Source organism: Rufibacter roseolus (assembly GCF_017916365.1).
In the GTDB taxonomy this organism is placed as follows: domain Bacteria; phylum Bacteroidota; class Bacteroidia; order Cytophagales; family Hymenobacteraceae; genus Nibribacter; species Nibribacter roseolus.
In genome coordinates, this window is sequence record NZ_JAFMSU010000001.1 from 1,641,028 (window position 1) to 1,698,698 (window position 57,671).

Annotated in this window: 37 protein-coding genes (1 of these 37 running past the window's edge); 23 read left to right on the plus strand and 14 right to left on the minus strand. The window is 50.8% G+C overall.

Annotation, left to right across the window (positions count from 1 at the left end; all coding sequences use genetic code 11):
* The 4 genes from J3P35_RS06490 to J3P35_RS06505 all read left to right on the plus strand — a co-directional run.
* Window positions 1-436: T9SS type A sorting domain-containing protein (locus J3P35_RS06490; RefSeq protein WP_210463519.1), on the plus strand; the 436-nt coding region annotated here is incomplete at its 5' end.
* A gap of 608 nt (window positions 437-1,044) precedes the next feature.
* Window positions 1,045-1,623, plus strand: a complete 579-nt coding sequence (locus J3P35_RS06495) for a WcaF family extracellular polysaccharide biosynthesis acetyltransferase (RefSeq protein ID WP_246849998.1) — start codon at window positions 1,045-1,047, stop codon at window positions 1,621-1,623.
* Between the two features lie 47 nt (window positions 1,624-1,670).
* On the plus strand, window positions 1,671-2,582 hold the full coding sequence (locus J3P35_RS06500) for a glycosyltransferase family 2 protein (protein ID WP_210463520.1): 912 nt from the start codon (window positions 1,671-1,673) through the stop codon (window positions 2,580-2,582).
* Between the two features lie 132 nt (window positions 2,583-2,714).
* Window positions 2,715-4,034 carry a WcaI family glycosyltransferase gene (locus J3P35_RS06505; RefSeq protein WP_210463521.1) on the plus strand — a complete coding sequence of 440 codons (1,320 nt, stop codon included), beginning with the start codon at window positions 2,715-2,717 and terminating at the stop codon, window positions 4,032-4,034.
* Between the two features lie 164 nt (window positions 4,035-4,198).
* On the opposite strand, the gene J3P35_RS06510 is transcribed toward J3P35_RS06505, so the two are convergent.
* The 14 genes from J3P35_RS06510 to J3P35_RS06575 all read right to left on the minus strand — a co-directional run bounded on the left by J3P35_RS06510 (window position 4,199) and on the right by J3P35_RS06575 (window position 20,936).
* Window positions 4,199-5,479 (minus strand): glycosyltransferase, encoded by a 1,281-nt coding sequence (locus J3P35_RS06510; RefSeq protein ID WP_210463522.1) that lies wholly within the window; start codon window positions 5,477-5,479, stop codon window positions 4,199-4,201.
* A 25-nt stretch (window positions 5,480-5,504) separates the two neighbouring features.
* On the minus strand, window positions 5,505-6,167 hold the full coding sequence (locus tag J3P35_RS06515; protein WP_210463523.1) for an acyltransferase: 663 nt from the start codon (window positions 6,165-6,167) through the stop codon (window positions 5,505-5,507).
* Window positions 6,158-7,327 (minus strand): glycosyltransferase family 4 protein, encoded by a 1,170-nt coding sequence (locus J3P35_RS06520; protein ID WP_210463524.1) that lies wholly within the window; start codon window positions 7,325-7,327, stop codon window positions 6,158-6,160. The genes J3P35_RS06515 and J3P35_RS06520 overlap by 10 nt, the downstream gene beginning before the upstream one ends.
* 100 nt (window positions 7,328-7,427) lie before the next feature.
* Window positions 7,428-8,801, minus strand: coding sequence for a hypothetical protein (locus tag J3P35_RS06525; protein ID WP_246849999.1), 1,374 nt, complete (start codon window positions 8,799-8,801; stop codon window positions 7,428-7,430).
* A 15-nt stretch (window positions 8,802-8,816) separates the two neighbouring features.
* Window positions 8,817-10,055, minus strand: a complete 1,239-nt coding sequence (locus J3P35_RS06530) for a glycosyltransferase family 4 protein (protein ID WP_210463525.1) — start codon at window positions 10,053-10,055, stop codon at window positions 8,817-8,819.
* A gap of 12 nt (window positions 10,056-10,067) precedes the next feature.
* Window positions 10,068-11,147 carry a glycosyltransferase family 4 protein gene (locus tag J3P35_RS06535; RefSeq protein ID WP_210463526.1) on the minus strand — a complete coding sequence of 360 codons (1,080 nt, stop codon included), beginning with the start codon at window positions 11,145-11,147 and terminating at the stop codon, window positions 10,068-10,070.
* A 32-nt stretch (window positions 11,148-11,179) separates the two neighbouring features.
* Window positions 11,180-12,208, minus strand: a complete 1,029-nt coding sequence (locus J3P35_RS06540) for a polysaccharide pyruvyl transferase family protein (protein WP_210463527.1) — start codon at window positions 12,206-12,208, stop codon at window positions 11,180-11,182.
* 90 nt (window positions 12,209-12,298) lie between these two features.
* Complete coding sequence (locus tag J3P35_RS06545; RefSeq protein WP_210463528.1) at window positions 12,299-13,201, minus strand: glycosyltransferase; 903 nt, start codon at window positions 13,199-13,201, stop codon at window positions 12,299-12,301.
* Window positions 13,202-13,214: 13 nt separating this feature from the next.
* Window positions 13,215-14,345, minus strand: a complete 1,131-nt coding sequence (locus tag J3P35_RS06550; RefSeq protein WP_210463529.1) for a glycosyltransferase family protein — start codon at window positions 14,343-14,345, stop codon at window positions 13,215-13,217.
* A 3-nt stretch (window positions 14,346-14,348) separates the two neighbouring features.
* Complete coding sequence (locus tag J3P35_RS06555) at window positions 14,349-15,113, minus strand: hypothetical protein (protein WP_210463530.1); 765 nt, start codon at window positions 15,111-15,113, stop codon at window positions 14,349-14,351.
* A gap of 92 nt (window positions 15,114-15,205) precedes the next feature.
* Window positions 15,206-16,501, minus strand: a complete 1,296-nt coding sequence (locus J3P35_RS06560; protein WP_210463531.1) for an MATE family efflux transporter — start codon at window positions 16,499-16,501, stop codon at window positions 15,206-15,208.
* 76 nt (window positions 16,502-16,577) lie between these two features.
* Window positions 16,578-17,483 (minus strand): exostosin domain-containing protein, encoded by a 906-nt coding sequence (locus J3P35_RS06565; protein ID WP_210463532.1) that lies wholly within the window; start codon window positions 17,481-17,483, stop codon window positions 16,578-16,580.
* A gap of 259 nt (window positions 17,484-17,742) precedes the next feature.
* A complete protein-coding gene (locus J3P35_RS06570) occupies window positions 17,743-20,115 on the minus strand; it encodes a GumC family protein (protein WP_210463533.1) in 2,373 nt (790 codons plus the stop codon).
* Window positions 20,116-20,126: 11 nt separating this feature from the next.
* Window positions 20,127-20,936 carry a polysaccharide biosynthesis/export family protein gene (locus J3P35_RS06575; RefSeq protein ID WP_210463534.1) on the minus strand — a complete coding sequence of 270 codons (810 nt, stop codon included), beginning with the start codon at window positions 20,934-20,936 and terminating at the stop codon, window positions 20,127-20,129.
* Window positions 20,937-21,980: 1,044 nt separating this feature from the next.
* Between J3P35_RS06575 and J3P35_RS06580 the strand changes: the two genes are divergently transcribed.
* The 19 genes from J3P35_RS06580 to J3P35_RS06670 form a co-directional block, all read left to right on the plus strand.
* The gene (locus J3P35_RS06580) at window positions 21,981-22,916 is read left to right on the plus strand and encodes a glycosyltransferase family 2 protein (protein WP_246850000.1); all 936 of its coding nucleotides are present in this window, start codon (window positions 21,981-21,983) and stop codon (window positions 22,914-22,916) included.
* Between the two features lie 44 nt (window positions 22,917-22,960).
* Entirely contained in the window at window positions 22,961-23,932 is a 972-nt protein-coding gene (locus tag J3P35_RS06585; RefSeq protein WP_210463536.1) for a glycosyltransferase family 2 protein, read from the plus strand.
* A gap of 303 nt (window positions 23,933-24,235) precedes the next feature.
* Window positions 24,236-25,450 (plus strand): DUF4861 domain-containing protein, encoded by a 1,215-nt coding sequence (locus J3P35_RS06590; protein WP_210463537.1) that lies wholly within the window; start codon window positions 24,236-24,238, stop codon window positions 25,448-25,450.
* Between the two features lie 675 nt (window positions 25,451-26,125).
* Window positions 26,126-27,364, plus strand: coding sequence for a DUF2264 domain-containing protein (locus tag J3P35_RS06595; RefSeq protein ID WP_210463538.1), 1,239 nt, complete (start codon window positions 26,126-26,128; stop codon window positions 27,362-27,364).
* Between the two features lie 408 nt (window positions 27,365-27,772).
* Window positions 27,773-31,855, plus strand: a complete 4,083-nt coding sequence (locus J3P35_RS06600) for a hybrid sensor histidine kinase/response regulator transcription factor (RefSeq protein WP_210463539.1) — start codon at window positions 27,773-27,775, stop codon at window positions 31,853-31,855.
* Between the two features lie 206 nt (window positions 31,856-32,061).
* Complete coding sequence (locus tag J3P35_RS06605) at window positions 32,062-35,145, plus strand: SusC/RagA family TonB-linked outer membrane protein (protein ID WP_210463540.1); 3,084 nt, start codon at window positions 32,062-32,064, stop codon at window positions 35,143-35,145.
* Window positions 35,132-36,844 carry a RagB/SusD family nutrient uptake outer membrane protein gene (locus tag J3P35_RS06610; protein ID WP_246850002.1) on the plus strand — a complete coding sequence of 571 codons (1,713 nt, stop codon included), beginning with the start codon at window positions 35,132-35,134 and terminating at the stop codon, window positions 36,842-36,844. The genes J3P35_RS06605 and J3P35_RS06610 overlap by 14 nt, the downstream gene beginning before the upstream one ends.
* 86 nt (window positions 36,845-36,930) lie before the next feature.
* A complete protein-coding gene (locus J3P35_RS06615; protein ID WP_210463541.1) occupies window positions 36,931-38,538 on the plus strand; it encodes a glycoside hydrolase in 1,608 nt (535 codons plus the stop codon).
* A 115-nt stretch (window positions 38,539-38,653) separates the two neighbouring features.
* Complete coding sequence (locus J3P35_RS06620; protein ID WP_210463542.1) at window positions 38,654-41,128, plus strand: sugar-binding domain-containing protein; 2,475 nt, start codon at window positions 38,654-38,656, stop codon at window positions 41,126-41,128.
* A 126-nt stretch (window positions 41,129-41,254) separates the two neighbouring features.
* Window positions 41,255-44,410: a glycoside hydrolase family 2 TIM barrel-domain containing protein gene (locus J3P35_RS06625; RefSeq protein ID WP_210463543.1), complete on the plus strand. Its 3,156-nt coding sequence runs from the start codon at window positions 41,255-41,257 to the stop codon at window positions 44,408-44,410.
* A 142-nt stretch (window positions 44,411-44,552) separates the two neighbouring features.
* Complete coding sequence (locus J3P35_RS06630; protein ID WP_210463544.1) at window positions 44,553-45,914, plus strand: BNR repeat-containing protein; 1,362 nt, start codon at window positions 44,553-44,555, stop codon at window positions 45,912-45,914.
* A gap of 55 nt (window positions 45,915-45,969) precedes the next feature.
* On the plus strand, window positions 45,970-47,118 hold the full coding sequence (locus J3P35_RS06635) for a glycoside hydrolase family 88/105 protein (RefSeq protein ID WP_210463545.1): 1,149 nt from the start codon (window positions 45,970-45,972) through the stop codon (window positions 47,116-47,118).
* Between the two features lie 113 nt (window positions 47,119-47,231).
* Window positions 47,232-49,277, plus strand: coding sequence for a DUF2264 domain-containing protein (locus J3P35_RS06640; RefSeq protein WP_210463546.1), 2,046 nt, complete (start codon window positions 47,232-47,234; stop codon window positions 49,275-49,277).
* Between the two features lie 77 nt (window positions 49,278-49,354).
* Window positions 49,355-50,548 carry a galactokinase gene (locus tag J3P35_RS06645; protein ID WP_210463547.1) on the plus strand — a complete coding sequence of 398 codons (1,194 nt, stop codon included), beginning with the start codon at window positions 49,355-49,357 and terminating at the stop codon, window positions 50,546-50,548.
* Window positions 50,549-50,615: 67 nt separating this feature from the next.
* Entirely contained in the window at window positions 50,616-51,641 is a 1,026-nt protein-coding gene (locus tag J3P35_RS06650; RefSeq protein ID WP_210463548.1) for a UDP-glucose--hexose-1-phosphate uridylyltransferase, read from the plus strand.
* A 37-nt stretch (window positions 51,642-51,678) separates the two neighbouring features.
* Window positions 51,679-52,500 (plus strand): 3-keto-disaccharide hydrolase, encoded by an 822-nt coding sequence (locus J3P35_RS06655; RefSeq protein WP_246850004.1) that lies wholly within the window; start codon window positions 51,679-51,681, stop codon window positions 52,498-52,500.
* 235 nt (window positions 52,501-52,735) lie between these two features.
* Entirely contained in the window at window positions 52,736-55,090 is a 2,355-nt protein-coding gene (locus J3P35_RS06660) for a beta-galactosidase (RefSeq protein ID WP_210463549.1), read from the plus strand.
* A gap of 157 nt (window positions 55,091-55,247) precedes the next feature.
* On the plus strand, window positions 55,248-57,455 hold the full coding sequence (locus J3P35_RS06665) for a family 43 glycosylhydrolase (RefSeq protein ID WP_210463550.1): 2,208 nt from the start codon (window positions 55,248-55,250) through the stop codon (window positions 57,453-57,455).
* Between the two features lie 97 nt (window positions 57,456-57,552).
* Window positions 57,553-57,671: the 5' end (the start) of an alpha-L-arabinofuranosidase C-terminal domain-containing protein gene (locus tag J3P35_RS06670; RefSeq protein WP_210463551.1), read on the plus strand. It continues 2,491 nt past the right edge of the window; the window shows 119 of its 2,610 coding nt (coding positions 1-119); its start codon is at window positions 57,553-57,555; the stop codon falls past the right edge of the window.

Consider the following 57,671-nt stretch of genomic DNA (forward strand, 5'->3'; position numbering starts at 1 on the left):
CACGGTGAACGTCACCGACGGCACGCTCAACATCGCCTTCGCCCGCCTGGTCGACAACGCCCTGGTCTCCGCCATTGAGGTCATTTCCAACTCTGGCGGTGTGGCACCAAGTAGTATTGCTTCTTCCTCCAGCAAAGTAGTACTGGAACCTGCCTCTCATAAGAACCTTGAAGCCAGGGTTCATCCAAATCCATTTGACGAAAACATTTATATACTCCTTAACTCAGAGAAGGAAGATGAAGAGTATGAAGTGAAGGTGTATGATGTTTTAGGGAATACTGCTTATAAAAAGTCTTTCAAACCTAATGCCATTGGAGAAAATGAATTTGAAATCTCTCTGAAAGACTCACAATTAAGCGCTGGTGTTTACTTGCTCTATGTGGTTAGCAAAGACAAAAGTTTCAATAGAATGTTCAAGGTTTTGAAAAAGCCTTAATGAGAAGGTAGGTGTTCTTTTTGCCCAATTAAATTGGAATGAGCTTGCCTTGTTTAGATATAAGCGAATCCTAGAATAGATGAGCTTTCATAATTAAGTTAAATAAATCGATGCAGGAGCTACTTGCATCGATTTTTTTTTTTGTGCCTTTTTTAAAGGTAAAATTTACAATTAAGTTGTAATTGTAAGGTGTTTTAATGCTGAAATTATTATTGGAATAATTTGTCCGTTTTGAATTTTAATAAAATTATAAAGTAGTTATTATTTGTAAACAGGTGTGTATTGTGTTTGAGGTTTATATTTAGTAATATAGTGTAGTGGCTATGGGCTGGTGTTTGGGATTCTTTTGCTGTGGCATTCAGGAATGTAGTTCAAGAGATGGAGGGGGATGGTTTTGGTTATGTTTGTTGAAATATTGTTATGTAGTATTTATGTATATACTCTGATTTTTGTAGCTGTAATATTTAAGTTTTAAGCTTGATATTTTTATTTTATAAATAATTGAATTTGCTTTATTTTAATAGTTATGAGGAGGGTTTGGATAAAAAATTGGCGGTTGGTTTTATCTGGTTTTAGATATATTTTTAAATTTTATGCTTTAAATAAGAATGTACAACAAAGATACAGTTAGTGGCCCCTCTTTTTCTATTTACAACCGGCTATTCAGATTGATCTGGCAAATAGCTGCTTCACTATTTTTTGCTTATACCCCTAAACAACTGCATGGGTGGAGGTCTTTTTTGTTAAGGTTGTTTGGCGCTAAAGTGGGTAGAGGTGTACACGTTTATCCTAAAGTGAAGATTTGGGCGCCTTGGAATCTTCAATTGGAAGATCAATGCGGGATAGCAAACGGAGTTATTCTGTATTCGCAGGGTAAGATCATCATTGGGAGAAGGGCAGTTGTTTCCCAGGGAGCGCATCTCTGTACAGGCACACATGATTATACAGACCCGGGTTTCCCTTTAATCACCAAACCAATAAGGGTAGGTGATTTTGCCTGGGTGGCCGCAGAGGCATTTGTGCATCCTGGGGTTACCATTGGAGAAGGGTGTGTTATTGGGGCAAGGTCGGTTGTGACAAAAGATATGCCACCTTGGATGGTATGCTCAGGTCACCCGTGCAGGCCTATTAAAGGAAGGGTGGAGGAGGAACTGAAGCAAAAGAGGTTCTTAGAACCTGTTTCTTGATAATATGTTGACAACAGTAGCTGTCTTTTTTACATATTCTGATTAAAATGGCACGTAAACTCGATCTTACAATAGCTATCCCAGTAAAAAACGAAGAAAGGAATTTGCCTGATTGCTTAAAGTCTATCGGGCAAAATCTGGCACAGCATGTTGTAATCATTGACTCAGGAAGTACTGACAATACTAAAGAAATTGCAAGGGCCTACGGGGTAGAGGTCATAGATTTTGTTTGGGATGGCAGATACCCTAAAAAGCGTAATTGGTTTCTGAGAAACCATACTCCTAAAACCAAATGGGTGCTTTTTCTAGACGCTGATGAATATCTAACCGATGATTTTAAATCTGAACTCAAGGCTACTCTTCATAACAGTGACAAGGTAGGGTTCTGGCTTAACTATTCGGTCTATTTCTTAGGAAAGCAATTGAAAGGAGGTTATCCTTTGAAAAAGCTGGCCTTGTTCCAGGTAGGTGCTGGGGAATACGAGCAGATAGATGAAGATAAGTGGACCCAGTTAGACATGGAGGTGCATGAGCACCCAATTCTGCAAGGAAAAGTAGGTGTCATCAAAAGTAAAATTGACCACCAAGACTTCAGGGGCATATCGCATTTTGTGGTAAAACACAATGATTATGCAGAGTGGGAAGCTGCCCGGTTTCTGAAAACTTTTACAAATTCTCCTTCGCTACATTCCTGGACCTGGAGGCAGCGTCTAAAGTATCAACTGATGCAAAGTATTTTTATTGGCCCTGTGTTCTTTATGGGAAGTTACATCTTCTTGGGCGGATTTAAAGACGGGGCAAGAGGCTTTGCTTATGCTGTTCTTAAGATGTCTTATTTTATGCAGGTTTATTGTAAAATAAAGGAGAGTAAACGGAGGATACACTTGGTGAAACAAGTCGGGTCTTTGGGAACTGGGGATGTTCTTTCAGATAGGTTAATTACCTGGCGCGAGAATTAAAATCTCTTTTCTGCAACCTGAAACTGCCTCGGTTTATTTAGAAGGATTCAATGCCCTTTCAGGTGGATAGTCACTTTTTTTAAGTGTTATGCATGCGTCTTTAAAGTTGGTTTATTAAATGGAATTTAGGTTATGAAGAAAAGAGTTTTGCTCATAAGTTATAACTTCAAACCAGAACCAACGGGTATTGGAAAGTATTGTGGCGAGCAAATTCAGTGGTTAGCAAATAGGGGATATGATTGTACGGTGGTCACCACCTATCCTTACTACCCTTACTGGAAAGTTCAAGAACCTTACTTTAGTAATAGGTTTCTGTATTCTTCAGAAATCCAGTATTTTGAGTCTGGAGGTAAAATCAAGACTTTGCGTTGTCCTATCTACGTGCCAGCAAAACCATCTGGTGTAAAAAGAATTATCTTAGATTTTACCTTCCTCCTGTCGGCGGGATTGAGGGTGCTGGGTTTGGTTGCCTCTAAAAAGTTTAATGTGGTCATTACCGTGGCTCCTTCTTTTCTGATTGGGTTTCTAGGGGTAATGTACAAGAAGGTAAGAGGAGCAAAACTCATATATCATATCCAAGATTTGCAAATAGAAGCGGCCAGGGATTTGCAAATGATAAAGAACCAAAGAATAGTAGATCTGCTATTCAAATTGGAGAAATTTATCTTCAATAAGAGCGATGTGGTGAGCAGTATCTCAGAGAGTATGGTGGATAGAATCCAAAGCAAAGCAAAGAAGAAAGTATTTCTGCACCCTAACTGGACCGATACTTCTCAATTCTACCCAATCAATGATCAGGGAAGCCTGAAAGAACAGTTCGGGTTCCAGCCTATGGATAAGGTAATTTTGTATTCCGGAGCTATAGGAGAGAAGCAGGGTCTGGAAGCCATCCTCCAAGCCGCACATAGGTTCCGGGACCAGGAACACTGGAAGTTTGTAATCTGTGGGTCTGGGCCTTATAAGGCACGCCTTATGGACTTGGCCCAAAGCCTGAGCCTGCAAAACCTTGTATTCTTGCCCTTACAGCCTTTTGAGAAGTTCAACCAGTTCTTGAATATGGCTGACGTGCATTTAGTTATTCAGAAAAGTATTGCCAGTGATTTGGTTATGCCTTCTAAACTGACCACCATTTTAGCCGTTGGTGGCTTGGCCTTGATCACCGCTAACCCCGGTACCGGCTTGTATACGCTTGTTAATAAGCATAAGATTGGCATTCTTGTGGAAGCTGAAAATCAGGAGGCATTGAATACTGGTATATGGAATGCTTTGGCTCGTGCCACTAATGAAAGTATCAGGTCTGCAGCTTGTGCGTATGCAGAAAAGTATCTCTCAATTGAAAATGTCATGCAATCCTTTGAAGAGCATGTGTTGTCAAATTCCACCGATTTTAGCACAACTACTAACGCAGCTTTGGCACCCAATGGACAGGAGTTGCTTGAGGTGAATGGCTAGATCTGGTGTTGGACTTACGGGAACTACCTGTTTTTGCCCTTATTTTATGAAAAGAGCTCAAAACAGGAATGGTCAGGTAGCAAAATCAGGGTGCAGGAATGGACCTCACAAGCGGGGATGAGGGTGGAATTGAAAGTAGGTTCAGTCTGACTGTTTTCTCCCCACTATGATTGCTTCAGTGCTTGCCACACCCTTAACGCATGTGGCTTGATGGCAAAAAAATCTTCGTAGGCATCTCTGGCGTTGTTTCTCATTTGGCCTCTCTCTTCTTCTGATAAATCAATCCAGGTGCTTAGTAGCTCTTTTGTGCCTTCCTCTGTGTCTTTTGCTACCAAGCCGCCTCCAACCTGGGCAATTTCCCTCCAGATGTTTACCTGATCAGAGATGAGAACGGGTTTGCTGCAAGCCAGCGCTTCCACCACGGCAATGCCAAAATTCTCCTGATGGCTTGGCAGAATAAAAGCCTCACAACCATAAAAAGCCCCCCATTTAGAGTCACCTGTCAGCATGCCAGGAAAGTAGATAGACCTATTGCCCACCCGGGCAGTTTCTTCGGCTTGTTTCTGTAGCATTTTTCCGTAAGGTGTATCCAAGCCTGGTCCGGCGATCACAAGGGCTGGCCATTGCCTGGTAGGTGCGAGTGTGCTGCTAAGAGATACATCATCTGCTTCGGCTAACTCAGGAACGGGCTTAAGGAGGTTGTGGTGAATGGTCAACTCAGAATAAGCTTTAACGAGAAGATCAATGCCTTTTTTTTCGTGTATTCTGCTTAGGAAAAGAAGGTAAGGACGAGTCCGCAATTCAGGGCAAAGCCTGAGGAAAGATTCCTGCATGCTTGCGGTAAGCTCTGGGGGCTCAGGAATACCATACCCTACGTTTACTTCCCTTTTTGGAAAATAAGGCCTAAAAGGTTGGCGTGCCAGGCTAAGCTCTGCTTCACAGGTAAATAGAACCCCTGCTGCTTCATTGATGATACGGCCTTCAATCAGTTTCCAATAAACCCAGTTCCTTAAGGCCTTTAGTTTTCTACCCGCCGCTTTCTGGAAGTAGGGATCCAGCATGCCATGGGGCATGACAAAAAGGTTGGGCAGTTTGTTGCCTCCGGGTTGGGGGGCTGTTTTTCTCAATCTTAACTTATTTAAGGCTTTCCTGACGGCATAGCCATGATGAAGCCAAAGGCCGTGCACAATGACCGCATCAAACCGAGGGAGGTTTTCAAGAAGCCAAGGGGTAAGTTTTGGTGAGTAGTTCCAAGGTCCTTTACCCGGCCCCAAGGCATGGATTGTAAATTCATCTTTTCCCAGAAACGATGCCTCTGGAGCGTCTAAACAAACTACCTCATTGGATACTCCCAACTTTTCAAGCTCAGGAATAGAATTCCGAATACCCTGACAGGGACCGCCGCTTGCCGGATTCATACTACCAATTACCCGTAATATCTTCATCAGAGATCCGCTTTAAGTTTTTCCATCAATGAACAAAGCCCTCTGCTCTGGTAAAATACTTTGCGTGTTGGGGAATTTCACTGATCGCCTTTGCCGGGACCCCGCCGTACAGGGTCCACTCTTCTTGCTGCGGCTTGTTAAGCAATGATTTTGCGCCCAAAACAGAGTAAGAAGGCAAAAAAGCCCCACCCAGTACTACCACATTGGTCCCCACAAAAGTATATTCTCCGATAAAAATGGGTGCGCAGTCTTGCCGATTCTCAAACACGTTGATGGAGTGGGTAAGAAGTTGAGAATTATAACCAGCTATGGTGGAGTACCGCCCAATGGAGATGGTGTCTGTACAGTCAATATGGTGGTTTTTTGTGATGGCCGCACATGCACCTAACCTAAGTTCGGCTTTCCTTCCGGTGTTGTGTTTGAAATGAAGCGAACCACTTTTAGTAGGAAAGCCCGTGATCCAGTTCCCTCTGCCTATTTTTGATTTTTGGCCCATCTCAATCAAATCCAGGTTTATAGCTACGGTTAAATGATCTATTTGGGCACCTGGTGCCATCACAAGCTTCCTGGGGAAGACCCATGCAAAACCAATACGGGCCGAAGGGTGTATTTTGTAGCCAAACCAGGCTTCCAGGGCTTTACGCCTAAGAAACCAGGGAAGAAGAAATGTAATGCACTTCAAGAACATATTAATTGAGCTTCTTTTTGCTTAATGCCATGAAGCTCCAGATAGGAGCCAATAATCTGTTTTCTGGAAAAGCGGCTGCAATTAGCAAGGCCTCTTTCTATCAAATCTGTTTGGATGATGGAATCATTCAGGGAGAGGAGGGCTGCCGCGAATTCTTCTGGTTTATTAGGGTCACAATAGAGGGCGGCACCTCCGCTCACCTCAGGCATGGGAGCTGTATTGCTTGCAATAACAGGGGTGCCGCAAGCCTGCGCTTCAATGACCGGCCAGCCGAACCCTTCAGAATAAGAGGGGAAAATAAAAGCTTGGCAGGTATTGTAAAGCGCCTCTAAGGTGGCATGGTTAGGATTGACAATGGAGAAAACCCTTTTCTCCAAACCAAGTCGTTGCACATGTGCTACCAGAGAAGGATCAAGGGGTTTGCCGGCATAGCAGATGTTACCTTCCCATTTGTCTCCAAGCTTGTCTACCATGTCTAAAAGAAGCTTTCTGTTTTTCCTGGGTAGCGCAGAACCTACATGGAGAATGAAGGGAGCATCAAGGGGAAGGTTTTTATTCTTTAAAGTTTCTATTGCTTTCTTTTCAGGTATAAGTTCAAAGTCAGCATTGAACGCATTGTAGATGACTTTCCAGTCTTTCTGTTCTGGTTTTGCGCCTACGCTGAGGTCCTTTAATTGGCTGAGCGTAAGGTTAGAAACGCATGCCAAAGACACCGCAGAACTTAAATGTTTTAAGATCCAGTTCTGTAAAATCTTCCCAAAACCCGAAGCTGTAACATAGGTGTCTGGGTAGCCCTTTGCAGCTCTTATGGCAATCACATCATGGCAGGTAATACTGGTTTTAGAAGAAGGCAGATATTGCAGGTATGGGGCATTGGAATGATCGCAAATGTGAAACCTGACTTCTTTGTCTTTCGCCATGATCTGAGATACGCGCCACTGCAGCAGAAAACAAAAAAGAATCCATTTGTCCAGGTACCCCATCCATTTTCCTAGACCAGAGGTGGTGCTCTTGAACAATGTCCCAAAAAAGACGACTGGCCGCCAAATTTCAGAGGCATGCCCGGCCTCCTGAAAGCCATGGTGCAGCATCTGGGCAAACCTTTCCATGCTCTCCTGCTTATCACGGGGGTAATTGCCAATAAATATGAACTTAGCCATATTTGCTCGTTAAGGTGCGTGTCGAATTCTTTTCTGGTCAGTTGAAATCAGTCTCTACTCTGGGAAGCCATGTACAAGTATGCTTCATGATATTGGGCTTTTAAGGAAGGAGGGTTTGGCTTTTTGAAGGCCTAAGGGAGGCAATCATCAAACCTCCGATAAGGGTAGAGAAACCGAGCGCGGAAGGTTGGGCCCACTGCCCCTGTGGTACTATCAATAACCCGAAGCTTAGGAGCATCCAAGGGAGTAAGTCTCCTGTTACCAGTTTTTTGTAAGCGGCTACCGAAATTTTAAGACAGAACCCTAACCTGATCAGGATAATAGCCAAGCCAAGGAAAAGCCCTAACTCCCCAATCAATCTTCCCCATTCTCCTTCTGAAATAAGGAAAGCTTTGCCACCTGACAGAAGCATACTACCTACGTTGGTGCCCATTCCAATCCCATAGCCAAAGAAGGGTAGGCCCTCATTGCCTTGGAGGGAGCCAATCAAGCCTCCTAAGTACCGGTCCAGCAAAACGCCTTCCAAGCCGTTTTCATTGGTGGTGGCAAGCTCAAAGCGGGTGGTAAACGCCTCCATGGCTGTTCCAAAGAAGCTGGCTTGGCTTAGTAGTAAGAGGGTAACTGCCATACCAATACCAGCCAGGATAAATTTGCCCGCATATTTTGGTTTGCGCGACACCGCAATGACGGCAAAAATCAGACTTACCCCAATTTGGAAAAACAGGCCTCGGCTAATAGAAAGCGGTATGGCGGCAATCAATGCAGAAGTAGCCCCAATTAAAATAGGTTTACTTATTTTTTCAGTATTGAACCAGAAGTAAATAATAAACGAGGCCGCAAAGCCGTAAAAGAGGGTGAGTCCGTTGGTGAAGGAGAAGGTGCCAGGAGGTCGGAGGTACCCTAATGCTCCGCTAAAGCCCGCACCCGCTACATCTCCTCCCACGCCTCTGTTTACCCAAGCCGTTTGCGGGCTATAAAACTGAAAAGCTATCAAAACTGCCATAGGAATGGCCATCCAGAGGGTAACTTTCCCAATCCTGATCACATCATCCTGGTTGAAGAGCCGCCCTATGGCGAACATCATTGGGAAATGCAGCAGTAAGATACGGGCCCCATACAAGGCAACCATAATATTCCCGTGGCCTAACAACGTGGCGGTGAAAATGCTGACGATGCCAATCAGCACGGGACCCAGTAAATATGGGTGAGAAGGAAACAGGCCTCGGTGCAGGGTCTTTGCCACAATCCAAAGCGCTATAGGGTCCCGGACAATCAATAGGGGAGTTGCCAAACCCGGGAATACCCATTTGCGGATGGCGCCTTCAAAGATGAGTAGTATGAAGTAAAGCCAGATTGCTTTCTTCAGCAGTTGGTCTGATTCTGACAAAGACGGGTTTGCTCTATAGCGGAAGTTCTCGAGCGTTGCTGCCTGAGTATCTAAAATGCCCTGCGGATTTCTGGTATAAGCGCGCATGTTGTTGAAATAAACCTAATTATAATTTAAGACTGCAGTCGCCAATTCTCGGCCGTAAACTTCCCAGGGGCGTTTGCGTGCGGTTTCCATGGCCGCTTTCCCCGCAGATTTGATGGTGTCAGGTTGCCCGATGAGCTTTTCAATAGATGCTCTCAGGGCATCTGCAGACCCTGCCTCCACCAACCAGCCAGAATGATCATGGGTGATAAGGTCAGGGCCAGCCGTTCTTTCGGTGGTGATAACTGGGGTGCCCTGAGACATGGCTTCTGAAATTACCAGACCAAATCCTTCAAAAAGAGAGGGGAAAACAAGTGCGTCCTGGGTGCGCATAAGGGAAAGCACATCTGCATGCGATAAACTGGGAATCCAGCGGTGGTTTGCCAGAGCCGTATCTAATGCAGGGCAGTTTGTGCTGGGTTTTCGCCCCACAATGGTCAGTTCCACATGCTTTCCAAGCGGGGTCACGGCGGCAAACAAATCGGCGATGCCCTTACGCTGGGAAAGCCCTCCTACAAACAGCAGCTTCAACCGTTTGCTTCCAGAGCCCGAGGAATAGTCCCTGCCGTTGATTACTGGAGGAAACCCGTAGGGGATGATTTCTATGGGGGCAAGAGCACCAGGATAGTCTTGTAAAGTTTTGGCGGTAAATTGGCTGGCTACAAAAATCCGGTCGGCTAACCGTAGTTCTTCGTCTTTACGGGCAAGCTTCTCCTCTGAGTCCTGGAGGCCCTTCAAGGTAGAGGCCCATTCAGGTTTCTGGAGCCGCTCGTTTTCCAACAGCCTTCTGGCAGTTCTCCAGTATCCAATAGGCAGATCGTATAGACAGTGAAGGTGTAGGTTCTTGGCCTTTTTAAAAGAGTCTAAAGCCCCGTCTTCAAAGGCATAGACCGCATTGGCTCCCTTTTTCAGGCCCGAGGTTATCTTGGATGCTACATGCCGATCAAATTTGCGGTAAACCGCATCAATGCAGAACAGGCCGGTCTCGTGTTGCGTGAAAGGAGAAAGACCCGCCTTCGTGGCCAGGAGCCGACCTGCTTCCATCCACGGCCAGGTTTTGGTGACTGTTTTCAGGCTGGGGTCAAACCGTCTTCTACGTATTTCCTTTAATGGCCCAATCCCGCCAAAACTATCCAAGGCACTCCCGGGAAAAGAAGCGATAGAGGTTCTGAATTCAGAAAGCATGCCCGCTTCCTGGAAGCCGCGCGCCGCTGCCCGTACATTAGCATTACCTGTTGGATGGGAAAGAATAACCATGGGGCCTGAACGCTAATTAGGTGTTAAATTCAGCTTTAATGCTTCTTTCCATCTCTGCACGACCGCAGGGGCAGAAAACTTCTCAGCATAGAGCCGTTTCTGATTTTCTTTTGAAATCTTGCCTGCTGCAAGGTCAACTGCGAACAGCTCCACTGATTTCTTGATCTGCTCATAATCTGAATTAGCCGGGATCACTCTGGTTGAAACAGGATCACAGGCTATATCAGGAACCCCGCCGCGGTCTGTCGCCAACCAGGGGGTGCCGGCACTCATTACTTCCAAAAGGCTTATGGGCAATCCCTCGGGGTGCACGGAAAGCAGCAAGAATCCATCCAGCAAACCCAAAACCTTTTTAAGCTCTGTTACACCGGAGAAAGGGCCATGGTACCGCACCCTGGGGAAATTTTCAAAGTAGGAGAACGGATAGGCTTCCCCTTTTCCCCATATGTGAAATTCAACGCCCCCCAATGCCGGTTCTTCACTTAGCTTGCACAACAGGTCAATGCCTTTTTCCGGAATCAGGCGGCCGTAATAACCCAGCTTTATCTTCCCGTTTTTGGTAAGAGGAAGCGGTTCCACCTCAATCTCCCGGGAGAGGCAAGGGATAGTATCAATGGTCCGGCTTAAAGCGGCCGACATTTCCAGGGCATTTCTGTGTGAGCAGGCAATAACTGTATCGGCTTTTTTGAGGGTGCCTATATAGTTGCTTCCCCAAGTGGCCTGGTCTTCTTTGTCTCCCGCAGTATGATGGTGGTGAACCCAGGTTCCTTTTATTCTAAGCAGTTTAGGTAAAACACCAATGCTTTCTCCCTGACCGTTGGTGTAGAGGGCATCATACTGGTTAAACTTCAATCTAAAAGCCACGGAAACCAGCCAGATCAGTCTTTCTGCCGAGGATTTGTTCTTGCCCAGAAAAACGTTCCGGCATTTGGCCCGGTACAGTTCCTCTGTGGCCGGAGGTATTCTGGAGTTAAGGACAATCAGGTCAATGATGACAGATTTGTCGCTCATTTTCTGGCAGAACTCAAGAAGATGGCTTTCTATTCCGCCGGTGGGTAAAAGCTGAGTGGAATAAACAACTATCTTTTTCATGGTCTTCCTATTAATGCCCTCTTCTAAAAAGCTTATGAGTTCACTTGCTCAATGGCTCTTTCTCTGAAAACCCTTTTCATCTGCTCGTTCGCTAACCCTGATGTGCATGCTGCCTTAACTCCCATTCTGTAAAGCCTGGCCATTAAAGTAGCCTTTTGCTTTATTTTTTGGAGTGCTGCCGTATCTGGGGTCCGCATTACATTGCCCCCCATGGCCACAGATTTGCTTACAATGGAAGAAAGGAACTCTTTCCTTTTTATCAGGGCAGCCTGGTTGACAACCGGTTTGGAGAAAGCGTTAGCGGCCAGCACCTCTTCATAGGAAATAATGTCCAGGAACTCTGCTACGGTGGCCAACCTGGGGTCTGAGGGGTTAGGATGAATCAGCATCACGTTTGCGCCCATTCCAAGACAAGGTAAGGCGCAATGAATTTTGGTGGTTACCACCAGGGCCGCCCTGCAATATCTTTCAAGAAGCGAATTCATGTGGGGTTCTGATTTCTGCATGAATTCCTGAATGGTTCCGCTTACATCTGGCGGGTCATGTGAAACCCTAACCATGGAAGTCCCCAGCAAACCTTCTAACTTCAGTTTTACCTTTTCAGGGATAGGGTGGTCAATGTTGTCAACGAGTAAAATTTCGCCTTCGCCGGTGGTATTGATGGGGGCTCTTTTTGCGGTGGTGATAGTTAGGCAACTGGAGTAGTAGGCGGGGATACCCCATCCTAAAAACAGTTTCAAGGTTTTTGCATCTCTGCACCCAATAGGTGCATGCTTCTTGAAATGGTCTCTGACTTTTCTGTTTAATAGTAGTTCTGACTGGGCAACGTGAACAGAGACGTAGACGGGTTGTATGTTCTCAGGGGGAGGAAATTTGTCAAAGGAGTGCATGTACCAGCCATTTGCCACGAGTAACCCAGGTTCTGCAGCATCTATCTCTGCCAAGGCTTCCCGGTTTACTACCAGAGCATTTTCTGGTAAGAAATACTTAGCCACCATGCCTTGTAAGACATCTCCAATATTATTCCTGAGGTCTCCCTCAATCTGGTAGTAATATTTCATAATAAGCAACTGATAAAATGGAAGTAATTCAATCTGCGCAAGTACTCGCTTCTTTGGATAGGATAGGTGGAAGGATGTTTTTGACTTGTTTTAAGAATAACTGTTAAATAGCGCTACCAAATCATGCCGGTCTTTGGTCCAGGGGTGGTGTAGGAAATCTGGGCTATCTGGTTTTGCCCCGTTAAAATGGAGAATGTGTACATCTTTTGACGCCTCTATAACTTTTCTCCTAAATCTTATTGGAATTTGGTTATTTTCTATGGCATTAAAAAACCTTGCTTGAAAATTCATTCTAAAATCAAAGGAGATAGGCTTGTTGAATTTCTGCATCCACAGGTAAATGATTTCCTGGTCACCTACGGTGCTGGCCCTAAACTCCTTTAAAATCTTCAGCAACGCCCGGTATTTCTCTGGGGTTCTGTCTTGAGGTCCAATCCTTAAAACGCCTGAGTTCATAGAGGCGAACGGAGGTAAAAAGATGCCCATGGCCAACGCTTTGCAATAGGCATTAGTAAGGCTAAGTGCCTTGCTCAGCAACGGACGGTTGAAGGAGAAGACCGGTAAAATCCTTTCGTTGGCGGCACTTATCCCCAGAAAGGAATCCTCTTCCATAAAGGCGCTTAAATCTTTCAGTACTAACATGTCTGCATCTAATACCAGAATGTTGTTGTATTCTGAGAACAGGTCGCTCCAGAAATTCACGATGAAGAAGCCGGCATCATTAAAAGATTTTGATTCAAACTTCTCATTCTTGTCTATAAGCAGCTCCCGGTATTCAAACGCTTGCGGGTTGAAGCGTTTTGGGGATACTTTAGGGATAAGAGAGAAAGCGTTCTCCAACTCCCTGTCAACATCTGGGGTGAGAAATAAAAGAATAGGAGGGTGATTCACCCAGTTCTTCTTAATGGAGTTGATTAAAGTCTTTGCGTAGCGCGCAAAATCCTGATTCACAACAATGGCAATCGCGTTCTCTTTTAATGGTTGACCAAGCATGGCTTAATGTATTTCAAGAGCTAACCTTGTTGACAAACTCCGCCTTGTTCAAGGATTCAATGAATTTCTGGGCTACTACCTGCAGTCTGGGTTTGGGGGCTTGTTTTGTGAAAACAGCTTCAAAACCCGATTCGCAGAAAAGTAGTTGTTCTGTAAACAAGTCGGTGAAGGCGGGATCCAGAATTTCCAGGGGCATACTGCCTCTAAGTAAAACCGGGAGCCCATGCTCCAGCATGGCCTGGGTTGCCCCGCTTTTACCCCACATGGTAAAGTCAGACCTGGAAATGCCCACGTCAGCTAACTGCAGTTGCAGGGAAATTTCATGGGGCGGTAAACGGCCTAGTTCCCGTACATACTCTTTGCCCAAAACAAGGGTAGCTGCCTTTAAGGCGGCTTCTGCATGAGGACCTCCCTCGCCAAAAGTTACCAATTCAGCCTTCAACCCCTTTAATTGCGCCGCTTTAGACAAAAACGACACCTGAGATCTGAAATCATCCAGCAGGCTGGTGAAACTTCCGAAATGGACTATTCTCAAGCGGTCTTCCTGCTTTCTGGCGTATCCGTCCACAGGAACGATGGGAATATTTCCGAACAGGGGAAGGAGCTTGGTTTCTGGTTGCGGCAGTTGTTTTCTGTAGATGTCAATGGTGGTAGTGATGTGGTCAGGGGCAGCCCTTCTGAGCAGATCCCTGATAATGAGTTTCTGGGCTTGTTTTAGCAAACCCATTTTAAAACCCACCTTACCGTCAACTCCCACCCAAAGCTCATGGAACATGACATGGAGTTTGCTTCCTTTGGTCAGTTCTTTCAAGGATAGATTCAGCAAAAAGGGCAATCCTTTTTCATGAAAAGAAAAGGGAACGTATTGCAAGCTAATCCAGTCAGGCCCAAATTCCTCCAAGTGCGCTCTTGCCATAAAGAACCGGGATTTAGCGGCAACCCCCGTAGGTAGTCGCACAACCTGTATGGAGATATTGCCAACTTCCTGGGTTTCTTTTAGCGGTATAGAGCAATACTTATCGTTTAGGGCAATAATAGATACCTGGTGGGCTTGCCGGATCAATTCTCCGGCAAGTCGCCGGGTGTAATCGCCCACGCCATCGCAGTCAGGTTCAAGGGAGCCGCAAAGGAAAACTACTCTCATCTCTTACAGTACTGGTTCAAGTAGGGTGGCTTCTGTTTTGGCTCGCTCTGTTTCAGGTGCCTTTTTGTTAAAAGTGAAGACAACTGATTGCAGTTGTTCCTGGATGTAATGCAGCAGCGTATTAATTAGAAGGATGATACCGGTTATCTCCAAGGTTTCCTCAATGGTGAATATGACAGAATAGAGGATGCCTTCCCTTCCGTAGTTTTCTACAATCCAGCCTCCCACCATTTCCATGCCCAGGGTGCCTGATATAAAAATGAGACCCGCCAGAAAGAAGTTACGGCTATACTTAGCGGGTAGAGACAGCAGAAACCTGATATAGGCTATGCTGAAAATGACCACGAACAAGCCGGCCCCCAGTACCCAGGAAAACAAGAATATGCCTGTAGGCTTTAAAGTATTAAAAGGAATAGCCAACATTTCATGAAATTGAAAACCTTCGTCACAAGCCAGAAGGCAAAATATTAGGGAGAGCCCGGCCCAATGTTTATAGAAAGGGTCTCCCGTTGATTTCTTCGCTTTGGAGATCAGGAAGAATAAGAAAGCGGAAAAGAATAAGATGGAGGTTGAAAAGAAGGCCGGCACGTTTCCCTCACTGTCCATGTAAAATTTTTGAATGAAGGTGAAAACAGACTCATAGCCCAGCACATTTCTCAGATAGCAGGCTATAAGGTTTAAAGCCACCAAGACCAAAGTAGTTTTTATCAAGAAGGATATTACTTTGGAAGGGATTACAGGCATGATAATCTGGGTATCTTTATGCATGTCAATTTGAATTAAACTTATGAATCAAGCGGGTGATAGATAATCTGCCTTGTATAGGTTTATACAATAGTGGAGAGCTTAAATAAGTTGGGTTAGGTATGTTTAACTTGGGAGATTTTCAAGATGCTGAAAATGGTGTTGATGAGTACCTGTATAAAGGCAATGAAAATGTTGAATAACAAAATGCCCTGCAGGGTAGCCACATCAAAAAGGAAAGCTCCAACTACCAGAGATAGGACATTGAGGGGGATGGAAACAAAGGGATTGATTGCCCAGCCCCTGCTTGTGTATAAACCATACGAGATGGTAGAAATCAAGCCCAGGCAACTACCTGCTATTTGTAAAAAGACTTCATCTTGCAGATTGGTGTAGTTTTTACCTAAAATCCATAACACTTCAGAAGGAAACAGCCACACTATGCTTAGTATCATGGTGCTTAACAGCGTGACCATGAACTGAATCTGGACATAACGGCTGAAAAGTAGTCTGGCATTGTGTTGCAGGCGGGCAAACCGCGGGAAAGTAAGCGTACTGAACAGGACTCTTACTACCACCAACGCCAAAGAGAGCCTGCTCATGGCACCTACTTGGGCTACGGCTTCGGTGGTGCCAAAGCTGGAAATGAGCCACAGCGTTAACTGACCAGATAAGCAGTAATAGATAGATCCAGGAAGGATTCTAGAGACAAAAGTTAAGATCTCTTTCCTTACCGCTGGGTCTGGCTCCTGGTGCAAATCGGCGTAACGGGCAGATAGCCTATGCAGTTTTAAGTTTGCCCAAATTTGGGGTAAACCACCAGCTAGCACTGCTACAAAAGCCCATGGGAAGGCAAACATGGTTAAGCCAATAAGGGTTAGCCTCCCTAAATTCACATGGATGTGGTTTTTCTGAAGGGGCGCAATATCCTGGCGTAGCTTCAGGGCCGTTTCAAGCAGGGTGCCCGACAATGCTGATAAAAAAGCAGGGATCAGACTAGCCGTGATCAACCCCGCCATCAACCAGCTTGCCTGGTGGTGTCTCAGCAGATAGAGCAGGAGGGGAACGGCGATAGCCAAGCTGCCAATGGCAAACTTTTTTCTTAGCTCCAGCCCTGTAGTGATGACAATGCCCAATTGCTGAGGGTTTTGCCACACCTTTCCACCTTGGGCCATCACGCCGGTGGAGATGCCCCCATCTGCTAAAATGGTCATTGTGCCAAGCATGGTGTTTGCCAGTGTATAAAGGGCATACTCATGCGTGGGGAGCAGCCGAATGACCAAAATGCCGCTCAGAAACCCCGTGATTTGTACCAGTAACTGAGCCGACCCCGTAAGGGTAATCAGCTTCCCCCATTCAATAGCCTTAGAATAGTATGACTTCTTGTATTTATGTTCAGCAACTGCTCTCATGACCTAAATAAATGAAAAGCTGATCTTCTGACTTAAATCACTATTATGTTTTTGAGCGACTTTCAGCGATTTCAGCTTAAAACGGCAATGCCATTTTGAATACTTTGTTCACTTTGAGGTGAATTCTTTGGGGGAGAGTCCAGTGATTGGTCCAGTGTACCTGAAAGGAGTTCCATCTCTTGATTTCAAGTTGCCTGGTGGTTGCCGGGGAGGTAGACAAGAGCTTTATGAGGGAGTTAGCCAAATAGCCCGCCACCACCTCCGGGCTGAAATATTCTTTCCAGTACTGGTAAGCGGCCTGGCCTAACCTGCTGTAACTACCTTCTTGCTCTTTCAGAAAAGAATAAAGCTGGTCCGTTTTGTTCTGGGGGTAAAACAACGCAAACTCGTTCCAGTCTGGCCCTGGGGGCGGAACAAACTCATCGGCAATGATCACGGGACATCGGCCAAGGGCCATGCTTTCATAAATCCTGAAGCTAACGGGGGCCCACCCTGCGGGGCAGAGCGAAAACTTGGCGTTCCGGATAAGTTGAATGTATCGTTCCTTTTCTTCTTGCTGGTGGTTTAGCCAGCTGTCAGTAGCCTCTATCTGGAATTCTGGATTTGATTTCAGGCTTTTGATGAGCTCTACTCTTATTTTGTTTGACTTGGTGTTTCCTCTCCAGCTGGCCAGGAAAAAAGGTGGCTCATCAACCAGGCTTTCTGAGAAGATTAGTTTGTTGGGGTACTCCATGTAAGGAACAGAGGCATGGATAGCACCATCAAATCGCGTTTTAGGTAAGCTGGTGTATAGGCCTCTTAAAAGCCCGGTTGCGCAATCATCCCTATTGATAGTGTAGACCTTGGAAGCAAAGTCATTGATTAATGCATCTTTCAGTAAGCTCTTGATATATCTGAAATCTTTGTAAGACTCTTTTTCCTGGATTATGAGGGCATCGGCGGTGTCTGGTGAAAAGACTTCCTCCACAGATCCAGTACTCAAAAGCGCTTCCTTTACATTGGTAAGCATCTTTGAGTCAGGATCAGCTAAAGGTGATAAGTCGCTGGTTATGAAAAATAACTTTAGTCTCATCTATTCCGGATAATTTTTGAATATATGCCATGATATAATCTTGATTGCTTATTTAAAACTCAATGCTTCATTTGAAGTGATAAGCATGGGGTAGTTTCTTGTTTGTACAATGTGATATAAATAAATAGGCTGAAGAATTTAGAATAGAATATAAAAGTCTGCTGGCTGACTAGCTTAGAAGTTCTTTAGAGGGGGTAGGCGATTGATATTTGTTTTCATAGCCGTAGCCATATCCGTATCCGTTGCCGTTTTCTTTTCTGGCATCGTTCAGCACAATCATTGGATGAGGCAGGGTTTTGTTTCTGTAAATCTCATCAATCATTTCAATCTGTTTCCTGAAGGTGTAATTGTACCTCATTAAGTAAATGGTTGAGTCCACCAGGGTGCTTAACACCAAGGCATCTGCTACCTGCCCAATTGGGGAGGTATCAATAATGATATGGTCAAAGCTTTGCTTTACTTCATTTATCAAATGGCCTAGTTTTTTTGATACCATCATTTCTGCAGGATCTGGAGGAATGGGCCCCGCCGAGATAGCATATAGCTCTGGTACCATTTCCGTTAATCTGATCAGATCATGAATCTGAACTTTATCGGATACCAGGTAATTGCTTACCCCAAGTCCTGTTGACAGACCCAGTTCGGCTGAAAGGCGCGGAGATCTTAAGTCAAGGTCAATGACTAGTACTTTTTTTCCGGTTAGCACCAGGCTGGCGGCCAGGTTAATCCCAAAAAAGGTTTTCCCCTCGCCACTCATGCTGGATGTAATAAGCATGACCTTGTTTTCTTTGTCTACTGCGGCAAAGTGAAGTTTTGCCCTTATAAGCCGGAACAACTCTACAATGGGGGCCCGGCTTCCTTTCTTAACAACCACAAAGTCTGGTGAGTCCTTTTGGCATAACTCACCCAAAATTGGGGTGTTAGTGGCGTCTTCAATCTCTTTCTTCGTTTGAATTTTGTTTTTTAAGATGTTTCTCAGATAAATCCCTGCAAATGGAATGAGCAAGCCTAATAAAACTGACATCAGGTAGACAGTAGATTTACTGGGCAATACTGAAAATCCTTCCACAATAGCGGGGTCAATGATGCGGATGTGGGATACCGAGGAAGCCAGTGACAGGGCTGTTTCCTCCCGTTTCTGTAAAAGGTACAGGTAGAGGTTCTGCTTTATACTCTGTTGCCGGTTAATCTCTAATAATTGCCGCTCCATTGAGGGCACTTTCTTAATCTTTGATTTGAATTGGCTTGAGGTTGCCTTTAGTTTATTACTGGTAATGAGCAAGCTTCTTTTAATGTTTCCAAGGTTCTCCAGCAGGTTTACCCTGAGGTTGGCAAGTTGCTCGTTTATGTTTTGGATTAAGGGACTATTGGGGTTGGTTGTCCGGAGCATGCGCTCCCGTTCTAATTGCAATTCATTGAATTTGGCAATGAGGCTCATTAGGGTTTGGTCCTGAATGCCTAATGAACTTGGTACCATCCGGTATTCCCCTTTAGCCTGGCTGAGGTATTTCTCTATGGATCTGAGGATATCTATTTGGATAGCCCATTCAGAAAGCTGTTTATTATAATCGCTTGCCTGCGCCAAATAGTCACTTGCCTGGGTATTGACATCGGTGACTTCATTCTGGCTTTTATATTGTTCTACATTCTTCTCAACACCAGAGAGCTCGGTAGTTAAGTATTTAAGCCTGTCGTCTATGAAAGCGAGGGTATTGGTAGCCAGAACGTTTTTGTCTTCAATAGATTCTTTGTTGTAGAGTTCAACCAGCTTATTAAGAATATCTTTGGCTCTTTCTGGCTTGGAGTCTGTGAGTTCTAAACTGATTACGTTTGTCCAGGTCTTGCCTGCCTGCATTACCTTAATGGAGTTATGATAGCGGCTGGCAACATCTTGAATGTTCTTGAACTGAACCTTGACCTGGTTTAGGTTAGAGGAAGGGGTGGGGTTCAGCTTATAAGTGGCCAGCACGGTAAAAGTGGCATAGGGCTTTTGAATTCTCTTGCCAAAACTATGGATGCTTCTTTTGCCATCCTGTTCTTCAAGTACAAAACTATTGTTATCCTTGGTATAGATGGTGAGTTCTTTATTGTAACCTGAGCTATTCAGGCTCTCCACAATAAGTTTTATAGGCAACTCCTTTCCATAGATTTCTATATCTTGGAATTGACCCTCAATGTAATAGTTGGTGAATAGCTCCAGGTCTTTGACCACCCTTTCCATCAAGGTTTTAGAGTCTAGAATCAAGATTTCATTGTCAACTACCTTCGTAGAGTTAAACATATCCAAGTCACTGAAAGCCCCTGCCCCAGAAATACCCTGCCCTCTTTGGTAGTCTTTTATAAGCAACTTGCTGACCACTTTGTACTGAACACTGGTGTGGTAGCGTAAGTACATAAAAGCAGCTCCCACACTCAAGAGGACGCCAATTAAGAATAAATACCAGTACCTGGAGTACTGGATGAAGGTGTTTCTAATATCATTGGTCTCCTTTTTCTCCGCTTTCAACGGAAACAACTCCTCTGTTCCTGCCAACCTTTGCATATCCTTTAACTTTAAATGAGTCTGGTAATAATGATGCTTATAAGCGAGATAATGGAAAGCCCAATAGAGATATTGCTTCTGGTATTACTCAATTGAGCATCACGGGCTTTGCTTGGTTCTACATAAACAATGTCATTTTGCTGTAGGTAATAATAAGGTGAATTCAATGCCTCTTTTTTGGTTAAATCTAACCGTGCGGTGCTGCGTACCCCATCTCTTTCTCTTATAATTAATACGTTTTCTCTCTTGCCATAAATGGTCATATCACCGGCCTGGCCCAATGCCTCTATTATGTTTACTTTTTGAGTGGGGGCTATATACGTAGAGGGTTTATTTACTTCACCCAGTACCGTGTATTTGAAGTTTATAAAACGGATATTAACAATTGGGTTTTTGACATGTTTTTTGATTTCATCGGTCATTCTTAGGGTGGCTTCAGCTTTCGTTAGGCCTGCCAACCTTACCTTGCCCAACACCGGGAAATTGATCTCCCCATTTTCCTCCACCAGGTACCCCTCCGTTGATACAGTTGTCCTGACTCCATCGCTTGTCATGCCCGGAGTCACCAAACTGCCCCCGTTGAACAATATGTTAGATTCTGGATTCAAACTGCTCACTGTTATGCCCAGAATATCACCTGATTGGATTTTGGGTTCATTTGCGTTAGAAATGTCTGTATTAGTTTCGGTGGAAGATATGTTTTTTAAATCTTCAAAATAGACCAGGTTTTTAGAGGGGCTGCATGAAGTAATTAAGAGTAGTAATATGGTATAAATGAATAGGTATTTTTTGATTTTACGTAATCTAATGTTGACCTCCATGCTATTTTATTGATTAATGTTGTGGTTCCTGTTTTGTGTTTGAAATTATGAATTGACCTTCTTTTAATCACAGGCCCAATTCATAACCATAGGTAGTTTGGTTGTGTTTTAGGGTGAGTATTGTAGTATATAAGTTTTAACTTTTTAAATGGTGATTTTTATTTGGGCATATAATGCATGCTTGTCAAGACTTTATATTATTTCTTATCTAAATAGAAGATGCTTTGTTTTATTTAATCTAACTGACCTTGAGCTAAAGTAGATCTGCAGTTACTTTAGATAGGTAGTTATTCTCACTTTCTTAAAACGTGAAAGTGAAGAGGAGTAAAACGCGGTTTCTTTGGGTCTCTTTATCTGTACTCAGCTTAAATTCTATTAGGTATTACAACTGGGGGTTTCAGCAGATCTTGAGTATATCGCAGAGCAACAATCCATATAAAGGTCCACGCATTACAATTTTTTTGGTGTTTTAAACAGATTATACCCTATCAGACTAAATGTTGTACAAATTACTGTCAGTAGACTTTCCTGAGCTGACCAAGGGAGAGCAAGTAGAGGTTGTAGGTTTAAATTATGCAATTGTAACTTAATATAAAAATATTTTTCAAAATGATAAAAATAAATTATTGAGTTAGTTATAAATATTATAAAAATGTTTATCTTGACGGATGTTTAATGAGCTTTTTGTAGTAATTCTTAAAATTCAGGCGATTTATACCTATAGAGTAGTAAAAACCGAATAGAATAGCTAGTGATCTGGAGTGCCTTTTGTAGCCTATGTGTTGTACTAGGTGGCAAAAGGTTAATAGATTACCCTATGGGTAAATTGTAGTTTCGTTTGGCTTTGCTTCTATAATAGTACGCAATACCTTGCATCTTTCTTATGGCAGGATGTAGTGTGTTGTTGCTCAAAATAGGTTTTGGTTGTTGTTTACCGGATTGCATCTTTCTTCCCCCATTCGCACCGCCATGGCCCGCATCCCGTCCACGCCCCCGCCGGTCCCGCCCGTTCCCCCGGGGGAGCACAGGCCCCTGTGGTCGGTGATGATCCCGGCCTACAACTGCGCCGGGTTCCTGGCCGAGGCCCTCAGGGGCGTGCTGGCCCAGGACCCGGGCCCGGCGCTGATGCAGATCGAGGTGGTGGACGACGCGAGCACCGACGCGGACCTGGGGGCGCTGGTGCGGGAGCTGGGCCGGGGCCGGGTGGGCTACCACCGCCAGCCCCGCAACGTGGGCAGCCTGCGCAACTTCGAGACCTGCCTCACCCGGGCCCGGGGCCGGCTGGTGCACCTGCTGCACGGCGACGACCGCGTCCGGCCCGGCTTCTACGCCAAAATGGAGGGCCTCTTCCAGCGCTTCCCCCAGGCCGGCGCCGCATTCTGCAGAAACAGCTTTATAAATAATAAAGGAGTTTGGTCACATAATACCCCGCTTGAAGCCAATGATGACCTTGTCTTAGATAATTGGCTTCTTCGTATTGCGGAGAGGCAGCGTATCCAGTATGTATCTATTGTGGTGCGGCGGGAGGTGTATGAAACGTTAGGTGGGTTCTACGGGATGCCCTATGGTGAGGACTGGGAGATGTGGGTACGCATTGCCAGATTTTACCCGGTGGTCTACTCACCCGAAGTCCTTGCCGAATGCCGGATGCATGCTAGTTCCATCTCCAGCCGGTTGGGTACTTCTGGCCAAAGCCTTCCTTATCTGATCAAATGCCACACCCTGATTCAAGAGCATATCAGGCAGGCAGATCTACCAGAGAGCTTAAAGGTCAAAGCTATTGCCAAGGGCAAGCTGCATTGTGCCTTATATTGCCTTTCGTTAGCAAAAGGAATTTACAAGAGAACCCAGGATAGCAGATTGGCTATGGGATATATTAAATCGGCTTTACGGTTAAGTAATCACCCCCTGGTCTATGTCAGGGTTCTGAAGCTTTGTGTCAAACTTGCCCTTCTGAAACATCAACTTTACTTCCTGTAGCAGAATCATATTAGTTCAGGGGTTACACTGTCTATCGCACCGCTATGGCCCGCATCCCGTCCACGCCCCCGCCGGTCCCGCCCGTTCCCCCGGGGGAGCACAGGCCCCTGTGGTCGGTGATGATCCCGGCCTACAACTGCGCCGGGTTCCTGGCCGAGGCCCTCAGGGGCGTGCTGGCCCAGGACCCGGGCCCGGCGCTGATGCAGATCGAGGTGGTGGACGACGCGAGCACCGACGCGGACCTGGGGGCGCTGGTGCGGGAGCTGGGCCGGGGCCGGGTGGGCTACCACCGCCAGCCCCGCAACGTGGGCAGCCTGCGCAACTTCGAGACCTGCCTCACCCGGGCCCGGGGCCGGCTGGTGCACCTGCTGCACGGCGACGACCGGGTCCGGCCCGGCTTCTACGCCAAAATGGAGGGCCTCCTCCAGCGCTTCCCCCAGGCCGGCGCCGCATTCTGCAATTATGATGATATAAATGAGTCTGGTGCATATCTCAGAAGCTATGTGCCTGTACTGGAACAGGCCGGAATCCTGAAAAACGGCCTTTTAACTGTAGCGGGACAGCAGCGCATTCAGTACGTTTCTATGGTAGTGCGGCGAGAGGTGTATGAAACATTAGGAAGCTTCTATGGCGTAACCTATGGCGAGGATTGGATCATGTGGGCCCAAATTGCAAAGAAATACCAGATAGCGTACTCACCTGAACCTCTTGCCGAGTATCGTAAACACAAAGGTTCTATCTCCTGGCCTAAAGCAGAAAATGGGCAAACTACCAAAGACTTGGCTTATGTCATCAGGCATATAGAAGAGATGTTACCCCTTGAGGGGAAGTACGTCATGGCAAATGCAAAAAAAGGCTGCGCGCTTTACTGCATGGCCAAGGCTAACGTTATTTGGAAGCAATCCAAGAATCTAACGGCTGCCCGTGATCAGGTAAAATTGGCTTTGAGTCTGGACAGATCTGCCAAACTTTACTACCACATTTCTAAGTTTTACCTGAAGGTAGCGCTAGGGTAAGGTGCTTACCTGGCAGGTTTATAGTGGCATTGGTGTCATTATCCTTTTTGGGTTCAGCCATATAGAAAATGAACCCTACTTTTGTGAACGTCCTTCTCTTCTGCCTTGAATTATTTTAGATTGGTTTTTTAGAACGCCTTAATAAAATTGAGGTTATTGCATCCTTCAAAACTAAAATCTATTGCTTCCTTCCAGCGGAAATCAGTAGGCCTGAAGCTCAACTGTTCCAGGAGAAGTTCTCAGGGGAAAGGCCTGCCAAAACCTTTCCCTTGATACAATGCATCAACTCGTCACAGAAGTACCATGGTCATATCATTACAAGTAAAGAGAGCCACCTGGGCCGGTCTGCTCCTGGCAACGGGGTTGTTGGCTTCCTGCCAGAAATTACCAGGAGCGAATACCATCACCGTGCAGAATCGCCTGGACCTGGACCGGTCCTCAGAGACCATCTCAGTTCCTGTTTCCAAAGTGAAAGCCCTTGTGGCGCAATTTGGGGCGGAGAACCTTCTGGTCAGGGATGCCGAGACCCAGCAGATCCTGGTAAGCCAGCCACTTGACAAAGACCTGGACGGCACCGTAGATGAAATCCTGTTCCAGACCGACATCAAAGCCCGGGCCATCAAAAAGTTTTATGTGCAGGGTGCCACGAACGGAGCTGCTTCCCAGCCCAAGACTGAAATCAGAACCTACTCCCGGTTTGTGCCGGAACGCACTGATGACTACACCTGGGAGAATGACCGGGTGGCTTTCCGGACCTACGGTCCCGTGGCGCAACAGATGGTGGAGCGGGGAGTCCCCGGCGGAACCCTCACCAGCGGAATGGATGCTTGGCTGAAGCGGGTGAGCTATTCAGTCATTGATGCCTGGTACAAAGGATACCTGAGCAACCCCAACTTTTACCACACTGACCGGGGCGAGGGGTATGACCCTTACCATGTTGGTCCCAGCAGAGGCATCGGCGGCATTGGTGTCTGGGAAAACGACTCTTTATATGTCTCCAGAAATTTCACCAGCTACCGGAAAATAGCGGACGGACCTATCCGGACTATATTTGAGTTGACCTATGCGCCCTGGCAAGCCAACGGGAAAACCGTAACCGAGAAGAAAATCATCAGCCTGGAGCTGGGCAGTAACTTGTCCCGGTTTGAGGTATCTGTTAAAAGCGATAAACCACTGCCCAACGTAACCGCCGGAATCACCCTGCATGACAAAAAAGGCGAAGCAAAGGGAGACCAACAAGCCGGTTGGTTCCGCTACTGGGAACCAATGGACGGTTCTTACCTGGGCACGGGGATTGTCATGGCGCCTGCGGCGGTAAAGGCCTTCAAAGACCATCGGGTGGAGACCAAAGACATGAGTCACCTGTACGTGATGGCAACGCCCAAAGAAGATAAAGTGATTTACTACGCCGGATTTGGCTGGGTGAAAAGTGGGCAGTTCAAAACCGTGCAGGAGTGGGATGCCTACCTATCCGACTTCGCCAAAGGGGTGGCCTCACCGCTAGTAGTGACTTTCTAAGACCAATTGAATCCGCGGCTGCTTACAGGAAAAACCTGAGGGCACGCCAGCGTAACCGCCTCCGGTTTCAGGGCCTTTTTTTATGAAAAGGCCCTGAAACCGGAGGCGGTTTTTTTAATCTGTAAATCTCTCTTTATTCTTCGGAAAGAAGGTTCTTAGGCCTTTTGCAGGTGCCTTGGTGTTGATCAAAGGGGATCTCGAAAGGGTAGTTATGTAGATTTTAAATCCCAGTAATGATAATTGTTTTTAAGACACCTATTGCATAAATGCTAAAAGAAAGGCAGTTTTACGTCAATTCATCAAAGACAAGGAGAAATTCAATAGCTGTATTAGCTTTTAGTAATTTTTTGAGTCTTAATGAAAGCGATTCTAGAACCCTGGATTTTAGAACTACTGTCTTTCCGGGTTGGCGCAGTCTCCACTTTCCAGATTTCCTGTAAAGGGTTGTGCTGCTGCTTGTAACCATCATCTGGAGATGACCTTCGTTCCTTTTTGATATGATTTCTGTACTGAAGGGCCTCCCTGGATGGGGCCTTGGTTAGATAAAATAATACACGCCGTCCTTCATGCGTGAATACTGAGGCGGGTGCCTGGCCTGAAAGCAAAGTTGGGCACCCGCTACTTTTATATTAACAGCAACCCAAAAATGTCGCCTACCCCCAAGGTTCTCTGTTCATGAAACTCAAACTACTGGTTCTTGCCTGCCTTTTTCTGTCTTTTCTGGCAATATCAGCGGAGGCGCAACAAAAGAAAGCCGCAAAGACCAATGATAGAGTGGTTTGGCTCCGGCACCTGGACAAAATCGTTCGGCCGGTGCTGTCCAATCTGGCAGAGGACAAGTTGAAGGAGAAAATGCCGGTGGCGCTGTCCAATAAGATCGATTATAAAAGCTCCCGCGAGAAGGTGTCTTACCTGGAGGCGTTTGGAAGGGTCATGAGCGGCATAGGACCCTGGCTGAACACCGAGGGCGGCTCGAAAGAAGAGGTGACGCTACGGAACCATTACCGGCAGTGGGCTTTAAAATCGGTGGCCAATGCCGTGAACCCAGCCGCAAAGGACTATATGCAGTGGAACGGCGGACAGCCTTTGGTAGACGCCTCTTTTCTGGCTTTGGGATTGGTGCGCTGCCCCTGGCTTTGGGAAAATCTGGATGCGGGGGTGAAAGAGCAAGTTATCACAGCCTTTAAAACCACTCGGGAGACCGTGCCGGTGTTTTCCAACTGGGTGCTGTTCACCGGCATGATAGAGACTTTCTTCTGCCAGTACGGTCTGGAGTATGACCCGGTGCGCATTGAATACGGTGTGCGGGAGTTTGCCAACCATTGGTACGTGGGCGATGGCATGTACTCAGACGGAATGAATTTTGCCCAGGACTACTACAACAGCTACGTCATTCAGCCTTACCTGGCCACCATTGTGCGGGTAGCCCACGAAAAGAAGAAAAACTACACCTGGTACGTACCTAACCTGCTCAAGATAAACCAACGCTACGCCGAACTCCAGGAACGCATGATCCATACCGATGGTAGTTTTCCGGTCATCGGAAGGTCCATCACTTATAGGGGCGGAGCCTTCCATCACCTCGCAGATATGGCCCTCCGGAAGCAATTACCAGAGTCATTGAGCCCCGCGCAGGTAAGGAGTGCCCTCACGGCGGTGCTGAATAAGACCATGGAAGCGCCTTCCACTTTCACTAAGGACGGTTGGCTGAACATCGGTCTGTACGGGCACCAGCCAGATGTGGCAGATTTCTACATCACCACCGGGAGCCTGTACCTGTGCGCCACCATCTTTTTGCCCCTGGGTTTACCCGAATCTGATAAATTCTGGTCTTCTCCAGCCGAGCCCTGGACGGCGGTGAAAGCCTGGAGTGGGCAACCGGTGCCGGCAGACCATGCCCTGGAATTGAAATAGCGTTTCTGAAAATAGAAGCCCCGCCTTTATGATGCGCCAACTGAAACCCTTGAAAACTTTACCGCCGGTACAAAAGGTATTGTCATGGCTTAGTGCGAGGTTAAAGCGGTGGACTGCTGTTTGGGGGCTGTTTTCAGGAAAACGAGTCCTAAATGGTGGGGATGATTATGCGCTGCATTCAGCGTATGCCTTGCGGGGCACATTTATTTTGGCAAACTTCCATGTACAAAGAAGCATGTACAAAGAAGAAGGAAGCTATTACTTAGGAAGGGGCAAGGTTGAAGGTGATTGGAGTAGGTGTAGTTTTGTAAGGCGGGAATTGAAGAATTGAAAACCAGCATTAAGCATATCATAAAGGGGCACAAGGTACGGCTGTCTCTGTATTTGAAAGTAATCCAACTCTGCATTATGCTAGGGGTTGCTGTTCCTTTGGCCTCCTTTTTGCCAAATCAGCCCCGAAACATCATCCGGCAGTATGGGGTGGAGGAAGGACTGTCCCTGGGAATCGTCACCAGCATCAGCCAGGACCAGAGGGGCCTCATGTGGTTTGCCACCGAAGACGGCCTCAACCGCTTTGACGGCTATTCCTTCAAAGTCTTTAAATATGATCCAGCCCGGGAGAACAGCCTCACCGGAAACTTCATCCGCAAAGTCTTCACCGATTCCAAGGGAATGGTCTGGGTCTCCTCCCGCCACGGCTTGAACCGCTTCAACGCCAAAGGAGAGGCCTTCGTGCATTACAGTTACCGGGCCGGGGTTGCAGGCTCGCTCGCGGGCGATGACATCAGTGACATAGCAGAGTCTAAGTCAGGCAATTTGTGGGTGGCTTCCTACAGAGCCGGGGTGTCTTTCTACCATCGGGGGAAGAACCAGTTTAGGGCTTACCGGAAAAAGAACTTGCCAGGCCTTCCCAGCGATAAAATCATCAGCCTTTATGAAGACAGCAAAGGGTGGCTGTGGGTGGGCACCCAGGATGCCGGCGTGCACGTGTACCAGGTGAAAGAGGGAGCTGTGCTGGGCAAAGTTCCGCTTCCTGCCGCAGAAAGTTTAGCCGGAGCCAGCGTGTCCTGCATCTATGAAGACCGCTCGGGGCATGTTTGGCTGGGTGCCTCCACGGGCCTGTACCTCTATGCCGGAGACAACAGAAGTTTTACCGCCTTCCCGGGCGCAAAATACTTCCGGAATAGCAACATCGTCCTATCAGTTTTAGAGGACAGCAAGGGCATGTTGTGGGTGGGCCTGCAAGACGGTGGGGTGTACCAACTGGATTTGCGCCATTTAAGGAAAAACGGACCGGAAAAAGCCATCTTCACCGAGGCGCAGGGCAAAGACGGGCGTCCGCTCACCCAACGGTCGGTGCAGGCCCTTTTTGAAGACAAAGACCAGAACCTGTGGGTAGGCACCTACGGTGACGGTATTAAGATGGTAGCCCGGGAAAATGAGAAGTTCATCAAGTTCCGCCTTTCCCAGGACGTTTCTGGAAAATCGGCCCCAAACGAGATCCGCTATTACGGCATCTGTACCGATGCAGAGGGCAATCTATGGCTGGGCACCGATGGCAACGGCATCTACAAATGCGATAAAACCGGTAGGATACTCAGCCATTATGCCAGCTCCCAGCCTGGAAAAGGCTTAACTGACAATGCCATCCTCAGTGCATTAAAAGACTCCAGGCAGAACCTGTGGTTCGGGTCTTATTCCAAAGGCCTGTTCCTGTATAAGAAAGAGACCGATTCTTTCCAGAACTTCCAGCATGACCCGGCCAACGCCAGCACCTTAAGCGGGAATGATGTGCGCGCGCTGTTCGAGGATTCAAAGAAGAATCTATGGGTGGGCACCAATGGCGGTGGTCTGAGCCTGCTGCAACCCGCAGGGCAGGGTTTCAAGAACTTCAATACGGCCAACAGCGGCATTACCTCCAATGACGTGCGGGCCCTCGCCGAGGACAAGGCAGGTCGCCTGTGGATTGGTACCTACGGCGGAGGCTTAAGCTGTTACTCGCCCGGCACCCGGACCTTCAAAAAGTATGCTTACGTTGAAGCGAATGGCCGAAACCCCTCCAGTGAGGTGGTGTTGGCGCTATTCGTGGATCAGAAGCAAAACCTCTGGATCGGGACGGAAGAAGATGGCCTGTTCAGGTACAACCTGGCTACGAACAAGATACAGCAGTACAGAGAAAAAGACGGCCTGGGCAACAACACCGTTTACGCCATTCAGGCAGACGTCATCGGGAATATCTGGGTGAGCACGAACCGCGGGTTGACCAAAATAGACGCCCAGACTGGGAAACTGTATAACTATGGGCTTTCTGATGGTTTGCAGAGTGGGAAATTCAACCCGGGCTCGGTACTGGTAAATAGGGAAGAAGGGCTCCTGGGGTTTGGCGGTACCAAAGGCCTGAATCTTTTTTACCCCGGCCAGATCAAGGAGACCGTTTCTGCTCCCCGGGTACTCATCACCGGGCTGCAGCTTTTCAACAAACCAGGCAGCCAGCAGCAGGAACAGCTCATTGAGGAAAACCAAACCCTTACCTTAAGGCCAGACCAGTCGGTTTTCATGATTGAGTTTGGGGCCTTGGACTACGCGCACCCGGCCAAAAACAACTATGCCTACCGGCTGGAAGGCTTTGACAAGGACTGGAACTATGTGGGGCAGCAGCGCTCGGCCACGTACCGGTACCTGAGCCCCGGCACCTACACGTTTCAGGTGAAAGCCTCTAACCAGGAGAACGCCTGGGACCAGGAGTATACGTCTTTGAAAATAGTGGTGTCGCCTCCTTTCTGGCGGACATACTGGGCGTATTGCCTGTATCTGATTGTGGTCATCGCCACTGCGTTTGGGGTGTACACCTTCCTGGCCCGGCAAAAGAAGCTTCGGCGGAAGCTGATGCTGGCCAAGGCCCAGAGCCGTAAAGAGCGCCGCATAGCCCGGGAAAGGCTGAGTTTCTTCACCGAAGTATCGCATGAGTTCCGGACCCCGCTCACCCTGATGCTGGGCCCACTGGAGGATCTGGTCAACAAGGAAACCACCTCTGAAGCAGGGAAGAAACTGCAGATGGTGTACCGGAATGCCCACAAACTCCTGACCTTGATCAATAAATTGCTGGATTACCGCAAAGCCGAAGCGGGTAGCCTGGTTTTGAAAGTGCAGGAAGAAGACATAGTGAGCTTTGTGAAAGAGATCTACATTTCTTTCCAGGAACTGGCCGGCAAAAAGCAAATCCACTACGAGCTGGAGGTGCCAAACGCCCCGGTGTTGGTGTGGTTTGACCGCGAGAAGCTGGAGATGGTCTTGAGTAACCTGCTTTCCAATGCTTTCAAATATTTAGGCGAGGGGAACCGCATCACGGTGGCGCTCACCGTAGACAACGCCTCCGCCACCGTAGAGGTGAAGGACAACGGCCGGGGGGTGCCGGTGAGCCAGCAGAAACACATCTTTGACTGGTTTTTCCAGGGAGATCCTGTCACGCCTATGAGTTCGGGGCTGGGGTTGGCGCTGGCCAAAAGGCTGGTGCTGCTGCACAAAGGCGATATCTATGTACAGAGCGAGGAGGGAACCGGCGCCACCTTCGGGTTCAAAATTCCTTTGGGCGTGGAGCACCTGGATGCAGCCTCCATGGTGAGCCCCGAGGAGACACCTCTGTTACCGGAAACCAAGGCAGAAGGGATTCCTGTCTTGCCCGACGTTTTAAGCCTAGATTCTGGAAATCACCCCAAAAAGGGCCAGCGGAAGATCCTGATTGTGGAAGACGAGGAAGACATCAGAAAGCTTCTGAAATACTACCTAAGCGAGCAGTTCCACATCCTGGAAGCGTCTAACGGCAAAGAAGGGCTGGAACTGGCTTTGGCCCACCATCCAAACATCATCATCAGTGACGTGAAGATGCCCGTGATGGATGGGATACAGCTTTGCCGCGAACTGAAGACCAATATCAGAACCAGCCATATTCCCGTGGTGCTGCTCACGGCCCGAACCGCTTTTGCTCACCACAAAGAGGGCCTGGATACCGGCGCCGATGCCTACCTGACCAAGCCTTTCAGTCCGGAGCTGCTGCAGATCAAGATCAAGAACCTGCTGGAGTCTCAGGAGAAACTGAAGAAGTTTTACCTCAACCTGTTCAACATCAACAGCCCGCAGCCAGAAAAAGAAACCAACTCCGTAGATGAGCAATTCCTGAAACGCATCTATGAGGTCCTGAAAGAAAACCTGGACAACTCTGAATTCAACGTCAATGACCTGGCTGCGGCCCTGAACATGAGCCGGTCTCTGGCTTACAAGAAAATCAAACTTCTGACCGGGGCCTCACCCGTGGAGTACCTCCGCACCCTCAGGCTGCAGGAGTCGGCCAAGCTCCTGAAGACCGGCAAGTACAAGGTGTTTGAGGTGGCCTGCCAGGTGGGCTTCAATGACGATAAGTATTTCAGGCAGTGCTTCATCAAGGAGTTTGGGTGCACCCCCTCAGAATTTGTTAAAACAGCAGATATATGCTGACACACAGGGGTGTTTTTGATAAAAATACACATATGCCCCCGTTTAAATAATAGTTTGTCACCTCTCTGATGAGGAAGGATGATGTTCCTTTGACATAGAAAAGCAAGCGAAAAGGTGCGCTGCCTGGCAGTTCAGAAAGTGCCGCCGCCTAAGCCTGCAATTCAAGAATCCGCTTAAGGAATTGTCAAACTAACCCATTCTTCCAAATGCTACAAACATTACTCAAAACAAAGAGGTACCTCCTGGTACTACCTCTTCTGCTCTTTCAGATGGGGGTGGCCCTGGCACAAGGCCATACCGTGAAAGGCAAAGTAACCGATGAGACCGGTACAGGCATGCCGGGGGTGACTGTATTGCTGAAGGGAACTTCCACTGCCGCCCCCACCAGTGCAGACGGAACGTACACCATCCAGACCCCGTCCGGCGAGGGAACGCTCGTGTTCTCCTTTATCAGCTACCAGACCCAAGAGGTAGCCATTAACAACCGGACTACCATTGATGTTACCATGAACACCGATGCCAAGGCTTTGGACGAGGTAGTGGTAGTGGGCTACGGTACCCAAAAGAAAGCCACCGTTACCGGATCTATCTCTGAGGTAGGCGGGGCAGCCATCAACAAAAGCCCTCAGCCTAACGTGTCTAACGCCCTAGCAGGCCGGGTCTCTGGGGTGGTGATCAACAACCGCGGCGGTGAGCCCGGTTACGATGGTGCCGAAGTAAGGGTAAGGGGCCTGGCCACTACCGGTAACAACGATGTACTGATCGTGGTAGACGGCGTTCCTGGCCAGATTGGCGGCCTAGACAGACTAGACCCCAATGACATTGAAAGCATCACCGTGCTGAAAGACGCTTCGGCGGCAGTTTACGGAAACCGGGCTGCAAACGGCGTTATCCTGGTGACCACCAAAAGAGGAACCACTGGCAAACCCACCGTTTCCTATAGCTACAACCAAGGATTCTCTTCCCCAACCCGCTTGCCTAAGTTCGCCGATGCCGCTACTTATGCCTCTATCCTCAACGAGATTGACTACTACAACAACACCGCCGGTGGGTTGAACCAACGCTACACGCCTGAGGAAATCGAGCTTTTCCGGAACGGTTCAGATCCTTTGAACTACCCTAACACTAATTGGCTGGATGAGGTACTAGATCCTTATGCCCTGCAAAACAGACAGAGTCTTTCTGTAAACGGGGGAACGGAGAACGTGAAGTACTTTGCTTCTTTGGGTACCCTTTCCCAGGACGCTCTTTACAAAGACGGCGCTACCAAGTACAACCAGTACAACTTCAGAACCAACCTGGACGCCAACATCACTGACCGGTTCAGTGTGGGGTTGTCTTTGTCAGGCCGTCAGGAAGACAGACAATTTCCTCAGTTTGGCGCCGGCGGAATCTTCTGGCAAACGTACCGCGCCTATCCGTTCATCCCGGCCCGCTACCCTAACGGTCTGCCCTCGCAAGGGGTAGAAGGGGGGATCAACCCGGTGATGATTGTCACCGATGCCGCTGGCCTGAACAAAAACCAACGCCTTATCTTCAACGGAATCCTGAGAGGCCGCTATGACTTCGGCTTCCTGGAAGGACTATCGGTAGACGGTTTCTACTCTGCAGACAGAGGCCAGAGTTTTACCAAATCCTTCGTGAAGCCTTACCTGGTGTATTCTTATGAAGGCAATGACACCTACAAGCCTATCACCGTGGGTGAGCCGAAAGCTTCTTTGTCACAGATCCAGGAGAATACCAACCTGCTTACGGCCAACATCAAATTGAATTTTGAGCGCCACTTCGGCGACCACGGCATCAACGCCTTCGTGGGTTATGAGCAAAGCAAGAACAGTCTGGAGCATTTAGAGGCTGGCCGTAGAAACTTCCCTACCATCCTTACCCCTGAATTGTCACAGGGCGGAACCGGACCTAATGACAGAAGCAACGGTGGCTGGAGCTGGGTATTTACCAGAAGAAGTTACCTTGGTAGAATTGCCTATAACTACAAAGAGAAGTACCTGGCAGAATTGCAGATGCGCGCCGATGGCTCCGCTAACTTCCCTAAAAACAGCCGTTGGGGTTATTTCCCGGGTGTTTCCCTGGGCTGGAGAATCTCTGAGGAGGGATGGTTCAAAAACAGCCTGCCTTTCATGAACGAGCTGAAGCTTAGAGCTTCTTATGGTGAGCTGGGGAACGATAACGTAGGCTCCAACCAGTTCATGAACAACTACTCCTTTGACAACCGCTACGTGATTGGCGGTGAGGTGTACCCTGGTCTGAACCTGGTGAAACTGGCTAACCCTAACATCACCTGGGAGGTAGCCCAGAAAACAGATGTAGCCGTAAGCGGTATCTTCCTGAACAACTTCAACTTTGAGTTCATCTATTTCCAGCAGAAACGGAAAGATATCCTGGCCAACAGAAACGCATCTGTACCATTTGTAACTGGTATCGTGAACCCTTGGGGCTCAGATGCGCTGGTGCCTTCAGAGAACATAGGTCAGGTAAACAACAATGGTATAGAGGCCACCTTAGGGTTTGACAAAAGTGCCGGTGACTTCAGATACAACATCTCCGGTAACATCACTTATGCCAAGAATGAGATCGTATTCATAGATGAGGCGCCAAGTATCCTTGATTACCAGAGACAAACCGGTGGTCCGTTGAATACCTCCTTACTGTACCGTTCTATCGGCATCTTCCGGTCTCAGGAAGACTTAGACAAATATCCGCATCCATCCGGAGCCAAACTGGGTGACTTGATCTATGAAGATTACAACAAGGATGGTAAGATCACGGCAGATGACATGGTAAGGACTGATCTGGGCAATATTCCACAGATCACCTACGGTCTGAACCTGGGCGCAGAGTACAAAGCCTTTGACTTCTCGGTTCTCTTCCAGGGCCAGGCCAAGGTGAGACAGTACGTGTTGCCAGATGTAGGACTCAGCGGAAACTTCTTCAGCACCTGGGCAGATAACAGATGGAGCCCAACCAACCCTAACGGTTCTTATCCAAGGGTAGATACCCGTACCGGTTCTGCGGTGAGCGGCGGGCTTTTCCCAAGTGACTTCTGGTTGTACAACACCGCTTTCTTAAGGGTGAAGAACGTGGAGTTAGGCTATACCCTGCCTTCTACTTTACTGTCTAAAATCAAGATTGAGAATGTGCGGGTGTATGCCAACGCTTTCAACCTGGCCACTTTCACCAAGGTGAAGGATTTTGACCCGGAGACCAGCTCAGGGAACGCACAATTCTACCCGCAGCAAAGAATCATCAACCTGGGGGTAAATGTCAAATTCTAATTCCAAGCACATCATGAAACTGAAAATATTTTCTGCCTTTGCCTTAGGATTGGCAATGTGCATGACCTCTTGTAAAGAAGATTTCCTGGAAGTAACGCCGACCGACAGGGTATCTGACGAAGCCATCGTGGGAGATTCTGTGCTCTTCGAGTCCTTCGTGATCAACCGCTACCTGGGCGCCCGCTTACAGGACAAAGAAGCAGACGGAGCGCCTCCGGGCTTTGGCAGAGGCTGGGAATACGCCTTGTGGTCTTCTCTGACTGATGAATCTATCTATAGAAGCGATGACAACACCTGGTTAGTGCAGCGCGGGCAGCTGGCCCCTGAGAATACCGGTATCACAGGTACTTTGTGGGGAAGAAGCTACCGCAGCATAAGAGAGGTGAATTACGCCCTGGCCAACGTGGACAAGGTGCCCATGAGCCAGTCGCACAAGAACCTGCTGGTGGCGGAGCTGAAGTTCATCAGAGCGTTCCGTTACCATGACCTGATCCGTAACTACGGCAAGGTAGTACTGGTGGGAGATAAGGTTTCTCAATTGGGCGAGGATTTCACTGATCCGGCCCTGTTTCAGCGGGCTCCGCTACAGGAGAGTATCGCTTATGCCACGGCGCAGTTAGACCAGGCTGCCGCCGCCTTACCGGCAGAAAACAGCAACAGCTGGCAGAAAGGAAGAGCCACCAAAGGTGCCGCTTTAGCCCTTAAATCCCGTTTGATGCTTTATGCCGCCAGCCCACTGTATACCCAGAACGGAAGCACGGTAACCTGGCCGCAGGCTGCCCAAGCGGCAAAAGACGTGATGGATTTGAATCTGTACACCTTGGATCCGCAGTACGCCAATATGTTCATCAACGAGGCCGGTAGCAGCAAGGAAATCATCTTCGCCCGCTACTATAACCTCAATTCTCGCCATACGGCCCTGGAGATTGCCAACGGACCCAATGGGTATGATGGCTGGGGTGGAAACGCGCCTCTGCAGAACCTGGTGGATGCGTATGAGATGTCCAACGGAAAGATGATCTCAGACCCAACCTCAGGGTATAATCCTCAGAATCCGTATGCAGACAGGGACCCTCGTTTCTATGCCACCATTCTGTACAATGGGGCGCAATACAGAGGACGGGCCGTGGAGACCTTCACCCCAGGCGGAAAAGACAGCAAGGATGGTCCTTCTAACTGGAATACTTCCCAGACCGGCTATTACCTGCGCAAGTTCATGGATGATACCAACCCTATCCAGAACCCCTGGAATGTGGCCGGAAGACAGCCCTGGATTTATTTCCGCTTTGCTGAGGTCCTGCTGAACTACGCCGAGGCCCAGAACGAAGCCGTTGGTCCGGATGCCACAGTTTATTCCGCCATCAACATGATTCGTCAGCGCCAGGCAGTGAACATGCCACCACTTCCCGCGGGACTTTCCCAGGCCGAAATGCGCCAACGCATCCGCAATGAGCGTCAGGTGGAATTAGCGTTTGAGGAGCATCGGTTCTATGATGTGCGCCGCTGGATGATCGCCGAACAAACGGAAAACACCCCCGCCTACGGCATGGAGATCACCAGGCAGGGTACCAACTTCGTGTTCAACCGCAAGGTAGCCTTGGAAGGCCGTAGTTTCCAGAACAAGCATTACTGGCTGCCCATTCCAAGAGCAGAGATCCAGGCCTCCGGAAATAAATTAGAACAGAACCCGGGCTACTAAGCCTTCAGTAACAGATCTCCCATGGTGCACTTGCGTGGCGCCATGGGAGTCTTTACGCTCATGGTGCAAACCAAAAGGAATTTACTATGCTTACAGCTATACCCCGGGTCTTAAAAGAATCTACTTTGGTTAAATCTCTCTTCCTCTCCACTCTTTTCGCATTCCTGGGCTGCACCGACGATGGTTCCACCGGGGCAGGAGATGATCCTTCCACCAACGCCTCGGTGAAAGTGACGGCCACCATAGACGTGACCAAGCGGTTCCAGAAGATAGACAACTTTGCCGCCTCAGACGCCTGGTCTTGCCAGTTTGTGGGAAATTGGCCCGAAAACAAGAAGAACGCCATCGCGGACTTGCTCTTCAGTACCGCCTCTGATGCCAACGGACAGCCCAAGGGAATAGGTTTGTCTTTGTGGCGGTTTAACATGGGCGCCGGCAGTACCCAGCAGGGTGAGGGGAGCGGGATCAGAGATGAGTGGCGCCGCGCCGAGTCTTTCCTGGACAGTGACGGAAGCTATAACTGGCAGCGCCAGGCCGGGCAGGTTTGGTTTCTGAAAGCCGCCCAGGCCCGCGGCGTAAGTAAGTTCCTGGCTTTCCCCAACAGCCCTACCGTGAACCTTACCCGCAACGGGAAAGCGTATGCCTCCAACGGCAATCCCAACCTTGACCCTGCCAAGTATGAGGCTTTCTCTGATTACCTCGCCGATGTGATCCAGGGCGTGCAACGGGTGCATGGCATCACCATGGACTACATCAGCCCGGTGAACGAGCCGCAGTGGGACTGGAGCGATGGCGGACAGGAGGGCACTCCCTTCATGAATGAGGATGTGGCCGGCATTGTCCGGGCGCTGAACACCTCTTTGGCCAGAAGAAACCTACCCACCAAAATAGACATCGCGGAAGCCGGCAAAATAGACTACCTCTACCAGCAAGCTGATAAACCCAATAGAGGAAACCAGATTGATGCCTTCTTCTCCAAAAGCTCCCCGCATTACGTGGCAGACTTACCCCATGTAAGCAAGGTGATCTCCGGGCACAGCTATTTTACCACCTCCCCCCATGACCAGGCCGTAGCCAGCCGGAAACAATTGGCCAGCAAAGTGGCTGAAGTGCCCGGTCTGGAGTTCTGGCAGTCTGAGTACTGCATCCTGGGCGACAATGCCGGTGAGATAGACGGTAACAAACGCGCCTTGGGCATTGATCCGGCAATTTACCTGGCCCGCGTCATCCATAATGATCTTGTGGTAGCCAATGCCACAGCCTGGCAATGGTGGCTGGCCATCTCGCCCTACAACTACAAAGACGGCCTCATTTACATTGACCAGAACAAAACCGACGGCAATTACTATGACAGCAAGATGCTGTGGGCCCTGGGCAATTACAGCCGCTTCATCCGGCCCGGAGCTGAGCGCGTGGATCTGCAGGTCGCGGGAAATGACAAAGGAAACGATGCCTTGCTGGCCTCAGCCTACCTGGACACCGAACAGAAGAAGCTTGTGTTGGTGGCCATCAACTCCAGCATTTCTCCCGCGCAGCTGAACATACAACTGAAAGGTGCCACCCTCCGCAACATCAAGCCCTACGTCACTTCTGACAAGGAGAGCCTGAAGCCAGGTGCCACTTTAGAAAAACAGGAAGACATCATTTTGGCGCCCCGCTCCATCGTCACCTTCGTGGCCGATGTGCAGCTTTGATAAAGGCAGGGTTTTACGCCTGTTTTCAGGAAAACAGCCTCAAAATGGCTCCAGAGGAAAACATCAAAACAAAAGAGACAACTTAAAAGCATAGCATCATTTAATTCCCCTATAAATGAGAAATAGAATTTTACTCGTCTTCTTCATCGCGCTGTTGATGTATACCTCGCAGGTATTCGCGCAGCAGCCGCGCACCAAGGCGCTTTTCAACGATAACTGGAAGTTCCACAAAGGCGACGTCGCCAAAGCAGAGGCGGTTGGTTTCGCTGATGCGCAATGGCGCAGCCTGGATTTGCCGCATGACTGGAGCATTGAAGGGCCTTTCAGCCAGGAATGGGCCAGCGCCACCGGCTATTTACCCGGCGGGATAGGCTGGTACCGGAAGACCTTCAAAGTGCCCGCCGCGCAACAGAACAAACAACTCTTCCTCTACTTTGACGGGGTTTACAAGAACAGCGAAGTTTGGATCAACGGACATGCCCTGGGTAAAAGACCCAACGGCTTCACGCCCTTCCAGTACGAGATCACCAAGTACCTGAACAAGACCGGAGACAACGTGGTGGCGGTAAAAGTGGACCACACCCAGTTCGCCGATTCCCGGTGGTATACCGGCTCGGGCATCAACCGGAATGTCTACCTGGTGGCAGTAGAGCCTTTGCACATCAGCCTGTGGGGAGTGGCCTTCACCACTCCGGAGGTATCGGCGGCCAAGGCGTTGTCCAACGTGAAAGTATCGGTGACGAATGCTTCCCAGAAAGCAGCTGATATCCAAGTGAAAGCCGAGTTGCTGGACAAGGGAGGCAAACTTGTGAACCAGGCCCAGAAGCAGGTAAGCGTCACCAGTGGGAAAGAAGCTGAGGCGGCCTTGTCCTTCCAGGTGAACAATCCCAAGCTGTGGTCGGTGGAGCAGCCTACTCTGTATCAGTTGCGGGTGTCTTTGTTCGTGAACGGCAAAAAGACTGATGAAACAGTGGAGCAGGTGGGCTTCAGAAGCATCGCCTTTGATGCTAACAAAGGCTTTTTTCTGAACGGGAAAAACATGAAGCTGAAAGGCGTCTGCATCCATGATGATGCTGGTGCTCTGGGAACCGCCGTGCCGGAAGAAGTATGGGAAAGAAGGCTCATCACCCTGAAAGAAGGTGGCGTGAATTCCCTCCGCATGAGCCACAACCCGCACGCCGATTACCTCTATGATCTGTGCGACAAATTGGGCTTTCTGGTTCAGGACGAGGCCTTTGACGAATGGGAGACCGGGAAAAACAAATGGATTGCTGGTTGGAACGTGGGCACCCCCGGCAAAGACGGTTACCACGAACACTTCAAAGAATGGGCCGATAGAGACCTGGCGGATATGATCCTGCGCAACCGCAACCGGCCTTCCATCATCATGTGGAGCATCGGGAACGAGATTGATTACCCCAATGACCCTTACTCCCACGAGGTGCTCAACACGGGCAACAACCCGCAGATCTACGGCAAAGGCTACCAGCCCAACAACCCACCCGCCAGCCGTTTGAGTGAGCTGTCCAGGCATCTGGTGGAGGTGGCGAAAAAGCACGATACTTCCCGGCCTATCACAGCAGCTTTGGCCGGGGTGGTGATGTCCAACTTCACTGATTACCCCAAAGTACTGGATATCGTGGGCTACAATTATCAGGAGCACCGCTACCCTGAGGACCACGCCAAATACCCCGACAGAGTCATCTACGGCAGCGAGAACGGCATGCGCCTGAACGCCTGGGCCGCCGTGGACACGAATGACTATATTTCGGCGCAGTACCTCTGGACCGGCATTGACTACATGGGTGAGGCCGGCAGATGGCCCAGCCGCAGCAACGGTGCTGGCTTAATGGATCTGGCCGGCTTCAAGAAGCCCGAGTATTTCTTCCGGCAAAGCCTGTGGTCAGACAAACCCATGGTGTACATCGGGGCTTCTCCTGTACCCAAGAACCAAGACAATGGTATCTGGAGCCATAGAAGGGCAGACCCCACCTGGAACTGGAAAGCCAACGATAGCGTGCGGGTAAGCTGCTTCACCAATGCCGATGAAGCAGAACTCTTCCTGAACGGCAAATCGCTGGGCAGAAAGTCTCTGGCCCAGAGCCCTCAACGCGCGCTCTACTGGGACATGGTCTATGCGCCCGGCGAGCTGATGGCCAAAGCCTATAAAAACGGAAAAGAGGTAAGCCGTGACGTGTTGGTTACCGCCGCTGCGCCCGCCGCCATCCAGGCCAAAGCCGACAAGAAAACCCTGGCTGGCAAAGGAGTGGCGCATATAGAGATCAACGTGGTAGACAGCAAGGGCAACCTGGTGTACGGCGCTGACAATGAGATGACCTTCACGGTAGAAGGGCCCGCCAAGATCCTGGGTCTGGAAAACGGCAGCCATTCGGGGGTTGAGAACTACCAGTCTGAGAAACGGAAGGTGCTGCGCGGAAAACTGCTGGCCTACGTGCAGGCAGGCCAGAAACCCGGCAAAGTCAAGGTCACCATCCAGTCGCCCCGCCTGACGCCTCAAACGGTGGAGTTTACGGTAAAACAGGCCCAAAACGGGATGGTAGGAGGAGCCAGTTCAGCATCGGTGAAATAAACCCCAGAATGATTGCGAAATTAAGGCCAGGGATTCTGTCCATTTAACAGCGCGGGAGGCTCTATACAAAAGAGATTCCCCAACCATAGAAGTACCTATTTACAACTCATTTTTACAAAATTGCCCATGATACGCACGCGAAAGTTACTCGCTCTTTGTCTCCTCTTCCTGTCGCAGTTTGCGGTAGCACGGCAAGGGGTCAACGAATGGGAAAACCCCAAGGTGTACGAGCGGAACAAAGAGAAACCCCACGTGGATTTCATGCTTTACGCCAACGCCGCCGACGCCCGTAAAAACGATTACAGTACCTCTCCCTACCATCAGTCCCTCAACGGAACCTGGAAATTCTCCGTCGTGAAATCGGTGGCCGAGCGGCCCCAGGATTTCTACAAGCCGGGGTTCGATGACAGCAAGTGGGCCAACATCCAGGTGCCGTCTAACTGGGAGCTGCAGGGATTTGATATTCCCATTTATACCAACCTGAAATATCCTTTCCCGCCTAAACCGCCATACATCGACCAAACCTATAATCCGGTAGGAACCTACCGCCGCAATTTCACCCTGCCCGCCGCCTGGAACGGGCAGGAAGTGATGCTGAACTTCGGGTCCATCTCGGGGTACGCGCGGGTGTTTGTGAACGGCCAGGAAGTGGGCATGACCAAAGCCGCCAAATCGCCAGCGGAGTTCAACGTGACCCGGTTCCTGAAACCCGGCGAAAACCAACTGGCGGTGCAGGTGTTCCGCTGGCACGACGGCAGCTACCTGGAAGACCAGGATTTCTGGCGCCTGAGCGGCCTGGAGCGGAACGTGTACCTGCAGGCCCTACCCAAACTCACCGTCTGGGATTTCTTCCTGAAGCCCGATCTGGATAACACCTACAAAAACGGGTTGTTCAGCGCTGAGGTAGACCTGCGCAAATTCGCCGGCAAAACTGCGGACAAAGCCACCGTGCTTTTGGAGCTGTTTGACAAAAACAACGCAAAAACGTTCTCTCAGGAAAAAAGCATCAGCACGAAGGGAAGTGGAAAGTTGCAGCTCAAATTCAACGGCACCGTGAACAACGTGCTCACCTGGAACGCTGAGCAGCCCAACCTCTATGATGCCGTGATCACCCTCAAAGACGCCAACGGCAAGACCATCGGCGTGACCGGCAGCAAAGTAGGTTTCCGCAAGGTGGAGCTGAAAAACGCCCAGATGCTGGTGAACGGCGTGCCCGTGCTGTTCAAGGGCGTGAACCGCCACGAGCATGACGAGGTGAACGGCCGCACTCTAAGCCGGGAGTCCATGGTGAAAGACATCGAGCTGATGAAGCTCTACAACATCAACGCCGTGCGTACGAGCCATTATCCCAATGATCCACTGTGGTACAAACTCTGCGATGAGTACGGCCTGTACCTGGTAGACGAAGCCAACATTGAAAGCCACGGCATGGGCGCCGAGTGGCAAGGCAAATTCGATAAAAGCAAACACCCTGCTTACCTGCCGGAGTGGGCGCCCGCGCACATTGACCGAATTGAGCGCCTGCTGGAGCGGGATAAAAACCACGCCTCGGTGGTCATCTGGAGCATGGGCAACGAGTGCGGCAACGGACCGGTTTTCCATGACGCCTACAAGTGGATCAAGACCCGCGACAACTCCCGCCTGATCATGTTTGAACAGGCCGGCGAAGACTGGAACACCGACATCGTGGGGCCTATGTACCCCAACATCAAGGACATGAAAGCCTACGCCGCCGCTAAAAAGGAGCGTCCTTACATCATGTGCGAGTACTCGCATGCCATGGGTAACAGCAACGGAAACTTCCAGGAGTATTGGGACATCATCAACGGCAGCAAGCACATGCAGGGCGGCTTCATCTGGGACTGGGTAGACCAGGGCATCAAAACCAAGAACGACAAAGGCGAAACCTTCTGGGCCTACGGCGGAGACCTGGGCAGCGACCACCTGTACAACGACGAGAACTTCTGTGCCAACGGGGTGGTATCTGCCAACCGTACGCCTAAGCCCGGCCTGAACGAGGTGAAGAAAGTGTACTCCGGCGTTCAGTTCAACGTCAAAGACGCCCGCAAAGGCGTGATCACCGTGACCAACCAGTACGGCTTCACCGACCTTAACCAGATCGCCTTCAGGTACCAACTGATCAAAAACGGCGTGGTGCAGAAGGAAGGCGATTTCGCGGTAACGGCGGCTCCGCTGCAAACCAAGGAGGTGACCTTGCCTTTGCCGGCTTTCAATCCGCAGCCAGGCGAGGAGTATTTCGTGAATGTGTTCGCCTACACCAAAAACGCCAGTGCGTTTGTGCCGGTCGGGCATGAGGTAACCCGCGACCAGTTTGCCATCAATGAGAAAGCCTATTTCACCAAGGCCACGGCCGAGGGGAAACTGAAAACCAAAACCAAAGGCGACAAGCTCACCTTCACCTCAGGCAACGTTTCCGGGGAGTTTGACCTGAAGACCGGGAAAATGGCCTCTTTTCAGGAAAACGGCCTCAAAACGATAGAGCAGTTCCCGGAGCCTTACTTTTGGCGCGCCGCCACCGATAATGACTTCGGGAACAACATGCCGGAGAAACTGGCTACCTGGCGCAACGCGCACCAGAACATGAAAGTGGTCAGCGTGGAAGTTGGCAAACGCCTAACCCAGGGTCAGCCCCTCAAAGTGGTGTACGCGCTTACCGACAAGCAGATTCCTTACACCGTGGACTACCTCATCCAGAACGACGGCTCGGTGCAGGTGACCGCCTCCATTGATATGACCGGAATTGAAATGCCTGAGTTACCCCGCTTCGGGATGCGCCTGCAACTGGATGACAAATACGAGAACCTGCAGTACTACGGCCGCGGCCCCTGGGAAAACTACAGTGATCGTAAGTTTTCCTCCCTGGTGGGCCTGTACAAAGACAAGGTAGAAAACCAGTACTACCAATTCTACATCAGGCCGCAGGAAAGCGGGAACAAAACCGATGTGCGCTGGGTGGAACTCACCAACAACGCCGGCAACGGCATTGTGGTGGAAGGACTGCAGCCCATCAACTTCACCGCCCTGAACTACCTGGCCGAGGACATTGACGAAGGTCCCAAAAAGATCAACCGCCACCCGGTAGACCTGAAGAAGCAGGACTTTGTGAGCCTGCACATTGACCTGGCGCAAAGAGGCCTGGGTGGAGATGACAGCTGGGGACGTCTGCCGCATGACCCTTACCGGTTAACGGAGAAGAAATACACCTACAGCTACGTCATCCGGCCTATCACCAAAGAAACATCTAAACTGACCATCAAATGAGAAGGTTGAAAGGGTGCCTTTTCCTTTTACTGTGGCTGGCGGGGAGTACCTCCCTGCCAGCGCAGAAGAAGGAGCATTCATCGGGAAAAACACAGCGGCTTGAGTTAGCCCAAGGGTAGGTTCATCCGCTCAGCAGTGATTCATGGTTGGTCATTTACATACATTCATAAAAGCTTTTTCCCATTTCCTCGCCGTGGCGTTGGTGCTGGGTGCCTTTTCCTGCCGATTTTCCAAAAACGCCGCTGAAACGAAAGGCAGTGATGTGAAGATTACCCACGTGTCTGACGGTTGGGCGAATAACTCCGTGAACGTGGTGGCCTTCCGGAAAAACTCGCTGGTGACCTTTAAAGATACGCAGTACACCGCCTGGTATGCCGCCGACCGCTCGGTAATGCTGGCCAAACGCAAAAGCGGGGCCGCTGCCTGGAAAATCCAGAAAACCAGCTTCAAAGGCAACACCGCCGATGCGCACAACACCATCAGCGTGATGGTAGACGGCCAGGGTTTCCTGCACCTTTCCTGGGACCACCACAACAACCCGCTCAATTACGCCCGCAGCGTGCGCCCCGGCGCCCTGCAGATGACCGAGAAAATGCCCATGACGGGCCAGCGGGAAAAAGTGGTTTCTTACCCCGAGTTCTACCGCCTGCCCAACGGCAACCTCCTGTTCTTCTACCGCGACGGCGGCTCGGGCCAGGGTAACCTGGTCATCAACAGTTATGACACCAACACGCAGGTATGGACGCAACTGCACAGCAACCTCATCAACGGCCAGGGGAAGCGCAACGCCTACTGGCAAGCCTACCTGGACAAGAAAGGCACCCTCCACGTGTCCTGGGTGTGGCGCGAGAGCCCCGATGTAGCCAGTAACCATGACCTGGCCTACGCGAGGTCTCTGGACGGCGGCCAGACCTGGGAGAAATCCACCGGCGAAAAGTACACTCTGCCCATTACTGAAGCCACCGCAGAAAAAGCCCTGGTGATTCCGCAGAACAGCGAGCTCATCAACCAGACCTCCATGGCCGCCGATGAGCAGGGGAACCCTTTCATTGCCACGTACTGGCGCGCGACGGGGTCTACCATTCCGCAGTACCACTTGGTGTACCATACCGGCAAGACCTGGCAAAAGGTGGCGCTGGATTTCCGGAAAACGCCTTTCAGTCTGAGCGGGGTAGGCACCAAACGCATTCCCATCGCGCGGCCACAGATCATGGTGAAAAACGCTGGCGAGAAAGCATCGGTGCTTCTGATTTTCCGGGACGAGGAGCGGGGCAGCAAGGCCTCGGCGCTGGTCATCAAGAAACTATCAGACCCTAGATGGACAATCTTTGACCTGACGCCGGAATCACTGGGTTCCTGGGAGCCCACCTATGACACCGAACTCTGGAAAGAAAAGCAAATCCTGAACCTGTTCGTGCAGAAAGTGGACCAGGTAGATGGGGAAGGTCAGGCTGAAATCGCGCCGCAACCCATCCGGGTGGTGGAGTGGAAACCGAAGTTTTAAGCCTGTTTTCCGAAAAGCATAGATAAACCGGGGCTCTTCCCCGCATGAAATAAGCATGATTCAAAAGAAAGCATTTTTTACGCTGTTGTTGCTCTTGGGCGTTTGGACTGCATTTGTAGGGGCTAAACCCAAGCATCCTTTGCTGCCGGCCTCCAAAAAAGAAGTAGCCGATCAACTGCACAAGGCCAACGCCTACTGGCAAAGCACCAACCCTACTCCCGGTTGGGCTTTCTGGGATGTGGCCGCCTACCACACCGGCAACATGGAAGCCTACAAAATCACCAAAAACGAAGCTTACCGCCAGTATTCAGAGGCCTGGGCCGAGCAGAACCAGTGGATGGGCGCCAAGTCAACCAGCAAAGCCGATTGGAAATACTCCTATGGCGAGAAGGACGACTACGTGCTCTTCGGGGACTGGCAGATCTGCTTCCAAACCTACATCGATCTCTACTGCCTGGACGGCGCCAAGGATGACCGCAAAATCGCCCGGGCCCGCGAGGTCATGGAATACCAGATGGGCACGCCCAAAAACGATTACTGGTGGTGGGCCGATGGCCTCTACATGGTGATGCCCGTCATGACCAAACTGTACCGGGTCACCGGAAACAAACAATATCTGGAGAAGCTGCACGAGTACCTGAGCTATGCCAACTCCATCATGTATGACGCAGATGAAAAACTCTACTACCGCGACGCCAAGTACGTCTACCCCAAACACAAAAGCGCCCACGGCCAAAAGGATTTCTGGGCCCGCGGCGACGGTTGGGTGTTTGCCGGGTTCGCCAAAGTTTTGCAGGATCTGCCCAAAAAAGACCCGTACCGCAAAGAGTACGAGCAGCGCTTCAAAGACATGGCCAGCGCCATCGCCCGCTCGCAGAGACCCGAGGGCTACTGGACCAGAAGCATCCTGGACCCGGCCCACGCACCCGGGCCTGAGACCAGCGGCACCGCCTTCTTCACCTACGGCTTCCTGTGGGGTATCAACAACGGCCTGCTGGACAAAAAAGAATACCTGCCCGTGGCGGCCAAAGGCTACCAATACCTGACCAACACCGCCCTGCAGCCCAACGGCAAACTTGGCTACGTGCAGCCCATCGGGGAGAGGGCCATTCCCGGGCAGGTGGTAGACGTGAACTCCACCACCGGTTTCGGGGTAGGGGCCTTCCTGCTGGCTGCCTCGGAGATGTACCGGCTGCTGGATTAGGTAAATCCCAGGTAGCGTGTTTTAACCCCGATTTCCTGAAAACAGCTCTAAAACGGCTTTGCTGGAAATACCTGATGAACCAAGTTTATCAAAGAATCAAACAATTTAACCCCATGCGGTATCCTGCCAGTGTTCTTCTGCTGATTGTCTCGTTGTTTTGCGCTTCCAATTCATGGGCGCAAACGGGGACGGTTGCTGGCAAGGCGGGAGCGGGCCGGAAGACCTTCCAGATCATTAACCCTGACTTCAAAACCAGTCCGCATACAGGCATGACCCGCAAGCATTGGAAAGACGCGGCGCAGTACCTGCTGGAGGGGGCCGTCCAATACGTGAAGACCGTGGAGGACCCCATGGTGTTTCCCAAGCAGCCCGGCAAAAGCTATCCGCGCGATGGGGTGCACACGCCCACCGAAATGCTGGAAGGCCTCTGCCGTACCTTGTTTGTGGCGGTGCCCCTGTTAAAGGAAAACCCCAACCTGCAAATCAACGGCATAAAAGTAGCCGACTATTACCGGCGCCAACTGGTGAAACTGACTGAGCCCACCAGTCCTACCTATGTGAAACCACGGGCAGCTGATGGCGGACCGAGCCAGATTCTGGTGGAGTTCGGCGGATTGGCAGTGTCATTGTTCTATGCTCCGGAAGTTCTCTGGAAGCCGTTGACCGCTCCCCAGAAAGAGGCTTTGGCTAAGACCATGCTCAGCTACGGCGATGGTCCTACCGTGGGTTCCAACTGGCGGTTCTTCAACATCTTCGTGCTGAGTTTCTTCAAGGAGCAGGGCTACGGGGTAAACGAGAAGCTGATGCTCGAATACCTGGATCAATCGCTGGAGCAGTACCGCGGCCAGGGCTGGTACCATGACAGCCCTGCCTACGACTACTACAGCATGTGGGCCTTCCAGATGTATGGACCGCTTTGGTCAGAGTTCTTCGGGAAGAAGCACTACCCGGAATACGCCGCCCGTTTCGTGGCCAATTTCAAGGAACTGGATGAAAACTACCCCTACCTGTTCAGCCGCGACGGCAAGATGATCATGTGGGGCCGCAGCATCGCCTACCGCTTTGCCGCCGTGGTGCCATTCCCGCTCATGGGCTTGGTGCAGGAACCCGGCGCCAACTACGGCTGGATGCGCCGGATCGCCTCGGGCACCCTACTCCAGTTCCTGCAGAACCCCGATTTCATGGCCGCCGACCACATTCCCACCTTAGGTTTCTACGGGGCTTATGAACCGGCCGTGCAGATCTACAGCGCCCGCGCCAGTGCCTTCTGGATGGGCAAAGCGTTTTTGGGTCTGCTCGTGCCGGAGGGCAATCCGTTCTGGACCGCCGTGGAAAACGAGGGTGCTTGGGACAAAGACCTGAGCAAAGGAAAGGTCTACAACAAATTTCAGGAGGGCTCCAAAATCCTCATCACCGATTACCCCAACCTCGGGGCTTCTGAGGTGCGGGCCTGGTGCCATGAGACGGTCGCCAAGGACTGGCAATTGTTCCGGTCCACCGAGAACTACAACCGCCTTTCCTACCACAGCGCTTTTCCCTGGCAAGCCGATGGCCCCAACGGCGAGGTAGCCATGAACTACGTGGTCAAAAACAAGAAGAACCAGTGGGAGGCTTTCCGGCTCTACACCTTCAAAAAGTTTGAGAAGGGCATCTATTACCGCGATGTGGTGCTGGAGACCGACGAGAATGTCCGCTTCAGCTTAGCAGATATTCCCTTGCCCAACGGCATCCTGCGGGTAGACAGAAACTTGGGCAAAGAAGCCGTGCAGGTGCGGCTGGGCCACTACACTCTGCCCCAGAAAAACGGACCCATCAAAAAAGAAACCCGCCAGGTGAAAGGCCATCAGGTGCAGATCATTGACAACGGCGAGTACCAACTGGCCATGGTCTCGCTCAAAGGTTGGGACGGTCTGGAAATCCTGAACACCACCGGTCTGCACCCCGAAAGCCAGGAAAGCACCCTCCTCATCGCCAGGGATAGCTTCCAGCCCGGGCAAAAGGAAGATCTATATGTGATCCTCATGCTCTGGAAGAAGTCCGGGGAGAAATGGACCGAGGACGAGCTGATGCCCGTGCAGAAAATTGAGCAATCTTCAAAAAACCAGAGTATCACGGTCTCCTTCAGGAAAGGCGAGAAGAAAACTGTGCGATTCAATTAGATCATCACAGAACAAGATAACAAAAGCTTCCAACCCTCGGGCGAAGCACCTCATCATAAGTTTACAGAAGTACAACCATGGTTCAAGACATCATCACCACCTTTCAGAAACTCTACAACCAGGAGCCGATCGTGATCCGCTCGGCGGGCCGGGTGAACCTCATCGGCGAGCACACCGACTACAACGAGGGCTTCGTGCTGCCCGCCGCCATCGACAAGGAGCTCTACTTCGCCATCGCCCCGAACGGGACCACCTCTATGCGGGCCTACTCTTTTGACCTGCACGAGAAGAGTACCTTCAACCTGGAGCAGGTAGCACCTACCCAGACCGCCTGGGCCAATTACCTCTTGGGCGTGGTGGCGCAGCTCCAGAAAGCGGGGCACACGGTGCCGGGCTTTGACCTGGTGTTCGGGGGCAACATCCCCATGGGCGCGGGGCTTTCCTCCTCGGCGGCGGTGGAGTGCGGGCTGGCCTACGCGCTGAACCACCTCTTCGGATTCGGGTTGGGGAAGATGGACCTGGTGAAGATGGCGCAGAAGGCCGAGCACGAGTACGCCGGGGTGATGTGCGGCATCATGGACCAGTTCGCTAGCATGTTCGGGAAGCGCAACCACGTCATCCGGCTGGACTGCCGCTCCCTGGAGTACGAGTATTTCCCTTTCGACATGCGGGACTACCGCCTCGTGCTCTGCGACACCCAGGTGAAGCACTCTTTAGCGTCTTCTGAGTACAACACCCGCCGCCAGGAGTGTGAGGCCGGCGTGACGATCCTTCAGAAACACTACCCGCAGGTGAACAGCCTCCGTGATGTGACCTTGGAAATGCTGGAAAGCCAGAAAGACGAGTTCGATGCGGTGGTGTACCGCCGCTGCACTTACGTGGTGCAGGAGAACCTGCGGGTGGAGCAGGCCTGCCTTGACCTGGAGCGCGGAGACCTGGAGGCCTTCGGGCAGAAAATGTTCGCTTCGCACCAGGGCCTGCAGCACGACTACGAGGTTAGTTGCCCCGAGCTGGACTTCCTTGCTCAGGTGGCGCGAGGGTGCGAAGGCGTGTTGGGTGCCCGCATGATGGGCGGCGGTTTCGGGGGCTGCACAATCAACCTGGTGCGGCTGTCCGGGCTGGAGAAGTTCACCGAGACCGTGGAGAAAGCCTACCTGCAGCAATTCAACCGTTCGCTGCCCATTTATATCGCTCGCATCGTGGACGGCACCGGGTTAGTGCAGACCGCCAAACCCGAGGCCACCGGCAGAGAGGCCGAGTGGACCCGCTAGTTTCAGGCCCACTTTTAGAAAAACAGGCTTGAAACCTAGCATCACATCAATCACCCAAACAGAACCTATGAATTCATTCGATATCACCGAGCACTCGCACCGCCGCTTCAACCCGCTTTTGGGGGAGTGGGTGCTGGTCTCGCCGCACCGCTCCAAGCGCCCCTGGCAGGGCCAGCAGGAGTCTACCGAAAAGGACACCCGCCCGGAGTATGACCCCACCTGCTACCTGTGCCCGGGCAACGTGCGCGCCAACGGCGAGGCCAACCCCCAGTACCCCTCCACCTTCGTCTTCACCAACGACTTCGCCGCCCTGCAGTCCGACAGCCCCTCCGGTTCCTTTACCAAAGGAGGCCTGCTGCAGGCGGAGAGCGAGCGCGGCATCTGCAAGGTCATCTGCTTCTCGCCCCGCCACGACCTGACCCTCTCGGACATGGAGACCACCGAGATCAAAAAAGTCGTGGACCTGTGGCAGGCGCAGTACCTGGAGCTGGGCGCCATGCCCGAGATCTCCTACGTGCAGATCTTCGAGAACAAGGGCTCGGTGATGGGCAGCAGCAACCCCCACCCGCACGGGCAGATCTGGGCGCAGAGCTCGATGCCCGGCGACCCGGCCAGGGAAACCGTGCAGCAGGAGAACTACTTCCAAGAGAACGGCCGTAGCCTCCTCTCTGATTACCTGGCCCTGGAGCTGGAGGAGAACACCCGCATCGTGGCGGAGAATGAGTTCTTCGTGGCGCTGGTGCCCTTCTGGGCGGTGTGGCCCTTCGAGACCATCGTCATCCCCCGCCGCCACTTTGCGCACTTAGGCGAGATCAATGAAGACGAAAAGCTTGCTTACGCCGATATCATGAAGCGCCTCTCCAGCGTATACGACCGGCTGTTCCAGACCTCCTTCCCATACTCGGCCGGCCTCCACCAGGCGCCCACCGACGGCAGGGACTACCCCGGCTGGCACCTGCACATGCACTTCTACCCGCCGCTGCTCAGATCGGCCTCCGTGAAAAAGTTCATGGTGGGCTACGAGCTCATGGCCGAGCCCCAGCGCGACATTACCCCCGAGAGCGCCGCCGAAAGACTCAGGGCCCTGCTGTAGGCTGTCGTCGGGATTAGATAAAAATAAAAAGACCAGGATGATGCACAGCAAGAAGTTACAAGTGAAGGGCAAGTCTATTTTAATGGCAGTCGTGTGGCTGGCCGTAGTGGCCTGTTCACCCGCTTCCCTGCAGAGAACAGGGATGCAGGGAGGCAGCTGGCAAACGCTCTTCAACGGCAAGGACCTGAAAGACTGGATCGTGAAGATTCACCACCATGAAGTGGGAGACAATTACGCCCAGACTTTCCGGGTGAAGGACGGTGTGTTGCAGGTGAACTATGATGATTACGGAACCTTTAATGAACGTTATGGGCACCTGTTTTACAAAACCCCGTTCTCTTCTTTTCACTTGAAATGGGAGTACCGTTTCACCGACCAGTGGTTGAAGGATGCCCCTTCCTACACCTATCGGAATAGCGGTATCATGTTCCATTCCCAGAGCCCAGAATCCATCTTAAAGGAGCAGGATTGGCCTATCTCAGTGGAGTTCCAGCTGCTGGCGGACGCGGGAGACGGCAAACCCCGCCCCACCGGAAACATGTGCTCCCCGGGTACTGATGTGGTGTACGAAGGCAAAATTGATGATCGGCACTGCATCAACTCTTCCTCGGCTACCTATGCGTGGGATAAGTGGGTGAAAGCCGAACTGATTGTACTGGGAGATTCCCTGGTGACGCACCTCATCAACGGTGACACGGTACTGCAGTATTCCCGTCCGCAGATCGGGGGAGGGGTGGCCAACAACTATGACCCCAAAGTAAAGCAGAATGGCAAGCCTTTAACACAAGGCTACATAGGCCTCCAGAGCGAAGGCCAGGGAATTGAATTCAAGGAAATCAAGATCAGGCGATTAGACTAGGAAAGAACGCTGCAGGATGGGAGGTTCATGCCTTTTTTAGGGGTGTTTTTCCAAAAGATACTTAAACCTGAATAGCAGATTATTTTATGCGCCATAAAGATTGAACCGATGTAACAGCCACCAATAAGTATCCCCCAGAAATAACCAGATACGGCAGGTACTTTTCCCTCGGGTAAAAGAGAAGGAAGATGCCGGCATCAAAAGCTTACCCTTTACCATTAACTTACCAGTAATAATGAATCAAACCAGGTCCAAACTTTACTTTCTGCTTCTCTTGCTTCTGCTCAGCCTCACCGGACAGGCCCAGCAGCTGAGCGGGAAGCCAGGCACCTTCACCGTCGGGAACAAGGAGTTCCTGCTCAACGGCAAGCCCTTCGTGATCAGGGCGGCCGAGCTGCACTACCCCCGCATTCCGCGCGAGTACTGGGAGCACCGCATCCAACTCAGCAAGGCCATGGGCATGAACACCATCTGTATCTACCTGTTCTGGAACCTGCACGAGCAGCAGCCGGGCCAGTACGATTTCAAAGGCCAGAACGATGTGGCCGAGTTCGTGAAGCTGGCTCAGAAAAACGGCATGTACTGCATCGTGCGGCCTGGCCCGTACGTGTGCGCCGAGTGGGACATGGGCGGCCTGCCCTGGTGGCTCTTGAAGAAACAGGACGCGCAGGTGCGCACCCTGCAAGACCCGTACTTCATGGACCATACCAAGCGGTTCCTGAAGGAGGCCGCCAAGCAATTGGCCCCGCTCCAGATCCAGAACGGCGGCAACATCCTGATGGTGCAGGTGGAGAACGAGTACGCCACCTTCGGGGAGGAGCAGGCCTATATGGAGGCTACCCGCGATGCGGTGCGCGAGGCCGGATTTGACAAGGTGCAGCTTTTCCGCTGCGACTGGCCCTCCAACTTCAACAAATACAAACTGGACGGCGTGGCCACCACCCTCAACTTCGGGGCGGGCACCAACGTGGAAGAGGCCTTCAAGAACTTCAAGGAACTGAACCCCACCGCACCCCTGATGTGCAGCGAGTACTGGTCCGGTTGGTTTGACCACTGGGGCCGTCCGCACGAGACCCGTTCGGTGAGCAGCTTCATCGGCAGCCTCAAGGACATGATGGACCGCCGGATTTCCTTCAGCCTCTACATGGCCCACGGCGGAACCACCTTCGGGCAGTGGGGCGGGGCCAATGCGCCACCCTACTCGGCCATGGCCACTTCCTATGACTACAACGCACCGGTAGGCGAGCAGGGCAACACCACCGAGAAGTTCTTCGCGGTGCGCGACCTGCTCAAGAACTACCTGCAGGAGGGCGAGACCCTGGGCGAGATCCCGGCCGCCAAATCAATCATCGAGATCCCCGCTTTCAACCTGACCAAGAGCGCAGCCCTGTTCGCCAACCTGCCGGCTGCCAAGAAGACCGAGAAGATCCAGCCCATGGAGAACTTTGGCCAAGGCTGGGGACGCATCCTGTACCGCACCACCTTGCCTGCCTCGGCCTCGGGGCAGAAACTGGTGATCACCGAGGTGCATGACTGGGCCAACGTGTTCGTGAACGGCAAGTCCGTGGGCAAGCTGGACCGACGCCGGGGTGAGAACACGGTGACGCTGCCCGCCTTCCAGGGAGACGCGCAACTGGACATCCTGATAGAGGCCACTGGGCGGGTGAACTACGGGAAAGCTATCATCGACCGCAAGGGCATCACCGAGAAAGTGGAGCTGAACGACGGCCGGAAGAACACCGAGCTCAAAAACTGGCTTGTCTACAACTTCCCCGTGGATTATAAATTTCAGAAGAAAGCGAAGTTCAGGAAGGGCACCGCAGAGGGTCCGGCCTGGTACCGGGGCACGTTTGAGCTGAATGAGACCGGCGACTCGTTCCTGGACGTGAGCAAATGGGGCAAAGGCATGGTTTGGGTGAACGGGCAGAATCTGGGCCGTTTCTGGAAAATCGGGCCGCAACAGACGCTGTTTGTACCGGGCGTATGGCTGAAGAAAGGCCGCAACGAGGTGGTGGTGCTGGACGTGGACCAACCCGAGGCGACCACCATCGCGGGCTTGAAAGAACCTATCCTGGACCAACTTCGGGCCGAGGAGTCTTTAACGCACCGCGCCAAAGGCCAGACGCTGAACCTGGAAGGGGAGAAGGCAGTGGCCACGGGCTCGTTCCCGTCCGGCAGCGCCTGGCAGCAGGTGACCTTCGACAAGACCGTGCAGGGGCGTTACCTCTGCTTCGAGGCCCTGAGCTCGCAGAAACCGGATGATCCCTATTCCTCCATCGCGGAGCTGGAGTTGGTGGACGAGAAAGGGAACCCTATCTCCCGCCTGAAATGGAAAGCTGTCTACGCCGACAGCGAAGAGGTAACCGGTGCCAACAACGCCGCCGACAAGGTCTATGACCAGCAGGAATCCACCTTCTGGCACACCCAGTACTCCGGCGACAAACCCAAGCACCCGCACCACCTGGTGATTGACCTGGGCGAGAACGTGACCGTGAAAGGCCTGCGCTACCTGCCCCGCTCAGACAAGAACACAGGTGGTATGGTGAAAGACTATCGCATTTACCTCAAGAACAGCCCATTTAAAATGTAAGACACAAAGGAAGATGCCCCGAAGAGAAGGCCCGCTGGCTTTCACTTCGGGCCTTCCTGTTTTAGAGAAGTTTCTTTAAAAATAAGGCATAAACCGCTTTGTCAGGGCTAGATGTCTCTTTCCCGGATAAAGCATTACTAAAGATTTCCACCACCACATGAACAAACAACTTTCCAGAAACCTGGCGAAAAACTGCGCGGCCTTTTGCCTGGCCATCGGTGTATTGGGCTCAGCCTGCTCTCCGCAGGTGGCAAAAAATTCCGGGTCTGGCCAAACGGGGGCAGAACAGAGTGCCCCGCAGGAGAAGTACAGCGGGTATCTCTTCACGTACTTCACCGGCAATGACAAAAGCGAAGAGGCCATCAGGTTTGCGGTCAGTCCAGACGGCTATCATTACCGGGCGCTCAACGGCAATAAACCCATCATCTCTTCTGCCCAGATCAGCTCTACCGGCGGCGTGCGCGATCCGCATATCCTACGCGGCGCCGACGGCAAAACCTTTTACATGGTGGTGACTGATATGGTGTCGGCGAACGGCTGGAGCTCTAATCGGGCCATGGTGTTGCTCAAATCCACGGACCTCATTAACTGGACTTCCAGCGTGGTGAACATCCAGAAAAGATTCGCCGGGAACGATAAGCTGTTGCGCGTTTGGGCCCCGCAGACCATCTATGACCCCGAGGCCAAAAAGTACATGGTCTACTTCTCTATGAAGCATGGCGACGACCCCGATAAGATCTACTACGCCTACGCCAATCAGGATTTTACCGATCTGGAGAGTGAGCCCAAGCAACTGTTTTTCAGCCCCACCAACGGCGCGGCCATTGACGGCGACATCGTGCTGAAAGACGGCAAATACCACCTATTCTTCAAAACAGAAGGCGAGGGCTCGGGCATTAAGATCGCGGTGTCTGATAAACTGACCGGCGGTTACGTCTTGCAGGATAAGTATGTACAGCAGACCAAAGACCCCGTGGAAGGCGCGGGAGTGTTCAAACTCATCAATGAACCCGGCTACATCCTGATGTACGATGTGTACACCAAAGGCCGCTACCAGTTCACCAAAACCACCGATCTGCAGAACTTCACCGTAGTGGACACTGAGGTGTCTATGAACTTCCATCCGCGCCACGGCACCGTCATTCCCATCACCTCCAGAGAATACGAGGCGTTGGTTTCTAAATGGATGACGGCAGAAGAAGTGCTGCTTACTGCCAAGGCACCCGAACTGAAGCGGTTCAACGTGGCTCTGGATTCCGCCAAAAGAACCCTGCACCTGCCGGTAAAACCCGGAACGGACCTGGCTTCCTTCAAGCCGCAGTTCGACTCTTTTCCGGGCGTGACCATTTCCCCTTCTGCAGCCGATTTTTCAAAAGGGGCGGTAAACTACACGGTGGAGATCAATGGGCAACAACCCCAGACTTTTGCCGCCACTGCCCGCGAAGACCATAACCCGGTGCTGGATGGTTACTTCGCCGATCCAGACATCATTTACGCGGAGAAGACCGGCAAATACTACATCTATCCTACCAGCGATGGGTTCAACGGCTGGTCAGGGACCTACTTCAAGACCTTTTCTTCCCCGGACCTGGTGAATTGGAAAGACGAAGGCGTGATCCTGGATTTGCCCATAGACGTGAGCTGGGGAAAAAGAAACGCCTGGGCTCCGGCCATCATCGAGAAGAAAGTAAATGGCCAGTATAAGTACTTCTATTATTTCACGGCGGCCCAGAAGGTAGGCGTAGCCGTATCGGATAGCCCCACCGGCCCCTTCGTAGATTCCGGGAAACCGCTGGTAGACCAGTTGCCACCAGGCGTGAAAGGCGGCCAGCAGATTGACCCCGATGTGTTCACCGACCCGAAGACTGGCAAGAGCTACCTGTACTGGGGGAACGGCTACATGGCCGGCGCCGAGCTGAACGCCGATATGGTGTCTATCAAACCTGAGACTATCAAAGTCCTTACCCCGGATAACACCTTTAGGGAGGGAACCCACGTGCTCTTCCGCAAAGGCACTTACTACTTCCTGTGGTCTGAGGATGACACCCGCAGCGAGAACTACCGGGTACGCTATGGCACCTCCACCTCCCCGCTGGGCAAGATCAAGGTTCCGGCAAACAACCTGGTCATCGCCAAAGACCCGGCCTCCGGGATTTACGGTACCGGGCATAATTCCGTAATTCAGGTGCCCGGCAAAGACGAGTGGTACATTGTCTACCATCGGTTCAACTACCCCAAGGGCATCACCATGGGCGATGCCGCCGGCTTCAACCGCGAGGTGGCCATTGACAAGATGGAGTTCAACGCAGACGGGACCATCAAGCCGGTGAAGCCTACCCACGGAGGAGTCAAACCCCTGCGGTAACCTTAAGCCTGATGCCGGAGGAATCTTGCCTAATTAGCAGTATCTTTTTGACTTGTAGATTCCTCTGGTTTTCCTCAATCATTACCTGTTGATTTATATGAAGAAATTTTTAGCGCTGTCGGGGCTTTACGTGGGAGCGGTTATATTTCAGACCGCCCTGGCCGGCCCCGGGAAAACGGTGAACGAACCAGACTCGGTGTACCTTTTCTCTTACGG

Excerpts from the sequence above, each read along its gene's own strand:
- J3P35_RS06495 (WP_246849998.1), top strand. The coding sequence starts at position 1,045 with ATGTACAACAAAGATACAGTTAGTGGCCCCTCTTTTTCTATTTACAAC.
- J3P35_RS06500 (WP_210463520.1), top strand. The coding sequence starts at position 1,671 with ATGGCACGTAAACTCGATCTTACAATAGCTATCCCAGTAAAAAACGAA.
- J3P35_RS06505 (WP_210463521.1), top strand. The coding sequence starts at position 2,715 with ATGAAGAAAAGAGTTTTGCTCATAAGTTATAACTTCAAACCAGAACCA.
- J3P35_RS06510 (WP_210463522.1), bottom strand. The coding sequence starts at position 5,479 with ATGAAGATATTACGGGTAATTGGTAGTATGAATCCGGCAAGCGGCGGT.
- J3P35_RS06515 (WP_210463523.1), bottom strand. The coding sequence starts at position 6,167 with ATGTTCTTGAAGTGCATTACATTTCTTCTTCCCTGGTTTCTTAGGCGT.
- J3P35_RS06520 (WP_210463524.1), bottom strand. The coding sequence starts at position 7,327 with ATGGCTAAGTTCATATTTATTGGCAATTACCCCCGTGATAAGCAGGAG.
- J3P35_RS06525 (WP_246849999.1), bottom strand. The coding sequence starts at position 8,801 with ATGCGCGCTTATACCAGAAATCCGCAGGGCATTTTAGATACTCAGGCA.
- J3P35_RS06530 (WP_210463525.1), bottom strand. The coding sequence starts at position 10,055 with ATGGTTATTCTTTCCCATCCAACAGGTAATGCTAATGTACGGGCAGCG.
- J3P35_RS06535 (WP_210463526.1), bottom strand. The coding sequence starts at position 11,147 with ATGAAAAAGATAGTTGTTTATTCCACTCAGCTTTTACCCACCGGCGGA.
- J3P35_RS06540 (WP_210463527.1), bottom strand. The coding sequence starts at position 12,208 with ATGAAATATTACTACCAGATTGAGGGAGACCTCAGGAATAATATTGGA.
- J3P35_RS06545 (WP_210463528.1), bottom strand. The coding sequence starts at position 13,201 with ATGCTTGGTCAACCATTAAAAGAGAACGCGATTGCCATTGTTGTGAAT.
- J3P35_RS06550 (WP_210463529.1), bottom strand. The coding sequence starts at position 14,345 with ATGAGAGTAGTTTTCCTTTGCGGCTCCCTTGAACCTGACTGCGATGGC.
- J3P35_RS06555 (WP_210463530.1), bottom strand. The coding sequence starts at position 15,113 with ATGCATAAAGATACCCAGATTATCATGCCTGTAATCCCTTCCAAAGTA.
- J3P35_RS06560 (WP_210463531.1), bottom strand. The coding sequence starts at position 16,501 with ATGAGAGCAGTTGCTGAACATAAATACAAGAAGTCATACTATTCTAAG.
- J3P35_RS06570 (WP_210463533.1), bottom strand. The coding sequence starts at position 20,115 with ATGCAAAGGTTGGCAGGAACAGAGGAGTTGTTTCCGTTGAAAGCGGAG.
- J3P35_RS06575 (WP_210463534.1), bottom strand. The coding sequence starts at position 20,936 with ATGGAGGTCAACATTAGATTACGTAAAATCAAAAAATACCTATTCATT.
- J3P35_RS06580 (WP_246850000.1), top strand. The coding sequence starts at position 21,981 with ATGATCCCGGCCTACAACTGCGCCGGGTTCCTGGCCGAGGCCCTCAGG.
- J3P35_RS06585 (WP_210463536.1), top strand. The coding sequence starts at position 22,961 with ATGGCCCGCATCCCGTCCACGCCCCCGCCGGTCCCGCCCGTTCCCCCG.
- J3P35_RS06590 (WP_210463537.1), top strand. The coding sequence starts at position 24,236 with ATGGTCATATCATTACAAGTAAAGAGAGCCACCTGGGCCGGTCTGCTC.
- J3P35_RS06595 (WP_210463538.1), top strand. The coding sequence starts at position 26,126 with ATGAAACTCAAACTACTGGTTCTTGCCTGCCTTTTTCTGTCTTTTCTG.
- J3P35_RS06600 (WP_210463539.1), top strand. The coding sequence starts at position 27,773 with ATGCTAGGGGTTGCTGTTCCTTTGGCCTCCTTTTTGCCAAATCAGCCC.
- J3P35_RS06605 (WP_210463540.1), top strand. The coding sequence starts at position 32,062 with ATGCTACAAACATTACTCAAAACAAAGAGGTACCTCCTGGTACTACCT.
- J3P35_RS06610 (WP_246850002.1), top strand. The coding sequence starts at position 35,132 with ATGTCAAATTCTAATTCCAAGCACATCATGAAACTGAAAATATTTTCT.
- J3P35_RS06615 (WP_210463541.1), top strand. The coding sequence starts at position 36,931 with ATGCTTACAGCTATACCCCGGGTCTTAAAAGAATCTACTTTGGTTAAA.
- J3P35_RS06620 (WP_210463542.1), top strand. The coding sequence starts at position 38,654 with ATGAGAAATAGAATTTTACTCGTCTTCTTCATCGCGCTGTTGATGTAT.
- J3P35_RS06625 (WP_210463543.1), top strand. The coding sequence starts at position 41,255 with ATGATACGCACGCGAAAGTTACTCGCTCTTTGTCTCCTCTTCCTGTCG.
- J3P35_RS06630 (WP_210463544.1), top strand. The coding sequence starts at position 44,553 with ATGGTTGGTCATTTACATACATTCATAAAAGCTTTTTCCCATTTCCTC.
- J3P35_RS06635 (WP_210463545.1), top strand. The coding sequence starts at position 45,970 with ATGATTCAAAAGAAAGCATTTTTTACGCTGTTGTTGCTCTTGGGCGTT.
- J3P35_RS06640 (WP_210463546.1), top strand. The coding sequence starts at position 47,232 with ATGCGGTATCCTGCCAGTGTTCTTCTGCTGATTGTCTCGTTGTTTTGC.
- J3P35_RS06645 (WP_210463547.1), top strand. The coding sequence starts at position 49,355 with ATGGTTCAAGACATCATCACCACCTTTCAGAAACTCTACAACCAGGAG.
- J3P35_RS06650 (WP_210463548.1), top strand. The coding sequence starts at position 50,616 with ATGAATTCATTCGATATCACCGAGCACTCGCACCGCCGCTTCAACCCG.
- J3P35_RS06655 (WP_246850004.1), top strand. The coding sequence starts at position 51,679 with ATGATGCACAGCAAGAAGTTACAAGTGAAGGGCAAGTCTATTTTAATG.
- J3P35_RS06660 (WP_210463549.1), top strand. The coding sequence starts at position 52,736 with ATGAATCAAACCAGGTCCAAACTTTACTTTCTGCTTCTCTTGCTTCTG.
- J3P35_RS06665 (WP_210463550.1), top strand. The coding sequence starts at position 55,248 with ATGAACAAACAACTTTCCAGAAACCTGGCGAAAAACTGCGCGGCCTTT.